This is a genomic window from Amedibacillus sp. YH-ame6 (genome assembly GCF_053848845.1).
The window spans coordinates 1-57,671 of sequence record NZ_JBSPEZ010000016.1 but is presented as its reverse complement, the minus strand read 5'-3'; the positions used below and the strand labels follow the sequence as shown (position 1 = coordinate 57,671).

61 protein-coding genes and 3 tRNA genes (1 of these 64 running past the window's edge) are annotated in these 57,671 nt (G+C 33.0%); 6 read left to right on the top strand and 58 right to left on the bottom strand.

Annotated elements, in window-relative coordinates:
* The 23 genes from ACWG0P_RS11010 to ACWG0P_RS10900 form a co-directional block, all read right to left on the bottom strand.
* Window positions 1–447: the 5' end (the start) of a cadherin-like beta sandwich domain-containing protein gene (locus ACWG0P_RS11010; RefSeq protein WP_455801768.1), read on the bottom strand. It extends 903 nt beyond the left edge of the window; 447 of the gene's 1,350 nt are visible here — the first part of the coding sequence; it begins with the start codon at window positions 445–447; its stop codon lies off the left edge, out of view.
* Between the two features lie 15 nt (window positions 448–462).
* The gene (locus ACWG0P_RS11005; RefSeq protein WP_455801767.1) at window positions 463–2,469 is read right to left on the bottom strand and encodes a dockerin type I domain-containing protein; all 2,007 of its coding nucleotides are present in this window, start codon (window positions 2,467–2,469) and stop codon (window positions 463–465) included.
* A 17-nt stretch (window positions 2,470–2,486) separates the two neighbouring features.
* Window positions 2,487–4,115 carry an N-acetylmuramoyl-L-alanine amidase gene (locus ACWG0P_RS11000; protein WP_455801766.1) on the bottom strand — a complete coding sequence of 543 codons (1,629 nt, stop codon included), beginning with the start codon at window positions 4,113–4,115 and terminating at the stop codon, window positions 2,487–2,489.
* A 312-nt stretch (window positions 4,116–4,427) separates the two neighbouring features.
* Window positions 4,428–5,729: a recombinase family protein gene (locus ACWG0P_RS10995; RefSeq protein ID WP_455801765.1), complete on the bottom strand. Its 1,302-nt coding sequence runs from the start codon at window positions 5,727–5,729 to the stop codon at window positions 4,428–4,430.
* A gap of 238 nt (window positions 5,730–5,967) precedes the next feature.
* A complete protein-coding gene (locus ACWG0P_RS10990; protein ID WP_455801782.1) occupies window positions 5,968–6,585 on the bottom strand; it encodes a DNA-methyltransferase in 618 nt (205 codons plus the stop codon).
* Between the two features lie 167 nt (window positions 6,586–6,752).
* Entirely contained in the window at window positions 6,753–7,559 is an 807-nt protein-coding gene (locus ACWG0P_RS10985; RefSeq protein ID WP_455801764.1) for a hypothetical protein, read from the bottom strand.
* 72 nt (window positions 7,560–7,631) lie between these two features.
* A complete protein-coding gene (locus tag ACWG0P_RS10980; RefSeq protein ID WP_455801763.1) occupies window positions 7,632–8,225 on the bottom strand; it encodes a hypothetical protein in 594 nt (197 codons plus the stop codon).
* Window positions 8,226–8,826: 601 nt separating this feature from the next.
* Window positions 8,827–9,168 (bottom strand): hypothetical protein, encoded by a 342-nt coding sequence (locus tag ACWG0P_RS10975; RefSeq protein WP_455801762.1) that lies wholly within the window; start codon window positions 9,166–9,168, stop codon window positions 8,827–8,829.
* A complete protein-coding gene (locus ACWG0P_RS10970) occupies window positions 9,165–10,037 on the bottom strand; it encodes a hypothetical protein (RefSeq protein WP_455801761.1) in 873 nt (290 codons plus the stop codon). Before ACWG0P_RS10970 ends, ACWG0P_RS10975 begins: the two co-directional genes overlap by 4 nt.
* Window positions 10,038–10,832: 795 nt before the next feature.
* Entirely contained in the window at window positions 10,833–13,025 is a 2,193-nt protein-coding gene (locus ACWG0P_RS10965; RefSeq protein ID WP_455801760.1) for a helicase HerA domain-containing protein, read from the bottom strand.
* Window positions 13,026–13,034: 9 nt separating this feature from the next.
* On the bottom strand, window positions 13,035–13,325 hold the full coding sequence (locus ACWG0P_RS10960; RefSeq protein WP_455801759.1) for a hypothetical protein: 291 nt from the start codon (window positions 13,323–13,325) through the stop codon (window positions 13,035–13,037).
* A gap of 33 nt (window positions 13,326–13,358) precedes the next feature.
* Complete coding sequence (locus ACWG0P_RS10955) at window positions 13,359–13,826, bottom strand: hypothetical protein (protein ID WP_455801758.1); 468 nt, start codon at window positions 13,824–13,826, stop codon at window positions 13,359–13,361.
* Window positions 13,827–13,860: 34 nt separating this feature from the next.
* A complete protein-coding gene (locus tag ACWG0P_RS10950) occupies window positions 13,861–14,445 on the bottom strand; it encodes a hypothetical protein (protein WP_455801757.1) in 585 nt (194 codons plus the stop codon).
* 16 nt (window positions 14,446–14,461) lie between these two features.
* Complete coding sequence (locus ACWG0P_RS10945; protein ID WP_455801756.1) at window positions 14,462–15,430, bottom strand: bifunctional lytic transglycosylase/C40 family peptidase; 969 nt, start codon at window positions 15,428–15,430, stop codon at window positions 14,462–14,464.
* A 25-nt stretch (window positions 15,431–15,455) separates the two neighbouring features.
* Window positions 15,456–17,639 carry a hypothetical protein gene (locus ACWG0P_RS10940; RefSeq protein WP_455801755.1) on the bottom strand — a complete coding sequence of 728 codons (2,184 nt, stop codon included), beginning with the start codon at window positions 17,637–17,639 and terminating at the stop codon, window positions 15,456–15,458.
* Entirely contained in the window at window positions 17,632–20,070 is a 2,439-nt protein-coding gene (locus tag ACWG0P_RS10935; protein ID WP_455801754.1) for an ATP-binding protein, read from the bottom strand. Before ACWG0P_RS10935 ends, ACWG0P_RS10940 begins: the two co-directional genes overlap by 8 nt.
* Entirely contained in the window at window positions 20,060–20,440 is a 381-nt protein-coding gene (locus ACWG0P_RS10930) for a hypothetical protein (protein WP_455801753.1), read from the bottom strand. Before ACWG0P_RS10930 ends, ACWG0P_RS10935 begins: the two co-directional genes overlap by 11 nt.
* A gap of 5 nt (window positions 20,441–20,445) precedes the next feature.
* Window positions 20,446–20,739: a hypothetical protein gene (locus tag ACWG0P_RS10925; RefSeq protein WP_455801752.1), complete on the bottom strand. Its 294-nt coding sequence runs from the start codon at window positions 20,737–20,739 to the stop codon at window positions 20,446–20,448.
* Window positions 20,740–21,684: a hypothetical protein gene (locus tag ACWG0P_RS10920; RefSeq protein ID WP_455801751.1), complete on the bottom strand. Its 945-nt coding sequence runs from the start codon at window positions 21,682–21,684 to the stop codon at window positions 20,740–20,742. It abuts the gene before it with no gap.
* Window positions 21,685–21,707: 23 nt separating this feature from the next.
* Window positions 21,708–22,517, bottom strand: coding sequence for an immunoglobulin-like domain-containing protein (locus ACWG0P_RS10915; protein WP_455801750.1), 810 nt, complete (start codon window positions 22,515–22,517; stop codon window positions 21,708–21,710).
* Window positions 22,517–26,431, bottom strand: coding sequence for a SpaA isopeptide-forming pilin-related protein (locus tag ACWG0P_RS10910; RefSeq protein WP_455801749.1), 3,915 nt, complete (start codon window positions 26,429–26,431; stop codon window positions 22,517–22,519). The genes ACWG0P_RS10915 and ACWG0P_RS10910 overlap by 1 nt, the downstream gene beginning before the upstream one ends.
* A gap of 199 nt (window positions 26,432–26,630) precedes the next feature.
* Window positions 26,631–27,566 (bottom strand): hypothetical protein, encoded by a 936-nt coding sequence (locus ACWG0P_RS10905; protein ID WP_455801748.1) that lies wholly within the window; start codon window positions 27,564–27,566, stop codon window positions 26,631–26,633.
* A complete protein-coding gene (locus ACWG0P_RS10900; protein WP_455801747.1) occupies window positions 27,556–27,792 on the bottom strand; it encodes a hypothetical protein in 237 nt (78 codons plus the stop codon). The genes ACWG0P_RS10905 and ACWG0P_RS10900 overlap by 11 nt, the downstream gene beginning before the upstream one ends.
* Before the next feature lie 301 nt (window positions 27,793–28,093).
* Between ACWG0P_RS10900 and ACWG0P_RS10895 the strand changes: the two genes are divergently transcribed.
* On the top strand, window positions 28,094–28,414 hold the full coding sequence (locus ACWG0P_RS10895) for a hypothetical protein (protein WP_455801746.1): 321 nt from the start codon (window positions 28,094–28,096) through the stop codon (window positions 28,412–28,414).
* Between the two features lie 345 nt (window positions 28,415–28,759).
* Here the strand turns inward: ACWG0P_RS10895 and ACWG0P_RS10890 are convergent, their stop codons facing one another.
* The 18 genes from ACWG0P_RS10890 to ACWG0P_RS10805 all read right to left on the bottom strand — a co-directional run bounded on the left by ACWG0P_RS10890 (window position 28,760) and on the right by ACWG0P_RS10805 (window position 39,358).
* Window positions 28,760–29,191: a hypothetical protein gene (locus ACWG0P_RS10890; RefSeq protein WP_455801745.1), complete on the bottom strand. Its 432-nt coding sequence runs from the start codon at window positions 29,189–29,191 to the stop codon at window positions 28,760–28,762.
* Window positions 29,166–29,438 (bottom strand): hypothetical protein, encoded by a 273-nt coding sequence (locus ACWG0P_RS10885; protein WP_455801744.1) that lies wholly within the window; start codon window positions 29,436–29,438, stop codon window positions 29,166–29,168. The genes ACWG0P_RS10890 and ACWG0P_RS10885 overlap by 26 nt, the downstream gene beginning before the upstream one ends.
* 16 nt (window positions 29,439–29,454) lie before the next feature.
* A complete protein-coding gene (locus ACWG0P_RS10880) occupies window positions 29,455–29,769 on the bottom strand; it encodes a helix-turn-helix domain-containing protein (RefSeq protein WP_455801743.1) in 315 nt (104 codons plus the stop codon).
* A gap of 304 nt (window positions 29,770–30,073) precedes the next feature.
* Window positions 30,074–30,586 (bottom strand): thermonuclease family protein, encoded by a 513-nt coding sequence (locus tag ACWG0P_RS10875; RefSeq protein ID WP_455801742.1) that lies wholly within the window; start codon window positions 30,584–30,586, stop codon window positions 30,074–30,076.
* 29 nt (window positions 30,587–30,615) lie between these two features.
* On the bottom strand, window positions 30,616–31,617 hold the full coding sequence (locus tag ACWG0P_RS10870; protein ID WP_455801741.1) for a ParB/RepB/Spo0J family partition protein: 1,002 nt from the start codon (window positions 31,615–31,617) through the stop codon (window positions 30,616–30,618).
* The gene (locus ACWG0P_RS10865; RefSeq protein ID WP_455801740.1) at window positions 31,618–32,352 is read right to left on the bottom strand and encodes a ParA family protein; all 735 of its coding nucleotides are present in this window, start codon (window positions 32,350–32,352) and stop codon (window positions 31,618–31,620) included. It lies immediately after the preceding gene.
* Window positions 32,353–32,372: 20 nt separating this feature from the next.
* Window positions 32,373–32,666: a hypothetical protein gene (locus ACWG0P_RS10860; RefSeq protein ID WP_455801739.1), complete on the bottom strand. Its 294-nt coding sequence runs from the start codon at window positions 32,664–32,666 to the stop codon at window positions 32,373–32,375.
* A complete protein-coding gene (locus ACWG0P_RS10855; protein WP_455801738.1) occupies window positions 32,663–32,836 on the bottom strand; it encodes a hypothetical protein in 174 nt (57 codons plus the stop codon). The genes ACWG0P_RS10860 and ACWG0P_RS10855 overlap by 4 nt, the downstream gene beginning before the upstream one ends.
* A gap of 105 nt (window positions 32,837–32,941) precedes the next feature.
* On the bottom strand, window positions 32,942–33,400 hold the full coding sequence (locus ACWG0P_RS10850) for a hypothetical protein (RefSeq protein WP_455801737.1): 459 nt from the start codon (window positions 33,398–33,400) through the stop codon (window positions 32,942–32,944).
* A 13-nt stretch (window positions 33,401–33,413) separates the two neighbouring features.
* Window positions 33,414–33,635: a hypothetical protein gene (locus tag ACWG0P_RS10845; protein WP_455801736.1), complete on the bottom strand. Its 222-nt coding sequence runs from the start codon at window positions 33,633–33,635 to the stop codon at window positions 33,414–33,416.
* Between the two features lie 83 nt (window positions 33,636–33,718).
* Window positions 33,719–34,228 (bottom strand): hypothetical protein, encoded by a 510-nt coding sequence (locus ACWG0P_RS10840; protein WP_455801735.1) that lies wholly within the window; start codon window positions 34,226–34,228, stop codon window positions 33,719–33,721.
* A gap of 215 nt (window positions 34,229–34,443) precedes the next feature.
* Window positions 34,444–35,847, bottom strand: coding sequence for a hypothetical protein (locus tag ACWG0P_RS10835; protein WP_455801734.1), 1,404 nt, complete (start codon window positions 35,845–35,847; stop codon window positions 34,444–34,446).
* Window positions 35,848–35,875: 28 nt separating this feature from the next.
* Window positions 35,876–36,100: a hypothetical protein gene (locus ACWG0P_RS10830; RefSeq protein ID WP_455801733.1), complete on the bottom strand. Its 225-nt coding sequence runs from the start codon at window positions 36,098–36,100 to the stop codon at window positions 35,876–35,878.
* Between the two features lie 121 nt (window positions 36,101–36,221).
* Window positions 36,222–36,542 carry a hypothetical protein gene (locus ACWG0P_RS10825; RefSeq protein ID WP_455801732.1) on the bottom strand — a complete coding sequence of 107 codons (321 nt, stop codon included), beginning with the start codon at window positions 36,540–36,542 and terminating at the stop codon, window positions 36,222–36,224.
* 134 nt (window positions 36,543–36,676) lie between these two features.
* A tRNA-Asn gene (locus ACWG0P_RS10820) sits at window positions 36,677–36,752 on the bottom strand.
* Between the two features lie 137 nt (window positions 36,753–36,889).
* The gene (gene deoC, locus ACWG0P_RS10815; protein WP_455801731.1) at window positions 36,890–37,552 is read right to left on the bottom strand and encodes a deoxyribose-phosphate aldolase; all 663 of its coding nucleotides are present in this window, start codon (window positions 37,550–37,552) and stop codon (window positions 36,890–36,892) included.
* Window positions 37,553–37,618: 66 nt separating this feature from the next.
* Complete coding sequence (locus ACWG0P_RS10810; protein WP_455801730.1) at window positions 37,619–38,620, bottom strand: hypothetical protein; 1,002 nt, start codon at window positions 38,618–38,620, stop codon at window positions 37,619–37,621.
* An 81-nt stretch (window positions 38,621–38,701) separates the two neighbouring features.
* The gene (locus tag ACWG0P_RS10805) at window positions 38,702–39,358 is read right to left on the bottom strand and encodes a manganese catalase family protein (protein WP_455801729.1); all 657 of its coding nucleotides are present in this window, start codon (window positions 39,356–39,358) and stop codon (window positions 38,702–38,704) included.
* Window positions 39,359–39,442: 84 nt separating this feature from the next.
* Here ACWG0P_RS10805 and ACWG0P_RS10800 point away from each other — a divergent pair, with 84 nt between their 5' ends.
* Window positions 39,443–39,844 (top strand): thioesterase family protein, encoded by a 402-nt coding sequence (locus ACWG0P_RS10800; RefSeq protein WP_455801728.1) that lies wholly within the window; start codon window positions 39,443–39,445, stop codon window positions 39,842–39,844.
* A gap of 79 nt (window positions 39,845–39,923) precedes the next feature.
* Window positions 39,924–40,340, top strand: a complete 417-nt coding sequence (locus ACWG0P_RS10795; RefSeq protein WP_455801727.1) for a DUF2871 domain-containing protein — start codon at window positions 39,924–39,926, stop codon at window positions 40,338–40,340.
* Window positions 40,341–40,366: 26 nt separating this feature from the next.
* Here ACWG0P_RS10795 and ACWG0P_RS10790 read toward each other — a convergent pair whose 3' ends face one another.
* Window positions 40,367–41,020, bottom strand: a complete 654-nt coding sequence (locus ACWG0P_RS10790; protein ID WP_455801726.1) for a hypothetical protein — start codon at window positions 41,018–41,020, stop codon at window positions 40,367–40,369.
* A gap of 104 nt (window positions 41,021–41,124) precedes the next feature.
* Here ACWG0P_RS10790 and ACWG0P_RS10785 point away from each other — a divergent pair, with 104 nt between their 5' ends.
* Entirely contained in the window at window positions 41,125–41,676 is a 552-nt protein-coding gene (locus ACWG0P_RS10785; protein ID WP_455801725.1) for a DUF4362 domain-containing protein, read from the top strand.
* An 84-nt stretch (window positions 41,677–41,760) separates the two neighbouring features.
* On the opposite strand, the gene ACWG0P_RS10780 is transcribed toward ACWG0P_RS10785, so the two are convergent.
* The 5 genes from ACWG0P_RS10780 to ACWG0P_RS10760 all read right to left on the bottom strand — a co-directional run bounded on the left by ACWG0P_RS10780 (window position 41,761) and on the right by ACWG0P_RS10760 (window position 43,694).
* Window positions 41,761–41,836: transfer RNA gene (locus ACWG0P_RS10780), tRNA-Ala, on the bottom strand.
* Window positions 41,837–41,854: 18 nt separating this feature from the next.
* Window positions 41,855–41,931 (bottom strand) — tRNA-Ile (locus ACWG0P_RS10775).
* An 80-nt stretch (window positions 41,932–42,011) separates the two neighbouring features.
* Entirely contained in the window at window positions 42,012–42,707 is a 696-nt protein-coding gene (locus ACWG0P_RS10770) for an N-acetylmuramoyl-L-alanine amidase (RefSeq protein WP_455801724.1), read from the bottom strand.
* Window positions 42,708–42,768: 61 nt separating this feature from the next.
* Window positions 42,769–43,302 carry a flavodoxin family protein gene (locus tag ACWG0P_RS10765; protein WP_455801723.1) on the bottom strand — a complete coding sequence of 178 codons (534 nt, stop codon included), beginning with the start codon at window positions 43,300–43,302 and terminating at the stop codon, window positions 42,769–42,771.
* Window positions 43,299–43,694, bottom strand: coding sequence for a MerR family transcriptional regulator (locus ACWG0P_RS10760; RefSeq protein ID WP_455801722.1), 396 nt, complete (start codon window positions 43,692–43,694; stop codon window positions 43,299–43,301). Before ACWG0P_RS10760 ends, ACWG0P_RS10765 begins: the two co-directional genes overlap by 4 nt.
* A gap of 135 nt (window positions 43,695–43,829) precedes the next feature.
* Between ACWG0P_RS10760 and ACWG0P_RS10755 the strand changes: the two genes are divergently transcribed.
* Together ACWG0P_RS10755 and tgt are read left to right on the top strand one after the other, a co-directional pair.
* Window positions 43,830–44,462 carry a queuosine precursor transporter gene (locus ACWG0P_RS10755; protein ID WP_455791376.1) on the top strand — a complete coding sequence of 211 codons (633 nt, stop codon included), beginning with the start codon at window positions 43,830–43,832 and terminating at the stop codon, window positions 44,460–44,462.
* Window positions 44,459–45,670 (top strand): tRNA guanosine(34) transglycosylase Tgt, encoded by a 1,212-nt coding sequence (gene tgt / locus ACWG0P_RS10750; RefSeq protein ID WP_455801721.1) that lies wholly within the window; start codon window positions 44,459–44,461, stop codon window positions 45,668–45,670. The genes ACWG0P_RS10755 and tgt overlap by 4 nt, the downstream gene beginning before the upstream one ends.
* A gap of 251 nt (window positions 45,671–45,921) precedes the next feature.
* On the opposite strand, the gene ACWG0P_RS10745 is transcribed toward tgt, so the two are convergent.
* The 11 genes from ACWG0P_RS10745 to ACWG0P_RS10695 form a co-directional block, all read right to left on the bottom strand.
* Window positions 45,922–47,193: an EAL domain-containing protein gene (locus tag ACWG0P_RS10745; RefSeq protein ID WP_455801720.1), complete on the bottom strand. Its 1,272-nt coding sequence runs from the start codon at window positions 47,191–47,193 to the stop codon at window positions 45,922–45,924.
* A gap of 163 nt (window positions 47,194–47,356) precedes the next feature.
* On the bottom strand, window positions 47,357–48,121 hold the full coding sequence (gene udp / locus ACWG0P_RS10740; protein WP_455791380.1) for a uridine phosphorylase: 765 nt from the start codon (window positions 48,119–48,121) through the stop codon (window positions 47,357–47,359).
* 20 nt (window positions 48,122–48,141) lie between these two features.
* Window positions 48,142–49,503 (bottom strand): MFS transporter, encoded by a 1,362-nt coding sequence (locus tag ACWG0P_RS10735; protein ID WP_455801719.1) that lies wholly within the window; start codon window positions 49,501–49,503, stop codon window positions 48,142–48,144.
* Between the two features lie 132 nt (window positions 49,504–49,635).
* Window positions 49,636–50,364, bottom strand: coding sequence for a winged helix-turn-helix domain-containing protein (locus ACWG0P_RS10730; RefSeq protein WP_455801718.1), 729 nt, complete (start codon window positions 50,362–50,364; stop codon window positions 49,636–49,638).
* 147 nt (window positions 50,365–50,511) lie between these two features.
* The gene (msrB, locus tag ACWG0P_RS10725; RefSeq protein ID WP_455801717.1) at window positions 50,512–51,606 is read right to left on the bottom strand and encodes a peptide-methionine (R)-S-oxide reductase MsrB; all 1,095 of its coding nucleotides are present in this window, start codon (window positions 51,604–51,606) and stop codon (window positions 50,512–50,514) included.
* 48 nt (window positions 51,607–51,654) lie between these two features.
* On the bottom strand, window positions 51,655–52,167 hold the full coding sequence (locus ACWG0P_RS10720; protein WP_455801716.1) for a redoxin family protein: 513 nt from the start codon (window positions 52,165–52,167) through the stop codon (window positions 51,655–51,657).
* A gap of 23 nt (window positions 52,168–52,190) precedes the next feature.
* Entirely contained in the window at window positions 52,191–52,892 is a 702-nt protein-coding gene (ccdA2, locus tag ACWG0P_RS10715; protein ID WP_455801715.1) for a thiol-disulfide oxidoreductase-associated membrane protein CcdA2, read from the bottom strand.
* A 70-nt stretch (window positions 52,893–52,962) separates the two neighbouring features.
* Window positions 52,963–54,000 carry a sensor histidine kinase gene (locus ACWG0P_RS10710; RefSeq protein WP_455801714.1) on the bottom strand — a complete coding sequence of 346 codons (1,038 nt, stop codon included), beginning with the start codon at window positions 53,998–54,000 and terminating at the stop codon, window positions 52,963–52,965.
* Complete coding sequence (locus ACWG0P_RS10705) at window positions 53,997–54,692, bottom strand: response regulator transcription factor (RefSeq protein WP_455791387.1); 696 nt, start codon at window positions 54,690–54,692, stop codon at window positions 53,997–53,999. The genes ACWG0P_RS10710 and ACWG0P_RS10705 overlap by 4 nt, the downstream gene beginning before the upstream one ends.
* A 127-nt stretch (window positions 54,693–54,819) precedes the next feature.
* Complete coding sequence (locus ACWG0P_RS10700; RefSeq protein WP_455801713.1) at window positions 54,820–55,269, bottom strand: DM13 domain-containing protein; 450 nt, start codon at window positions 55,267–55,269, stop codon at window positions 54,820–54,822.
* A gap of 463 nt (window positions 55,270–55,732) precedes the next feature.
* Entirely contained in the window at window positions 55,733–57,106 is a 1,374-nt protein-coding gene (locus ACWG0P_RS10695; RefSeq protein ID WP_455801712.1) for an SH3 domain-containing protein, read from the bottom strand.
* Window positions 57,107–57,671: the final 565 nt, after the last annotated feature.

Genomic DNA, 57,671 nt, shown 5'->3' with positions numbered 1-57,671 from the left:
ACGTGTATCTTCTTTTTCTTCAGTTGGAGTATTCGTAGTATTTCCACCACCACTAGTATTACCGCCACCACTTGTATTGCCACCATTAGAAGGTGCTACGATAGAAACACTGTTACCACCAAGATATGTTCCAGCAGGAACTTCTGTCATGGAGGATGTATTTGTTAAATCTCCAGCCGTAAATGAAATAGATGCGTTTCCCGATGATCCAGCAGTTGCAGTTGCACTTACACTACCTCCACGATCACACCAGTTTCCAGCACTTTGAAGTGTTGCGTTGCTTGCTGAAGCTACTACACTGCCCTCATATACTCCACATGAGAAGCTTGCTGAAAAGCCACCTCCTGGCGCTACAGAAGCGGCATCGATGATAGTTACTCCTTGTGTTCCTACTAATAATGAAACAGATGCTACAAAAGCTAAAATTTTATTCCCTGTCTTTTTCATTTTATATTTCCCTTTCTATTGTGCAATATTCGAGATATTTAATATCGCATTTTTAACCAATGCATAATCTAATGAGGATATTTTACCATCTCGATTAACATCAGATGCTGTATTATATATCCCTTGGATAGATTTTATCTTTAAAATATGGTTTTTTATAGATGCATAATCCAGAGAGGATATTTTTCCATCTCCATTTACATCTCCTCGTACCAAAATATCATATGTTTGAGTTTCTTCATCCTCTTTGATAGTGAGTTTCATCCCTGTTCCTACCTTTCCAGAGGTAATTGTTTGTCCAGATCCGTTCTTTATAGACACAAAAGCCCCTGCACTATTCGCATTTATTTTGGAAGCGATCGTTGAAATGTCTGTACCTACTGTAAATCCACTTACTGTGTCTCCAGAAGTAAGTAATCCTAAACTTGATAAAACCCTACTGCCTGAATTACATATAGAAACCTTTGATGCTAATATATACCCGTAATCCCTTGAATAATCATATTCTCCATTTGCCACAACTTCGGTTCTCGCACTATTAAGAGGAGTATCAGATTGGATTTTGTAATATTGAGCTCCATCTGCTCCAGTTTCCTTCCCTAGTATAATCATTGGAAAGTTTGCTAATGCTTGATTCCTATTTGTTCCTGTTGAATATAAAGCTTTCTTACTTGATGAAGTAGAATTATACACGTAAGCATGTTCATTTGTTACACCTATCGTATATTTATTATAATCATTTTTATTTGTGTACTCATTTATTTCATAACTGAAATATGCTTTCTTTTCCCCAGTATACGGGTCTGAAGCATACTTCGAACTTACTCCCGCATATTTATTTCCTAGATGAGGCCCTCGATAACGATAATCTGCAGGATTTAAATATCCTGAAGAAATATATGAGAATGCATGTGCTTTTATACAATCTTCTAACGTTGCATAGTGCGTTGCTAAATTTGGATTACTATCAACAGCATTATGACCAAACAAATTGTTACGGTCAAGGGAATAATCACTTGTTCCCCAACCACTCTCATTTATTGCTGTTCCGTACATCAAAGATGCATTCACTCCATATTTGTTTTGCGCGTTGATGAATGCTTGTCCTTGGTTCCTCATCGCTGAGGTAAGTCCTGAACCTTTTTTACTAATAAAATAATTATTCAAATCCGCTGCTGTAAAATTTGAAATAGATCGATGCGATAAGTATTCGTAATAATTGTAATATGGAAGTCTAGCATTTATCGCATTTGTTGTAACACCACTACGATAATCATCAATCATTTTAGTATAACTCGTGTAAAAATAATTTCCGTCATAGCTATAGTACTTTGTATTCGCATTTAGATAAGAAGGTTGATAACCAATCCAGTTTGATGCGGAAGCTGCCATATTATCATAATAATAAACATGCATCAATCGCCCATTTGTTACAATATAATGACTCGTCGGTGTGGAACTCGTATATTCTACCAAGCTAACATTTGCTGCAGGAACATCCAATACTGTATTAGCAACTTTGACTCTCACTGTACCATTTGCATTTGTTGATAAATATGCAGCATCTGATGCGGAACCTCCTGCAAATATATCCTGTAATCCTGTCACAAGGTTGTTATAGTAAAATGTTCCTTTCAAATGAGCAACACTATATGTCCCAGCACGGGTATTATACGCATCACGAACACTATAATCTCCTACACTACGTGCTTTCTTTTTTGTATCTACATCTTTTTGTGCTTCCTCTTTTGTATCATATTCACCCACTACATCTTCTTTTGTACCGATTTCTCTAACGACCTCATAGTAATCTGGTTCATAAGTTTCAAATGGAGATTCATGAAACGTAATACTACCATCTTCTTCGATTACTGCGAACGTCGTATCTATTTCTTCATTTGATATTTCTTCTTCATTTTTTTTATCTTTTATCGCTTGTTCTTGGGCATGAAGATTGCCTTGATAAAGGAAACACAGGAACATGCCGATAACTACCAACAATGATATTTTGACTTTTTTCAAATTTGTATCTCCTTAACTTATTGTTTTATTGGGCTTATATTTAAAATATGATTTTTTATAAATGCATAATCTAAAGATGATATTCGACCATCACGATTCACGTCTCCAGCTTTTTTTGCTGCCCCACTTAACGAACTCACTCTTAGAATTTCATTTTTTACATATGCATAATCAAGTGAGGATATTTTACCGTCTCCGTTCGTATCACCGTTAACTACCATCATGAATTTAAAGCTTTCTTGTCCTTTACTTACATTCACTAATTGACCAGTCGCAATTTTACTATCCAAAGAAACAGATTTAGCTGATTTTGTTACGGAAATTTCTACGCCATTGTCTGCTGCTTTCAATTTATCTACAAGGCTTTGCAAGGATGTATTCAAATCCAATCCTGAAACAAATCCACTTTCAAATTTGGTTCCGCTGTTTGTTATCATAGCTTGAAAATTTTCTGGAATTGAGGTATTTACACTATTTTCCAATACCAATCGCTCATACTCTTGTTTCACCAAATTTAAAAATGCACTCCATCCCATGGTACCTTTTGTTCCTTCAATAATATTGCGAGCGCAATTTTTGCCTGACCAATCCTTGTGCATTCTTACAGCATCAGACGGGAGTCCATTTTCATATAGTAATTGTGCTGTTAAATATGCTGCATTTTTCTCAGCTTTTGCATAATTCCCGTCTGAATTCTCACAAATTTCAATCCCTATCGTTGCTGCATTTCCCATCATTTGTCCATCACCTGCATGATAGCCAACTTCATTCATAGGCATGCTTTGATATATTTCATTATTATCGACTGTATAATGCCATGATATCCATGTTCTACCATCGTTAATTTGTAAATTCGCATGAGCTGCCGCATTAGCACCGTATCCTGTACTAGCGGTATTATGTATCGTTACATATTGTGGTTTCATCACAATCCCTGTTCGCTTATCTTCTCTAATTGGCATAATTCTTTGTTTAATAGAAACCCCGTTTACTGAGTTTACACTTAAAGAAGATGGAGAATCAACGAAAGTTCCTTGATTACTACTATAGTAATAATTGCCATCATCACCATACTGTGGAGATACCCAAGCAGTACTACCATCTTGCTTTACTAATTCTAAAAATTCTAACGCTTCTTTTTTCACTTGATAAGTACCCGCTGGCAATGTTTTTCCAGTTTTAAACTTATTGTTTGCGATAGGGGCTTTGAATTCTGTACAATTACGTTTCAGTGTAAATGTGCCACTTACATTCGCGTATTCTCTGACTGTTAAATTAGTTGTCTTTTTTACTAAATTACCATTCACATTGAAATACTGAGTTGTTGGTAAACCATTGTAGGCTTCCCACTCCACTTTTATGGCGGAAGCATAACGAACTTCTCCAGTATCATTCCCACAAATAATAAAATTTCCTTGTCGGTTATAATTGCCATACATTTCACGCGCTCTTGGATTGTAATCAGGCAACCAAGCCTCATATCCACTTGTATCATAATCTGGTACTAGTTCTTGATCTTCTTCTCCACTTTCTGTATATCCATTACTTGTATCATTATCTTCTGCATGTATCAAATACGAACCTGTACTTAATGTAGCAAATAAAGAAAATGCTGTTACCATAACGAGTAATTTTTTTATTCTCATTTAATTCTCCCCTTTCATATCCCTATAATTATACATCAAAAGGCATTATCATAAAAGTATCATAACAGTAAAAGGTAATAATTAACAAATTTATGCATAAAATTGGTCTATATTTACAATGACTACTGAAAAACCAAAAAAAACAAACCATCATTGACAGTTTGTTTATTACACTAAATGGCGCTGTTTACCAAATACTTGGCAAACTTACTATGGTCTTATCTATCGCAACACACGACAACTTATCGACATGTATATCATAAATCATTCTAGTACATATTGCAATAGTTTTTTGCGAAAACAATATTGTTTTTACTTCATGATGGTTTTGAATTCTATTTTTAACACCATTTTCAAATGTAGATCCACAATCACTTTTGAAACATTCGATTGTATAAATTTTCTCTTGATCATATCATTTTGAATATTGAATTCTTTTTGTGCATCAATATTTGTACTACTTAGTTGTGCCTGCAACACATTTTTTTCTTCTTGAAGTTTTGATAAACTATAAGCGTAAGCTTTTACATCAATTAAGTCAGCCACATATCTTTTATAGATAGTATCAACCTTCTTATTCAATGAATTGATTCTTTTGTTCAAATTCTTTTGTAATTGATCAACGCTTATAGTATTAGAATGAAAAAAGATATCATCTAATGTTTGATGTAAAAGATTTGTTTGATTTATTCTTTTGTAGCAAGAGGGACATTCATAATAATAATATTTTTTTGTTTTCTTCTTTGTTAGCTTTTGAACAGCTAAACCTCCACATGAGCAATGAACTAGATTTGCATAATAATACTTATCTGTATCCCATCTTAATGTTCTTTTTGCTAAACCTTTTTTAATTTCCTGTTGTTTTTCATCCGTCATGATTGCAGGAACAATATCATCATATAGTTTCTCATGATACATAAACTTCCCTGTGTTGTAACTTCTAAGTAGCCACGTTTTTATAGTATTCGGCTGTTTCGATATTTTATATTCATCGTATAATACTCTACACAAATCGTTTAAAGTATAACCTTGAATAATCATATCTCCTAAGAAATTTATAATAGCACTGCTTTTAGAATCGACTTGTAAATATTTATCTTCATCTTTCTTCCATCCAAAAGGACAACCTGGTAATGGAAATTTGCCTTGTGCTGCCATACTATCGAGTCCATCTAATGTGCGTTCTACATCCACCTCCCTTTCCCATTGCGCAATCACAGCTAATATACCAACAATCATTCGTCCATTTGCGCTTTGAATATCTAAGTGATCCATAACTGCTACAAGATTACAATTATGCTCAATTAAAAATGATATGATTTTATAAACATCTGAAACACTCCTTGCTAATCTATCTAATTTGTAGATTACAATTACATTGATTTTTCCTTCTTCTACATCCTTTAACATTTTCATTAGATCTTTTCGTTTCATGTCTTTAGCACTAACACCATCATCAATATAAATCTGCGCATCCTTAGGATCAGTGTCAAACATTAGTTTGATATAAGATTCATCTTTCTCTTTTTGTGCACCCAGCCCATAACCCAGTAACGCTCTTTCTCTAGAGCTTACTCGCAAATAAATCGCAATTTTCATTTCTTCTATATTCATATAGCCTCCCATAATAGGACAGCTCTTTAATGAAAGAAAAAAGAGACAATTCCTTTCATCAAAGGAACCGTCTCTTCGTTTTCTTTGTACACATTTTGTCGATAAGTATACTTTGTGTTGTAAGATATACCTATGTGTACATAACTAATATATCATATTAACTGGCTTTTACAAGAGCAAAAATAAAGAAAAATAAATTCTTTTTTCTAATCTCTTAAAAACGATATTGTTTTTTATCTTAGCATACTTCTTTTACCCTTTCTACAGCAATTTCATAAAACTTTTCATTTATTTCAAAACCTATAAACTGCCTATCATTTTTTACTGCAGCAACTCCTGTAGTTCCAGAACCTAGAAAGCAATCTAGTACAACATCTCCTGGTGAGCTTGAATTCTTTAATAGCATTTCAATAATCCATAACGGCTTTATAGTTGGATGCTCATACTTCCTTTTATCAGCAATATTCGTTGGAGTGATCCAGTACGTTTTAGCAGTCTCATACTTCGTATGTAGCTTGACCCCTTTACGAAAATATAAACAATATTCTTTATCATGCAGATAGTCATTACCACATGTTGGAATTGGATTAGTTTTTATCCATGTCAATATTTCAAAAGTGCATTGTTTATCTCTCACAAAATATTCGAGATAAGGTATGATTTGTTTCTTATTGCACCAAATATAAATATTAGGTTTCTTCATAACTCTCATGAATTCATCTAAAATGCTTAAATCTATTCCCTCTGTAACTCCAATATCTTGTAACTCATTAGTTAGCTTTCTCAAATTTCTCGAAACTGAATCTTTACCTGATCCTCCTTTAGAAATCAAATATGGTGGATCAGTGATAATCAAATCTATGGAATGTGAAGGCAGTGTCTTAATCAAATCATATGCATTGCCTAATAATATTTCATTTGCTTTGGCTATCCCTCCTATCTATTCTTAATGGTGGCCTCCATCATTAAGAATATTATAGGATAAAAATAATTTAAATGTAGTCTTGAATTTTTTTATATCATTTATTCAGATAATTGAGAAAGTTTGATTTTAATCCATGTTAAATCATTTTTCATACGCTCAATATCTGATTCCTTTTGCCACTTCATATTTACAAGAATTAAAAATATCATATAAAAAACAAATATACCAATTGCAAACACCAAAAGACTTGTTAATATAGAAATTAATCCCTTAGCTGTTACACCTCTCCAATCTATTTTGAAATTACCAAATACAAAAGCAACGATCGGAAAAAACACAAATGTTAAAAATTTACCAGTATACGACAAGATTTTCTCGCGCATCTTATTCATATCAATTAATTTTTTATCTATTATTGAAATCACATGATCATAGATTCCAGGAGTATCTACTCCAATATATTCAAATGATTTTTGTAAATATTGCATGTTCTCGATATATTTAATCAACAGATTATCTACGTTTTTTCTTCTAGTATATCTGTCATAAAGATACATCACAGTTAACATTATTGTCATAAATACGACAGAAATAAAATAGAGAACTTGAGCCAAGAATTTATCTCCACAAAACAACATTGTAATGGTCAATATAAGGTAAAGTAGCAAAGATATCACTAATCCTACCATAATTACTATTTCCATTTTATTTTTAGTAGATTCGATGTGCTCGCCATTTGCTATGTCTTCGCTTGCCGAACCCATAGATTCTTCACTATTCGGTTGAGATTCACTACTTGATAAATCATCAACAATTTCTATATTATTTATATTTTCATTGATAGGATTAGTTTCTTTCTTGATCCTGTTCTTCAAGTAAAACCATAATAAATATTTTTCATTCATACGTTCGTCTCCTTTTAGAATTATATCACGATTAAAATCTATTTTTTTAAAGATAACTTTGAATCATAAGCATTATGAAATTTTGCTTGCAATGAAGGGCAGACTAGCAATAGCTACGTCTACTCCCTTATCTGCGATAAATTTTAAAATCTCTTTTATGATTTCCCAAGATTTGTTTTTATCACCTTTACTTCTAGAATCTTCTAATGATACAATACGCTTCTTTAATTCTTCCTTCTCTTTTGTCGATAACTCATCCTCTGATAAATTATTTAGTTTTTCAATCGTCTGTTCCAAATTTACTGTTAAATTTGCTTTTAATATTGATGACTGAATAGGATTTGATTCTGCATACGCTGATACTTGAGGTTGCTTTAATTTAGCTAATTCTAATTCATAATCTCTTTTTTCTTTTGCATCTTCCATATTATAATAATAATTCGTAAGTTTTTGTTTAAGTAATTCGATATCCTTTATATAGTCTACGTTTTTTTCATCAAACGCAAGAGGACTATAAGCAGATAACATATTTCTAATCTCTTTTATTTCATTTTCAAAAATACCTATTATTTCATCTTGAAGCAGCTCAGCTTCTTTTATATTATTCGATTTAATCACCATATTACACTTATCAATGTAACCATGAACATACTCCAATTTACCCATAATATTGTTCTCCCTTATACTTTAAACACATTAAGTTATATTTCCAAAGTCATTAGAACATACTGGTTTAAATTAAAACAAATTAAAACGCTCTGTCTCTAATCACTCAAATTATATCAAATTGCCACTTCGATAAAAAGTTAATTTTATTTAATGTAGCAAAAACTTATCCAAATATAAAAATAAATCTATATTTTCGCCCATCATCTTGATAATTACTCTTTTGCATATGAACTATATGTAACCATACACTTCCCTTATATACTATTTGCATTCACTCAAAAACTGTGTATAATATAGTTGTAAGTCATATCAACACAACAAAGTGAAGATATAGACATGTGGTGCTAAGTAATCGCCCTAAACCTGGATAAGTTTAGAAGGGCGATTACTTTTTTATTGACTTAATAGTTTCTCTAATTGCTATTACAATCAAAAAAGCTATGTATAAGTTAATATCCATAGTAGCCACCTCCGATACTTAACCGAAAGGGTTTAATTACATAGTTCCGTACAGACCATGCCTATATCTTCTAAATAATTATATCATATCACATGTATATCTCTTACTTTTATTTTACATATATTCAATGCATACCGCCTAAGATGTACTAATTAGGTTGTCATAGCAAAATAAAATAAATTCTTCTGATTTCCCTACTACCTCTACGATTAGATTTACATATTCATGGCTCAAATCTAAATCGTAAAAGGATCCCCATTTATTCGTATATGCGTAAAAAGGAATAACATTCAACATACCGTTACTCAAAACGATATGTGCATAAACACTTGTTTCGCCATCATACTGTAGGCAATAGCAATCATGACCTTGTACTTCAGCCCCTACAATGCAAATCTCCTTTCTATTACCAGAAGTAAATCTAGAGTAACGTTCGACATCTTTTATCTCAAAATATTCGAAGCATACATTACTAATCATATCTGATTTTCCCTTTCTTTATCATTCTTCTTTTCTCTGGAAAGCGTCCCTAACAATCTATATTTTTCTTCACTACCAGGTACCTCATATATCCAACCTTCACCATGAGTACACACATCCTTATATCGACATACCAAAATTTCGACTTTATCTACATTAGTACCTAATTCGATTTTGGATTTTAATGTTTTGAATTGGCTATCCGTTTGCGCAACAAATAATACTCTGTATGCTACAATTGGAAGCTTGAGTTCCTGCAGATATTTGTTAGCTTGGATCACATTATGATATGCGCATATTTTCGCATCTATCCTTTGCCATCGAGCATAACTTCTTTCCAACTCCACAAAAATAGCAATCAGTCCTTGGTTACCTGCAGAGTGTTTAAATAGAATCATAGCATCAGGTTGGTTCTCTTGATCAGATAAAGTAGCCTCCCTTTCATTTAAAATTTGATCAACCTCAAATCTTCCTTGTTTTCGATGATAAGCTAATTTTATAGAATCGCAAACCGTCGCTACTTGGACTTGATGGTATATACGATAAGGCGCTGCTTTCGTTAGCATAGCAACGTAATTGGGGACATCATACCCTAAGAACCTCATATAGTTCAAACCCTCCCTATCCAAGCAAAAAGCACTATATCCATCTTTTCCAGAGAGTGTAAAACCACGTGGCTCAAACATTTTTTCTTCATGCAAATAACGGTGCTTTACTAACTGCTTTATTCTTCTCTTTGCCGTATCAGGTTTACAGTTAGTTTTATAAAATTTGTATATGTAATTCATATCGATAAAACCATGTCTACCAATAGCTTTAAGTAGTTGTATATCATCTGTATCGAAAACTGGCTTATTCAAATTTCCCATTTATACTTTATCACTCCCTTCTTCTTTAATTAGTTAATAAATAGTATTTAATATAAGTATAGACAATAAGATTATTCCTTTATATTAGTAGTATTATATAGATAGTTATATAGGGATATGTATTATGAAATGCTAGAGGCTTCATATGGTGAGATATAGTTTTAATAGAGATAGATTTGTGAAAGGTACTAGGTACCTTGTCGAGAAAGTATTTTTTATAGTGGGTCTTGGAAAATCCTTTATTTATCGCTTATTTTGAAATTTTGCTATGCCATTACCTATGCCATATCTGTCATAGTGTTTGGCATAGCAGTTGTCATAGGAATGTCCTATTCATGTCATATTTGACATCTACTTCTTAAGTGTACCAATGACTGGTACACTTTTATACAATTAGGGGTAAAAAAGCAAGTATCAAAAACAGTAAATAAAGCATTGTGATCAGACTGTTAACCTGATAATAAATGCTACCACTGAAAAGAGTCGGTTTGTCTTGTTGATCCTCTTTAAGATCGAAGTTTGGTTTCTTGAAATATTTAAAGCTTATCAATAATAATAACGCAACAATTACAGTCACAACTAACTTATGATCATATGTAATCCAAACATATGTAGTAAACGTATTTAGTTCATTTTTAACAGTAATCAAATATCTGCTTTGTGTTAAATAAACCAAAAAGTTCAGCCATGTATATAGGCCCAAAATGCCACCAAATAAATAAAATGGTTTCCTGTATTTCTTTGGAATGAACTTCCAAGTTATTTGTCTTAATAGATACCTCAGTTGATTGAAATTCAGTCTTCGTCTTCCCATTTAATTACAACTCCTTTCTCTACACTTAATAAGCTATCACCTTCATCAAGCAACTCTTTTTCCAATTGCTCTGACGCCTGATTATTCAAATACTTATGAAATACAATTGCCTCAGCTTCCGCCTTAGTCATCATACTGTTCCTCATGACTTCTTTTGCGAACTCTCGGTTTTTATTTGTATTATATTCCATAGCTTGTTTGTCATCATGGTTAACTACCTTTCCGTTTGTATACCTATATGGTGGCTTTACCTTCATTAAGACGCTCTTCTTTTGACTGTCTATATCTGTAGTAGATAGATAACCAACGAGATCAGGAAGCGTTTTAAAATCTTGCAAATCGATTTCCGATAAAATAAAACTCTTTACGTTTCGACATGCTCGATCTTCATTTTGCCGAAAAGATATTATTGTATTTATGTTACCAATAATTTTTTCTAAATAGTCCTGGTTATATTGCTCCATTTGTTGTGTCATTAGGTTGATAGACAGACCTTGTTTACGAGTTTCGGCAGCTATCTTAGTAGCAATAGGTAATTGAACTTTATGATCCTCATCTATGATCAACATATGAAGAAGAGATGAATCAGGTCGTCTTAGGGCTGTCCTGTAAGACTGTAACGCATAATATCCAACAATCGTTTTTACGTTAAAGCTATTCAACCCCTTGATATTCATAAGTACAATATAACCTTCATCCATCCATTTTCTTAAATTTTTTAACATATCGTATTCGTCACTCATACCAAACATCAATTTCTTTGTTTTACTATTACCAAAAGGATCTATTCGATTGAGGATTGGAGCAGTTACTTGTGCATTGAACTTTCCCTTCAAAAATGAGATCTCTTTTTGCGCATACATATTACCTTTCAAATTGTATACCAATTCCTCTCTAAAACTCTCATCTAGAAATATCCTCTCTATATCAAAAATGGAATGATTATTTTTATCCATCATCAAAGCATTTACAGCAGAATTCATCATTCTTTCAACTTGAATGGCATTCATATCAGCAAACAAACTATTTAAAAATTCTAATAGTTCGTTTGCTTCTACATTTTTGTTCAATAACGACATGGGAAAAATATAGTCCTTATCATTGAAATCTACATAAATTACTTTTTTCAATAAGATATCTGTATCATATCCATCGCTTTTAAGCTTCAATATCTTATCCAAGACACCTAACACTGTGCTTTCTGCAGGATCGAAAAGAGTGAATCCTGGGACATCCTTCTCACCATTCAATTTTCTAACTAGAATATCTTCAATCATCCCCTCGATAGCTGATGATTTTCCTGATCCTGTCGTCCCAGTGATTAACATGTGTGTTCTGAGTGCTTTCTCTGAAATTTTGATTTTTCTTTCATTTTGCATAGGATGATACAGCATTCCTGCAGATATCCCTTGACTAAATTCATTTCCAGTTAAGGTAGTTTGTCCTGGTCTCAAATAATGAATTCTCTTTAAAAAAGATATATCCTTACGATATAACGTAGGGATTTGAAAAATATTTGCTAATTCACTACCTGAGAATTTGCATACCTTCCAAGAGTCTTTATAGTCTACAAACATCAATTTCTCACCTGATGTCAAATTACATATTTTATGAGCAAGATTTTTCACTTTACTTCTATCGTACATCGTTTTTCCATAAACACGAACCAATGCTTCTAATTCAACATCCGATGCAGAAGACATTCGATACCGAAAGCCTTCTGCAGTAGATGATGCTCTAACAACTTTGAAGTCGATTGTAACTCGTGTATACGGCTCCATGGATCCTATTATATTTAGAAAAATAGTTTCATTGCTATATGTAGCAATGGTCTTTCTTTTCCCATCTTCTTTAGTGAGTTCTGTAGTATGAAGTGTATCAATAACATCATACTTTTCTAAATGACTCACCGCTTCAAATACATCAGCCTCTGCTCCACACCAAACTCTTAGAGTTGATAAAACCACTTCTGCTTGCGTATCATCAACTTCAAAATATATTCCAACCTGATCATTTTTATCACAATCAATAATAAAGCTATATTCAAATATATTACTGAGTAAAGCTTTAAAGAATCCTTTCTTCCTCGTTGCAGTCGCAAATGATTTGAACAGCATTAAAGTATTTTCATATGAGAATTGATAATTTTTTTTAGGCAATATTTGATATAACATACTTTCCTCCTAAAACTTAAATGCAATTCTTTCAACATTGTCAACAAATGAGTTTTCGATATACTCAACATCTTCATCTTTTAATTTACGTATTTGAAATTTAGCAGCTTCCAGTATTTTATATGCCCTACGATCAATATCAGGATTGTTATGAACAAAATCTAAAATCATAAAAGTTAGTATCTTATTCTTTTGTTGTTTTAGCCCTTTTATATTGCTCACAAATTCCATTATAATATCGTGATAATTGGTGGGATTTGTATTTTTTATTTCATTGAAATATTTCATAATATCATTCATTATTTCCTCCTAATTTTTTTATTTGTAGAACAATTACATTCCGAAACCAGGGTTAGCAGGTGATCTATCAATACACAATATAAAATCCTGAATTGCACTTTCATCATCTACATAATTAATTGACTCTCCATATCGATTACCATCTTGATAAACAAGATATGTTTCTCCCTTGTAAATATCTAGTGATCTTTCTAGAGTATATCCTTTATATTCAAAAATACACTCTGGAATACTGATGTACAGCTCTTGCAAAGTATTTACATATTCCATAGTGATGAATTCGCTGTTACCTATTTTATTATTAACTTGTTTTAACAGTTCAGTTTCGAAATTTTTATGAACAAGTTCCCAAAAAGCAGAGTATACCTTATCACTCATATTTTCGGCTGCTTGCATTCTTTCCAAATCATTAGTAGTTACTGCAATATCGTGATTTCTATTAGATTCGTCAAATCTATAAACTAATGAGTATAATTTCAAGAATATTTCTGTTTCCTTCATTATCTTCTCCTTTTATGTACCACTCATTGGTACATTATTTAATTTTACTGTATACGCCTTCCATAAGTTGGCTATCCTCTACAATGTTTGTTATTAGATAGCTTGAATCGTACTGCTTTACTTTGGCATGGAATAAATATCTATTCTCATTGATTCCATTGCCAGTAAATGATTTATATGTATAAATAACAAATACATCTTGCTCATTAGAATTAGTTAGAGAATATGAAACCTCATAATTTGATGTATTTGATGAATAGGATTCATCTGACTCTTTCGTTTCAGATCGTATTTTTTCTTTGGCTTCATCGCTCATTTCTGGCATAAGGCTTTCAAATAATTCTACGGTTAGAATTTTTCTTATACTTTCAAGTCTATCAAAATATGGAGCGTCACTATTTCCTGATTTCATTATCTCGATATATTTGATTACTGAATCACTGTAACTACTATAATTTTTAAATTCGTTTCCAGTTTTTTTAATTGATTCATAATTGTTACCTGATGTATTTTCTTTTGTCGATTTGTTTTCACTATTACTGTTTCCTCCTGAATTTAACAATGTAGATCCTACAAAAATAACAACTAAAAACAGAATTGCCAGAACAATTTTTTTCAATTACACTCACCTCTTTCTATATCGGTAATCTACCATAGGCATAAAAATGGCTTTGCCAATAAGGAACCTCAACATTCTCATAACCAATTGGATTTCCACAATGGAGCATTCTACCATTACCTACATAGATGCCTATATGTGATACTGGCTCTCCTGCGTCATATGTTCCTGTGAAGAAAATTAAGTCTCCTGGTTTCGCTTCCTCTTTGCTAATCTTTTTACATTGATTATAAATACCTTGTGCTGTTGTTCTTGGCAAATTATATACATTTGCATGTGTATACACCCAACATACAAAACCACTACAATCGAATGATGTCGAAGGAGAACCTCCTCCAAATACATAAGGAAATCCGAGATACTTCTCTCCTTCTTTTATTAGAGCACTGTACTTCTCTTTTCCCATAGGCGCTGAAGCTCCGCCTTCTAAGGAAGAGCTCATATAATATTTCATCACTTTATCAGCATATGGAGGATCACCATATGCACTCCACCCTAATTTATTAGCCATCATGTCAGAAAATTCCTGAGCGTTCTCCAATGTCCATTTGCCTCCATGATTTGCATCTAGCCACTCAACAAATCCATTTCCGAAATTATAGCCACCAAGAGCAACTTTGATTCTTTCATAATCATCTGCATTCTTAACAGATGCTCTTTTTAAGGTGTCTTTAATATTCTTAACACCACATTCTATAGAATATAGAGGATCTGTTATAGCGTTAGGCTTGTTAGGATATTTTGTATTATATGGACATTCCGAAGCTTGCATTGGATCATTACCAGTTCCATTACTTTCAACTTGCATAATGCATAAAATCAAATACACATATTCTTCAACACCTTCATCCTTGGCAACTTTAGTTACATAAGTACGATAAGATTCAACAGACGCGCTTAAAGTGTTATTAGCATCGCTTTTGCTCTTGCTACTACTTGCACCACCAACAATTACCATAATCAATAATAATATTGTTACAATCATCAAGAGAAAAGAGGTTGCAGAGACTTTAATTATCCTCTTCATCGAATGGTTCCCACTCTATTTCACTTTGTTCTTTGTTCTCATCAACCTCATCATCAATTGTATTATTTCCTTCATTTGTTATTACTCTTGATTCTTCTTTCTGAGTAATCTCTTTTTCAACTAAGATTGATTCTTTATTGTTATGTATTTCATCTAAAAGATTTTCCTGTCCACTGTAAGGTTGATTCACTTCTGCTTCTTTGTTCATATCCAAACCATCATTATCGACTTCATAATCAGATTGATCAATCAAATCTTCTTCATATTCACTATCATCAACAATATCATTCTTTTCATCATCAGGATAATACAGAGATACATCATCAACATCTGCGTCTTCTTCAGATAATTTTTCTAAAGATAATTCTTTGTTTAGACTACCAACACTATTATCTTCAAATTCCGAGGATGCGCCTTCTAAATTATTCGCATCATCGTAATCTTCATCGGTCAATGAGTTATTATCATTCTCAGCATGTTGATCACTATCTTCATGTTCTAAACCATCTGGTACGCCATCTTCTTCTGTATCTTCAGTGGCCTTATAATTTAAACCCCTTGTGTCAACATTTTCGTTTGGAAAATCATATTGATCACTTAACGAATTATTTGAGGCATCCGTAGTATCTACATTATCTTCTGCTAAGTTTTCATCATAAACATCATCACTTGGATTATTTGTGTTCTCATTTACAGAACCTGGCTCAGACTCACTTGCTTGATTTTCTTTTTCTTTTTTCTCCTTTTCTGCTTTTCTCTTTTTATCATGTTTTTTCACAATACCTCCAAATGTTTCTCCTGGAGATTGACCAGCAGACATCATTGCAGAAACCACTGCTCCACCGTCTTCTTTTAAAGTAGCCATGATTGTTGATATATTATTTATTGCAAAAACAAGTAAAACGATCAAACCTATATCCACTGCCAACATATAAAAAATATTTTTAGTTGCAACTTCAGCACATAACGATGTAATAAAATATAGTCCAACAGACAGAAGTACGTCTGCAATTACAGTCAAAAAGCACCATAAAAGCCTATCTGTAAACCATTGCCAAGCTTTATTGCTCCTTTTGAGCATCCACCAAATAAGTTGATATACACTCAGTCCCAAAAGTATAACTTTTGCTAACTTTATAACACCCACTGATAATGACATAACAATCAGTACAAAACTAATCGCAATCCTATGAATCAGGGTTATTGCAGATACAAATAATGCTTTGCCGGCCGAACTTGGATCATGCGTTATCGAAGTATTCTTATAATCCTCATATTCCTTTTCTGCATTTTCTTCAGACGGATCATCCAATAATGTTTGAACCCTATCCGATGCTTCTGTAACATCGATACCAAATCGATTTGCTACACCCTCTACCGTCGTAGAACCAAAATTCCGCAATATAAATGGCTGCATTTGTAGAATATCAAATAAGTTAGTTTTGTTAGCAATTTCTGTATTTTCTTCTCCAGTAAAATCAAAAGTCTGAGTCATCAATGTTGTAAGTGGCTTTTCAAATCCCATAACAATATTTCTACCATTCTGACCTATGAATACTATCAAGAACATCGATAATAGTGAACTTATCATCAATTCCATGATTGCTTTCCAATTTGTTAATCTCTTAAAGTTTTTAATCAACTGATACAAAATCCCCATGAGTGTTACTATCAACAATATTTTCATAATCCATGAATTAGGATTGGACCAATCGAATACAATTTTATCTATATTGACAAATATCTTATCAACAACATCTGGTATAAAAGAAGAAGATGCTATGTTATATACCAACATAACTACATATGTTACCATGGTTCCTATAAGTTCTAATAGTTTTGTAATCATATTAAGAATTACCATAGGAATTGTAGATGGATCGAAAATATCGATGCCATCAGTAATTGCAGTCTCTGCGGAGTTGAAGTAATTGCGCACATAGTTTTTTCCTGATTCTTCTTTCGCTGTTTCTTCATCTAAACTCTTAAGCGCATCTGATATAAAGTCAGATGTCTGACATCCATCGCATCCTTCTTCTTCCTCATAAAGTGATGTACCAGTGACTGGTACATATAATGAATTTGCTTTTGCTTTCATTGGTACAATGGCAATTAGAGAAAACAATATTACCAGGAGAAACATCACAATTGATTTACGCTTATTCATAAGGATCATCTCCATTTGTTATCTCACTTTTAACGACTTCTATGTCTTCGTTTTTAAACGTCCTAAATGCCTTTTGAAAAATATCCAATATTTTCATTTTAGTAATGCATTTTCTGTTGTTGTAATCACAATACAAAAAGTTATATTTTTTATTTTCGGATACTCCTTCATTCTTAGTTCTATCCTGCAAAGTCGAGTAAAGTGCTGAATTGTTTTCTAAATCGAAATGCTTCAGTATCAGTTCTATTTCTGCTTTACTCCCCATATTTCCTATAAAGAATTGTCCAGTATTATTTATAATAGAATCAGGAATATCACTCCAATTCTGTAAAATAATCCCCATGTTACATAACTCAGAACGCGCAATCAAGTTATTGTTCACCAATATACTTATTCCTCCAGGTACAGTTGCATATAGTTTTGCTTCATCGAACGTAACCGTCTTAGCAATTCCCTTGTTTTGGCGAATGAACATATTTGTTATATCATTTACTTTTGATAAAACAAGCGCAAATATTTTATGTTCTAGATTGTTATCATCATAAGCATATCCTCTTTCTTTATTACTATTTGATGAATACACCGGCATTCGAGCAAAGGTAACTAAATTATATGGTTTATCAAGATTGAATGCCTTAGATATATCTGTTGTATCATCACCATAAAACAAACGTGCCATCGGATCATTTTTCAAAGACTTAACATTGCTCGCAGTAACAGGATCAATCTCCATTAAATAATCCACTAAATGAGTCATTGCTAATTTTTTTATATTTCCTTTTGCTTTTGCAATACACATCTTTTCATACGCTTCGTCAATCTTCAATAAATCTACTCTTTGATCAGCATTAACAGCTCGTACCAATGACACAATATCATTTTTCGCTACCGATAGCGCATGAACCTGATCATCAGGATTCAAAAGGAATGCATCAAACATGCCTGACATGGAACTTTTATCACCTATGATTAAATGTGATGTAATATCTCCAAATTGATTTAACATTTCAACCAACTTGTATCGATCTCCTTTCGGATCAATATTCAACGTTTTATGTCCATAGAAAATCATCGATAGTAACACAATACTATTAGCAAGTTGCGATTTACCAGAACCTGTTTCTCCTGCAAATATTGAAGTAGTTGAGGATGTCTTAGTCAACCCCTTCATGGGAGCTTCTATATCAATACGGACTGGTAAGTCTGCAGGTACTGTATAAGATAAGATAACACCCTTATCCTCCTCACCGATATACAATCCTCCGAAGAAATTAAAGTGAGAGAAATAGAGAATGTCAGTTAAATTCAAATAGTGATGAAATGCATTTTTAAATGGAAAAAGATTATTAGCAAGTTTCTCTTGTTCACCAATCGCATAGGTCAACTTGATTCCTTTTCCCTCAAACTTCTTTTGTATATTGTCACTTCTCTTAGTCAACATTTCCTCTGAATTTGCTCGAATACGAAACATCATTTGCCAACGTATTTTCGAATCCTCTATAGAAGGATCAACCTCTTCTCCGATTTTGGCCAGTTCCATAGCTTTTTCTGCATCTTTATCTCGACGATCCGATAAATTGGTATAACGTCTTGCACTTTTTCTTAAATCTTCACGTTTCCCTCGCATATTGTTTTTGAATACTTGTGTATGCTCTAAATCAAACTTGATTATAGTATCTACTGGATAGCCATATAATTGTATTTCGTTAACAGCAATATTTGCTTGATGTCCATCCGCCAATCTGTCTTGTTTAAATTTTTCAACAATCAATATACGTGAGTATAACGAATGAAAGGATGGTTGATTCACATACTTATAAGAGTATTCAATATTTGTAGCCTGAGGAGATGTTGAATAATCGTGAATATTTCCTTCAACAGGAATGGCCAAGTAATTATGCAATGCTTGTGTTTCATCTTTTGTAAGGCGAGTAGCTGTTAAGTTTGTATTCAACTTTTTAAATATTTGCTCATCAACGATTTCTGTTAAATCTTTCATTCTCTTATTTAAGGGATCGTTATTTTTCTTCAAGATACCTGAAAGCATCTTTTTCTTTAAAGGATCTCGATTGTCTACAAATGCAAGATAAATATGATATGAATATTTTATTTTTTCTGATAACTGTCTTTTTACATTATTCATATATGATTGCTTTAAGATATCTAACCTATCATCCTTTTGATGAACTTTATACAATTGTTCATAATAATCGATAATGCCTTTTTCATTTATGCGCTTGGGAGTGATAAATATCACTCCTGGCATATTCACAGAGAGAATTTTTTCTTGAAGCAAAGTAATCAATGTTTCTAGTTGTGAATCTGATGCGTATAGACTATTGATAGGTTTTATTTGATAATAATATGTAATGCACTCATTGAATGATACTATGTTCCCATTACCATAAATATAAATTGGATCAACGTACATATCTAAAAATCACCCCTTCTTTCTTTGGGGAAATATAATGTGAATTCCCTTTTGAATCATAAATAACTCTGTATCGTTTTATGCTTGTATAATAAAAACTCATTAGCTTGCTTTTCCCTGTTTCACGATCGATTTCCGTTAAAAACATAACAGCTGTCATTTCGACTATTGCAGTAAGTCCAATTGCAACAACAAATCCAAAATCTCCAAATAGTAAAGATAGAGGATAACCAACAATTAGCAAGCCAAACAAAACGCCACCTAGCATAATAAACACAGTAGACCATCCAGTAATCTCTATTCCAAAATATGGTATAAATAATTTCTGTTTATGTGTTTCAACTGCACTGTAATTGTAAGCTTCTCTCATAAAGCTTACACTGGAAATCCAACAAACCTTAACGCTTTAAGGAGTAAATCAAACCCCCAGACAACCGGTGTGCGTAAAAACGTGATAACTTGATTTGGCTCTAACTGTGCAATAATTATAAATCCTACAAATAAAACTGCAGCCATACCAATTTCATCAAATATAGAAGATATTTTTCCTCCAGTTCTTTTTAATGAATTCATGGCACTTTTTATCAACCACCACATACCTGCTACAAATATGATCATTAAAATTAAATAATAAAATATTTTAAATCCATCTAAATTAGTAAAATCCATTTAATACTCCTCCATTTCTACTATTTTGTTAGAGCTAATTTCAAAAGTAAATTTATAATTTCTTCTTTGAAATAAGACATCTTTTGTTTTGATTAAAACACTTGTACTAATAATGTAGTTCTCTCTGTCTTTTTTCACAATTCCCACAGATTCAAATTCTAGTTGTGTATTTGGATCCAGTGGTTTCAAATCATTGGCATTTTTCATCAATAATTGTGCTTGAGTAAAATCCGTATTATACGTGCTAATAAATAATTTAACTGAATTGGTTAACTCCTCTTTTTCTTGATTTGTACAATCTGATCCAGCGACAGAAGAACTATTTTTTGTATATTCTTTTTTCATAGTTTCTTCCATAGGTTGCACATCTGAGCGAACCATTGAGATAGGTGAATTTACAAGGTATGAGTTTTCAATGTGGATTACTCCAAGTACAACATTTGTAATTATCGATGAACTCTCCTCATTTTTATCAGTAACTGTCATATCTAATTGAGCATAAATCTTCATTTCATTTTGTAGATCCGTAGTCACTTGATATACCTTAACAGAATTTGTAATGACACTTTTCACTTGATTATTAGCATATTCAACTGCCCAATTACCAGTAGTGAATTGCGAGATAAATTTATTGTCCTCTTCTACTTTGGGATATTTAAAATATGTAGAGAGATATTTTTCGGCAAACGCATAATCATTTACGGCTGTAGAATTCAATACTGCCTTCTGTAATGTAAACAATGACTTGAACCCTCCCATTAGTCCTAATATCAAAATGAATGTTAATATAAAACTCTTAGTTTTTCTTCGTCTGTTTTGTGATTTAATATTTCTCTGCAGACGTTTTTCTAATTCATCCTGACTTTCTACACTAAAAGATTCATCTGCATTTATTTCAGCATTCAAATCTGCTTTTTCCTGTTTGTGTAGCTTCTTAAAAAGCATGTTCTAACTCCTTTCTAGATTCCTTAATTGATATTAAGCTTGAATCCTATATGTATACCTAAATCATTGTTCATAACGGAACACGTCCACCTTCTACCACTATTGATACCAGCACTTTCACATTTTGATTGAGCTGAAGTAGCACTTTCGTCATTTTCAAATAACCATATAGTTTGGCCATTATAAGATGGCGATGGTGCATCTACAGAAGGGGGAGAAGGCGTTATATTCGGATTGTTATTGCTTTCTTCATTTACATTGTTTTGATTTCCATTATTGTTATTGAGTGGTTTCTCTTTATCTTTAACAATCAAAGTTAAACTTTTCTCTGTGATATTCTTGCTACTATCTATCACTCTGTATGTAATTAAGTAGCTACCAGGTAAACTGATATCATAATCTTTAGAAATATCGACTTTTAATTTTCCATCAAAACTATCATAAGCTTTTTGTACATAGCTTTTTGCATCGAACGTATCTCCAACTGTTATTGTAACTGTATCCTGCGAAAGAACTAATTCAGGAGGTGTCGGATCTATCACGTTGAGCTCTGTCATGAATTCTTTTTGGTATCCGTCTTTACCAACTGCTATATATAGAAGTTTCTTCTTTCCTGATATCGATGTATCAATCTTAGGATATAAAATTTTCGCAGAGGACGTTGAAGCTATCAAATCAATTGGATCTAAATTTGCACCTGTTTCAACCTTCCTGACTTCTTTGAATGTAATCGATAATTCACTGTTAGGCATCTTCCTGTTGAAATACAAATAGACACCACCACAGATTATAGAGACTAGAATTAAAAAGATTAAATACTGATGTTTTTTCATTATGCCTTTAAATCTTTTCTCTTCTTAATCAAATAGAAAATCATTGGTAGTGAAACAGTAGATAATAAAATCCACCCTTTTAGATCCGTGTTATCCCCTGTACCTCCACTACTAGGAAGCAACTTATCAGGAAATATGATTGTTCTTTGTTTATCAGTACCTGCCACCCATTCATCGTCAATTACAACCTTAATAATGTCCTGAGAAAGTTGATATCCTGCAGGTGCTTTTGTTTCTTTAATATACCAAGTTCCATATCTTAAATTTTTGAAAGTAGCTATACCGTTAGATGTATTAGTCTTCTCTACTTTAAAAGGTTTTGTACATTCTTTATCTGTGTAAATTGTAAACTCAGCAACCTTCAAAACATCTGAGTGATCATAATAATCCACTTTATTCACCTTTATCTCTGACAGGATATATTTGTCAGTCATTTCCAGTGCTTGTATGTCCTTTTTAGTGTTAACAGTGAATTCTATATCATCAGCAAGTAAAAGTCCTTCAGGGGCTTCTAATTCACGTAGTATGTAGCTATTACCTTCGATTAAATTGGATATATTGTGTTCTTTTCCAGTAGAAGTCCACTGATCAACTATTTCTTTTGTTTTTGTGGAAACTACTTGCATCTTCGCACCTGGTAAAGTTTTTCCATCTTCATCAATTTTTAATACTGTTACTTGCTTGTCGATCATTGTGATTGACTGCAGTTCTTTTTTATCATTCGCGATAAACTTAATATCTTTTGCTAAGACGTATCCTTTTGGAGCTTCTACTTCCTGAAGCGTATATTCATGGCCTTCGATTAAATTCGATATATTATGCGCCTTTTCTGTAGATGTCCATTGATCCACAATATCTTTCGTCTTTGTTGAAATCACTCGCATCTTAGCACCTGGTAAAGTTTTACCATCCACATCTTTTTTCTCAACAGATATTTGATTATCAATCATCTTGATTTCTTGTACCTCATTTGTATTTTTAATAGTGAATTTCACTGGTTTAGAAATCACATATCCTTCAGGCGCTTCGTCTTCATATAGAGTATATTCTTTATCAACCAGCAGACCTTCCAATCTTAATGAGTCTTCCTTACTTATCCATTCTTTTACAATATTTTCATCTTCATCGACAAGGCGTAAATGAGCTCCTTTTAATACGGTATTATTTACATCTTGCTTTTGAATATCGATTTTAGACTTTTGATTCGTTAATTCTTCAGTATGTGTATATACTTTTTGAACATCATCTTTCTGTTTCAATTCAAATATATATTCTTTTTTATCCTGGACATATCCATCAAGTGCCTTTGTTTCTTTCCATGTATAAGAACCTAGTGGTAACCCTTCAACTTCAATTTCACCAAGTTCATTTGTCATGTAATATCCATCTTCAGAGATATCCATAGAAACAGGAGAACCTTTTTTATAAACAACAGATCCATCCGCAGGATCAAGAACATCTTCAGCAGCGGTTAAACGATACTGTACACCTAAAAGTGTTTCGTCAGTGTCTTTGTCACTTTTGACTAGCTTTGTTGTACCAGTAGGCTTAGAATCGCTAAATACAACGATTTGTATCGGTTCCCCTTCATCATCCACAATAGAGACATTCGATTCTTTCATAACGAAGTCAATCTTATCTGTATTAAATAAATATCCATCAGGCGCCTTGATTTCTTCGAGGCGATACTTACCTGCAGGAACCTTCAAAGGCAAAGTCACTTTACCTGTTTCATCTGTAGTCCATGTTTCATGTCTTATAAGTCCAACGCGTTGTGATAAGTACTTATCATTATCAACGTCGTATATCTTGAACGATGTTTTTGATAAGGTAACTGTCTTACCAGTCTCTGCATCTTTCTTTTCAAGTTGTAGATAAGATAAGAATTTCTGGTTACTTATTACATATTTAATAGTCGTTTGGTTAGCACTCTCAATTTTCACTTCAAAAGTTTGTTCAAGTATATCTACATTTTCATCACCAACTTTTGTTTGCTGAGCTATGTATGTTCCAAATGCTAATTTTTTTGATATAGCTTCACCATCTTTGTCAGTGGTTAGAACATCATATTCCTGATCTGCAAAATCTACTTTATGTTTATATGCCTCTTTAACAGATCCATATTGATCTACATATTTTTTTAGTACCACTACAAATTCTGCGCCTTTTTCTGGTTTGTTAATTTCGCTTCCATAAGGATCAACCTTAATGACTTTTGTGATTTTGAAATCGCCATCGATTACTTTTTCCTTTACGGTTTGTGCTTTTGTGATTACAGATGTGTTTTGATCTGCATAGGAAAGAGTAACATTATATTCTGTAGGATCTAATGTATAGCCATCACTTGGTGTTTTCTCTTTTAAATAATACTCACCAAGATATAAATTTGATACCGAAGCCAGTGCATCCTTATCTGTTGTAAGTGTAGCTACTACAGAATCCTTTGCATACTTCACACTTCCATCTGCAGGATCTAAGATAGGTGTTCTTGCCTTAAGCTCATATACAGCACCTTCTAAGGTTGCTTCCCCCTGGGGAATAGAACCAGTTACACCATCTTCTTTTTTTATGTTGATTGTGCCAGTAACTCGTTTATTTGAAATTTCTTGAGAATATGTCTTTCCATCTTCACTAATTGTATAGACTAGTTTATCAGAAGTGATAATATATCCATCGGGAGCTGTTTTCTCAAGCAAGTAATACTCACCATACAATAGCAGTCCTGTCTTTGCTGTACCATTGTTATTCGTAGTGATATCTTGAACGTATGTTCCATCACTTTTATAAATAGAGAAAGTGGTATTTGCCTTTACAACTGTTTTCCCTGTATCTTTATCTTTCTTAACAACTTGAATATATCCACGTTTCCAATTGTTGTTAGCAGTAAAGTAAGACGTCTCATTTGGTTTCACCTCAATACTTCTAATAGTACTATCCAAAATAAGATGTCCAGGAACACTCACTTCTTGTACATAATACGTGGCAGGCAGTAACTGATCCACAACAACGATGCCGTTTGTTCCTGTAGTATAAGTTCCTATTGGATCATTCATATCTGCGCTCTTAGATAACTTGAATGAAGTATTAGGTACATTGTTACCTAAGTCGTCTTGTTTAGTGATGCTTAGAGAACCAAATTTGTTCACTTTGACTTTTATATTCATTGCTAGTGGATCTTTTACATATAGCTTTGCAGCATCTTGATATCCTGCTTTTTTATAAACAATACTAGTACCCACACAATCATCAGGAATTTTGTTATATATAACCATTGCATTATCAGGTGCATTTATTGTTCCAGTAATAGTTAATGAATTTCCATTCTTGTTTAATTGTAGTCCTCCATTATTAACTAAATTATATTGTTCGAAAACTCCATTAGTATCAGTGATTGTCTTACTTTCTCCAACATTTAAAGTGATTTCACTAGCATTGAATGATGGTTTATCATTATGATGATTGATTTTATTTTGGATACTTGATTTGTATGAAGCGTAAGAAGAGAAACTTGTAGAAGTTATTCGACCACCTAATGCTTCCCAAATCATAAATTGAGTAGCTAGATAGTCTTCCATAGTATGATTGGATCTTACCCAACCTTCATAGGCAATTATGGATAACTGTTCCTTATCTAAAGGCGAAGGGGTGAAATCATTTCCAGGAGCTAACACATATCCAGGCTGAACACAAAAACCATACTCTCCATCAATCAAAATAGTTGCATAATTTGCATTCCATTCAGAATGACCATCAGGATTACTGACATTAACTGAATAGCCTGTAAATGCTCCTGCAGTGATATTCGGTGACGCTGCCTTTACTTTTGTAGTTGTATTTATGCCAGTACATAATGATAAAACAGTTATGAATACAAGTATAAGCTTTGATGCTTTATTTTTGATTTTCTTAATCATTTGTTTTCCTCCAATAAAAAAGACCAGTTCATGACTGATCTACATAATTAATTTTTAGGCTTTTACATGTTCTAAGAACAATACCTTTTACATGTTTAGGCTTGCGCCTAAAACGACCTCTCTTATAATAATTCACGCTCTTGCTCCTTTCATTTAAAAAGCACCCTTATCCTTTTAGATAAAAGTGCTTGAGTTTATATTAGTAAAAATGAATAGACCAAATATCAGTTCTTGATTCCCCACAACTATCTTCTACAGTCCATGCATGATAACCGTAATACGTCCATGGATCAGGCTGAGTGTAGATATAGTCCCACGCCCAATCTTCTGCTTCTTTCATCGAATTGAACCACATCCCAGAGTTGCCTAATCCTTGATATGTTCCATTAGGTGTACATACATTAGGTGTCGAAGGTTGTTGTGGTTGTGAAGGTGCTTGTGTCTTGTCGCCACCTGTGTTTGAATTAGATCCATTTGATGGTGCTTGAGCATTGTTGCCTGGTGTAGTTCCTTCTGCGTTATTTGTTGTATTGTTGTTAGCAGTTTCTTCTGCAGGTTCTTCCACAACTTCTTTCGCAATTACTTTTATAGTTGCTTTCTTTGTATCTTTATTTTTATACTCATCAGCTGCAGTAACTTGGATTTCATAAGAACCTTCTTTCGTTATATCCAATTTGTCTTTGTTTATTGAAATTGATACCTGAGATAGATCTTCAGCTTTAAAGTATCCTTCTAGTTTAACCTCTGATCCAACTTCGATTGAAATTTCATCTTTAAAATCAATGAACTTAGGTGCAGTAGTATCTTTAACTTCGACTATGAAGTCTTGTTTGTTGTCCTGGTACTTCACAGATCCACTATATCTGCCAACAGGCAAATAGTCTTTGTCCTTTGCTTTCAATGTTTCTGATTTGTTATCCACTGAATAATACTTGCTTTCTTTAAAAGATACCTTCGATTCTTTCAATACATCCTTATCTGTATCTTTCGCTAGATATGTTGATGCCTTGGTGTTGATCTGTTCACCAAGCTCTACATTAAATGTTTCTTTTTGTAGTTTGATTGATGCTGATCCACATGCAGTTAAGCATGATGTGAATACCATAATCATTGATAATAGTTTTTTAGCTTTCATTTTCTTCACCCTCGTCAGTACCAGTCACTGGTACATCTTCCTCAATTCTGATTGAATTGATAATTGAAACAATTTTCCCCAATTTCTCATCACTTAATCGCTTATTTTCTCCTGCTTTGAAAACATTAAAATTAGAAGAGTCAACTCCCGCTTGCCTACATATTTCTCTCATATTCAAATATTTTGAATAATCCTTCAGTTGTTTCCTGATATACTCTTTATCCATGTCAGCCTCTTTCTATTTCCATATTACACCCATTTGTTTGTATTGTCAATCTTTTACAGAAAAAGGTCAAGTTCCACATATATATCTGTGAAACTGACCTTTTTGACATTTACCACTATATCAATTTTAACACATTTTTGTGTCATGTAAAGGCCCAATTTTTATTCAAATTATACGCATTAAAAGTGTCAAAAAATATTCACAAAAAGCTCCCTCAAAGTGTCAAAAATAATTCAAAAATATTCACAATGTATATTTAGCATGCTATAATCATTTTATCAAAGGGGGATAGGAAAAGAAAATGAACCAGATAAAGCATCTAGATTTTATAATAGTAGGTATTCTTGAAATACTAGCTATTGTATATGTTATCGTAAGAGTAAGATTTCGTTGCAAAAAATGCAAAAAATACTCAGCCTTTCGATATAAGGATAGAAAAGTAATTGATAAAAATAGCACATCTATAAGAACTAAAATAAATACTCGCAATAATAAAGGAGAAATCATTTCTACATCTGAACAATATATTCCTGGTACTAGATTTACATATCAAAAAACAGCTAAATGCAAGTATTGTTCTTATTGCAAACATAAGAAATATACCAAAGAATATAAAGATTAACACCTGCTTTTAATTTGCTATCAAATTAGCATTTTTTTTAAACATTTAGGTATAGAAAACCATAGACAATAAATAAAATGCTTTGTGTAATTGGAATTATTATCCACGCTAATTTAAGCTGATTGACGAACCTCATCATTATGGGTTTGTTTTTTTATATATGTGGAATAAAGAAAAACCTATTAAACTAGATATTATTAAGCAAATTAAATTAAACTCTATCGCTATACGCTGCTCATTCTCCAGTATAATCAAGAAACTAATTCCTTGTACAATAAAGATTGCAATTATAACACTTCAAACTGTCTTGATACTTAAACATATTATTTAATAATTTTTTTTCATTTACTCCTCTTTCTTAAGTTCTCGTGATTCATACATTACTTCAATACCAAGAGCAATTGAAAAATTAAAGTAGGCATTATTTAGTTTTCTTTGAAGTGAAGATCTACTTATTAAAAGAATTTTATCAAGCTCTGTCCTTCTATGGTTTTTGACATATAACAAATATAGAATATTAGCTTCTTCTTTAGATAACTTGTTGATTGCTTTATAAATGTTAGCAATATGTTGATTTTTCTCATCGTTATCATTTATCATTCTAATCATTCTATGATCGTAATTTAGATAGCTGATCGTTTTCATCATTTCTTCAAAGCTAGTTGATGAAACTACATAGTTTTGACCTTGAAGTTTTATAAGATCGCTAAATTCACCAAGTTCTTTTTTTGCTCTTCGTATACACTCTTTTCTATCTAATGCATCCTGATAACTCAAAGCATCCACCCTCTTTCTCTGTTTGTTCAATCATTCTTACTATTTCAATAACTCTTTTCTCATTCACTGAAATATTACTGTTGTAAATAGCATCCATAACTATAAAATCATCAACATTTATTCTTGTAACTTGCTCATAAATAAAGTTCATTCTAGTTTCATAGCATTCTCCTGGTATACCATTAAGACGATCATTAATTATTTCTGCAATACATTTTATTTGCTCTCGAAGTTCTTCTTTTCCCATACTTCCTCCTTCTCTATTATTCGTTTTCTTTTAATGTACAAGTGACTGGTACATTTTTAGTCAAATCCCCTTTTACTAATTCATCGATTGTTACATCTAATACGTTCGATAATTTTATTAATATAGATAAAGTAGGATTCCTTCGAATGCCTTTTTCAATCTCACATAAAGTTGCTTCACTAATTCCAGATAAGTTAGATAATTCTTTTTTGCTCAAGCAGAGTTTACATCTCAAAAACTTCACATTTTTATTAAACTTTATAATAGTCATATAGTTGGCTCCTTTTTGTGTTATGATTCTACATATAGAATTATATTTAGTGTCTGCCATAGAAGTCGGCAGAATATCTAGATTGATGTCATCTCCTGTACGAAAGGAGATGATGTTTATGGAACTTTTTGTTTTCGTAAATATAATCTTATCAATAATTAAAACCCTTTTAGATATATATAAAATATATAAATCTAGAACTAAATAATTTTTGTTAAGTATCAATCCGAAATCATAGCACTCATACTCTCAAGAGATGATGCTATGATGATCCTCTGTCGACTTCTATGGCAGAATTTTTTTATTTGTACCAGTAACTGGTACATTTTTATATAGTGTTAAATTATCTTTTGCTTATAAGGGTTTAATAGCCCCATATTCCTTTTTTATCTAATTTTGCTTGCGTTTGTACTGCTTGAATTTGCTCAGTATATTTATAGTCTCCATATAAATATTTCACTTCAGCAAAGCCTTCAGCAACAAGCGATTGCTGAAGAAGAACACCATCCACCCACACCCATGCGAGTGTACGATCATATTTATCCTTCTCATTATCATCTTCAAATTCCAACTTTATCTCTTTCGCATTAGTTAGAGCATCGCATGTATAGTTAGAAGCTTCTTTTCCAAATGTCTGAACTTCAGTTCCAGGTTTGACAGTTTCAGGTGTATCAATTGCAAGAAAGCGTACAATGGTTTCTTTCCCTTCTATATGCAATCTTGCTGTATCTCCATCAACACATTTCGCTAGTGATACATCACTATTAGATGATAAAGGTATGATAGATTTTGCTTGTGAATAAGCAAATGTTATAATTCCAATCACCAACGCTATTACCACACTAAAACGTTTCTTACTATATCTTTTTCTTGTCATTGCTTTTTTCTCCTATTCATACTTGACCTTTACAGATTCAATAATTTTTTTAGTTCCTGGAATTTTTCGATAAATTCCTGTAGAGTAGAATACTCTTCACGAAATTCTACTTCATTCATCCTTTGCTTTAGAAGATTTAATTCTTGATCAATCAAAGTAAAGCTTTGCGTAATAGTGTGCGTATGAATCTTATTAGTTTCTAAGTTTTCAATTTGTTTGTTATGATTGATTGTACTAGAACCTTTGTTTATTGAATTACTCTCATCGAATATCTCTTCTTCATCGTAGTTTATGGATGCCAATATATCATCACTGCTAGCGAAAGGATCACTAGATGTATCTTCTTCGACTTCTTTTTTATACTCTTTTATAGTCCTTAAATCTACACAATCCTTTCTTTCAACAAACATAAGTTGTTCTTCTTCATTAAGGGAAGATAGTTCTGCAGCTGTTGAAATAGGCATCCCTTCTGCAATCTTTTCTCTTACTTTAGGAATTGCATTGTTAAGTATTTTTTCATAATTACCAACTTGTGATTTTTTTAATCCGATATCCTTCGCAATGAGATTTTGAATTCGTCCTGGTATCTTTTCGCCATTCTCTTTTTTTAGACGGTAAATCTCTCTCAGTTCTTCGATGGTATCCAATTTTTCAGCTTCTGTTAGTGGATCTGCATTGTAATTGTTCAGTATCAATCTTCTACGAGCATCGATATCATCCATTGTCGTCACCTTGCATGGGATATATTCATATGTCATATCTCCATTTTTTATATTGTATAGAATTGCATTATATCGACGATGTCCTGCAACAAGTTCATATTCATATGTTGGATCTTCGATTTTTCGCACTACAAGATTATCATCCAGTCCATCCTCGGCAATATCTTCAGCAAGTTCTTGAATATGTCTTAAACCACGATTCTTACTGGCTTCTTTAATCTTTTGATAATGAATATTAGCAATTTCGTTTTTGAACCCAAGAGCACCCACATCTTTATTCATAAATTCTCTTAATATACTTTTTGCCATTTATAGCACCTCCAGTAATTCTTTAGCTAAGTTTTCATAATCAATTGTTACTTTGGATTTCTTATATTTCTTTGACAATGGTATTCTATTTTTCCTTGCCCTGTTAACAGGAATTAGATTATATCGTATGAATGTTTGAAATGATACTTTTCCAAATACAGCTAGTAGTTCCTGCATATCTTTCTGCATTTCTTTAGTAGCATCAATCTTAGTGTATAAGATTTTAAAATTTATCTCATTGGAACATAGCTCTTTGATTTCATTTACAGTTGTAATCATACCCTTAAGTGAATCTTCTCCGACTTCGGTGGGTATAACTATAAGATCATGTGTCATAACTATTTCAGCAGTTAACTTATTAAAATATGGCGAAGTATCTATAATGATGTAATCATACATACTTCGTATAGACTCTATTTGACTCTTAATTATCATATCTTTCACTTCTTCGCTCGCTAGATAATCATTGCCAGGTATGATATCCAAGTTTCTATATCTTGTATTATAAATACATTTACTCACTCTCTCATTTTTCAATAATCCTATGACGGTTTTTTTATACTGTCTTGTGGATAATCCATCTGTGGTATTTCTTTGTGGTTCAAAATCTACCAATAGTACTCTTTGTTCCATTAAAGTTAAATCATATGCCAAATTCTTTGCAGTAGTTGATTTACCACATCCACCTTTTCGATTCATGATTACAATAATTTTCGCTTTCTTATTCTCGTTCATTTTCTCTTTCCTCTTCACTTTCAAATCTTGACAAGTATGTAATTAGCATCTCTCGGATACTTTGATCGCGTATCATTCTTTGATTCTTGTTTTTTCCGTTGAATAGAGTTGCAGAAATCACTAAAGTTACCTGCAAAAGATCCTATGGATATTTCAAGCTTAACTCTTAGTCCATGTGATGCAAGTATCCTAATTATTTCTTTTTCTCCATACTCCTTGATGCAGCTATATGGAATCAAAACATTCTCAGTTTTATTTTTAAGTTGATCTAGAATATAAAGTGGCATTCTAGTTCCTGGAATATAATTATTCATTGACCTGCTTCCTTTCTGATTAAATCCAAAAATTGCATCTTAAACTTACTATCTTGTTTTTTTGAATTCTTTATTACGCTTTTTTCAACCACGTCATACTTTTCTTCAATCATTTCTACAAATTCATTTAATTCAACTTCTTTGATAAAATCTACTTTCACTCTTAACATTTTTCGTTCTCTTTCCTTTCCCAAAATCAACACTATGTTAATTTCAACGTTTAATATCAACACTATGTTAACTTTATTTCTTTTCAACCATTAAAGATTCCCTTTCTAAAGCATCGTTTTTAGCTTTTCTAATGCCTCAGAATTTGAATGATAATATCCTGATGCTTCCCAACTATCTAAAATCATTTTTACTGTTTCATTCCAAGATGCAGTCTTATCAATATAAATCTCATGTGTGATTTGAATTTCATATAGCATACACTCAATCAAATCAGACGCACCTTTTAAATCACTTACCGTTATCTCATCATAATCTACAAGTGTATATAGGAATTCTTTCTCTTCATATAAATAGACTGCAATATGCTTACCATCAACTCTTGTGTATGCCATGACAAGTAAACTCATTCCATTTTGATCCACAACAGGTATATATCTGTCTTTATCAAAAATCGGATCATCTCCAATAAAAGTACCATCATCGAATTTAACTTCATTTTCATCAGCATAGATAATTTTGATTCTAGTTGCAGTGTAAAGATCAAAAATTGTATAGCCTGACATTCTGTGTAAATCATTAAATTCTAGAAATCCCTTCATTTCTGTTTTTCCTTTCTATAGGTTCTATTGGAATACCACTAGCAATCAGATCTTTCCTAGTTTGAATAATTTGATCCATAAGTCGGTCTCTTTTTTCTTCAACCTTGTCATATTCTTCTACCGGACACATATTAGGTAGAGTAATATATTCCGTTGTAAGACGTAAATAGTTAAGTATTAAATTTTCTTGTGTTGTCATAAAATGACCTCCTCCTTAAGCATACTAATTTTATTAAAAGTGATTTGTCATAAGCCACACTATTCCTTCTTTCTTTTCTTCGGTTAAAGAAGTTTTTCGAAATATTCATGACTTTCATATCGTATAGCATCGCCATCCCACATTGGACCTACCCATCCTACAAATCGAGGGCATCCAACAAGTTCTTCTCTTATACCAAAGTATCCTCCCTGCACAGGTTCACATACTCCACATTCAACAAATTTATTTTTATCAACCTCATGAACATTTTCAAATTCTAAAACTTCTTGATGCCCATTAACTTGATAATAGAATCTAGCTGCTATAACTCTTTCATCTCTAATATCATTTAAATAATCAACAATATAATTCGTTATTGACGTTTCAAGCTCATTTTTCAATGATGTGATAATCTCTCCATGAAATAAATTTCTAGCTATTTTATCTTCAATCTCACTTACATAATAAGAGCCTGCGATTATATTTAAAGATGTCTGTCCTGTAATCTCTTTTACTTTATAATCAACATCTAAACAACCACATATATCAAATGTTATACGTTCTGCTTCCATTCGTGTTTCTTTATAATTCATCATATTCTCCTAAGGGGATTACCCTTGTAGTAAAGAGAAAAAGCATTTACAAAAATTAAATCTAAACTGCTTTTTCTTTTTTTTAATGCTAAGCACTGTCGTGCTTGACATATCGTGCATAGATGCTACTTTTTTTGCAACGCTCCATTATTGCCTTTAAATTGCTTCCTCATACAGGGCTATTTTAGGGCATTCTAAGCGTTGTTTTTAGCTATCTATTCTAGCAATACCTCGCTGCTTAACATCCATTCCTTGTAAGCATTCAAGTCATCATATCGTATCGATTGAACAATATTGATATCTTCCAAATTTAACTTCAATTCTTTCATTGCTTCTTTAAGTTTCTTTACAAATTTACTAGCATGCATTTTGATGTATGCTAGATCTCTTGTGACAGTACTCTTATCAATTGTCAGTATCTGGGCAATCAGAACATTACGCTTACCTTCATTTTTAAGTTTGGCTACCATAGTTCGCCTTTTTAAAATCTTCTGTTGCTTCTCTGTGATATTAAGTAGTTTAATAATCCTTTTTTTCTTCAATCGGTCTGAGTCTTTAAGAGATTTGCGTCTAAGTACATGTAACTGTTTTTGTTCTTCTTCAGTTATATTGAGTCTGTATATCATTCTCTGAATTGTACAACACTTATGTAATCCTCTAGGAGCGCAATTTTGTTCAATTTCTTTTATTGTAAGAGGCATCCTAAACGTATCATTGAGCTCATGCGCTACTCTTAACTCATCTTCAAGTGAACTCCCCTTCCACTGCATTCTCCTTCTTGCCATAAATATTATCAGTTCACGATATCCATCTTTTACATTTCTCTTGTTCCTAAGTTCTATCAGCTTTTTTAGATCCATTAGGATTGCACTTGTCAGTTCATTACGAAATGCATATCTTCTTTCAAGTTCTTCTTCACTCCAAACAGTCTTTATTGTTCTTTTTTTCTTTTGATCCTTTTTATACTTAACTACTTCAGTACGAGAATACTTAAACATAGGAAAGAAATCTTTCATCTGATAATTGGTATCATTAAACTCTAGAACTTCAACTGGGCGTAATGATTTTGTGTTTAAGGTGCCAGGTATTCTCATAATCTGTGTAACATTCATTGCATTTTGATCAAGTCCATATTCTTTTAGCTTTCCATAAAAGCTTTTATAAATGGAATTATATGTATTAAGCATGGATTTACATGCATGTTTGAATGTGTAAATAACATAAAGTCCTCTTCCAGAATCAATTACTGCAGTTGGCAATAAATCTAACTTATCTTTAATATGGAGTTCGTACATTTCGATTGGAGTAAGATCTTCATACTTTTTTAATTTATAGTAATCAAAATCCAACAAGAAGCCATTTAGATGCCACAATCTAGAAGTCTGCTTCTTTTTCCTTCTAAATGAATTTATACTGAAGTATGTATCTTCAACTTCAAAATCCTGTAGATCCTTGGCCATATGCACGAATTCTTCGATATTGTACATTCGATCAAAAAACTTTCTATCTCTATACTTTAATTCAGGTATTGTATCTGACCAGTCGCGAGTAATAGCAATATGGCTCTTACTTCCTGCATCTTCATGTATCTTTTGAACAAGTTGCAGATTGAGATCCATTTACCTCACCTCTCTCTTTAAAACCTATTCAACACTTACTAGCGTCCTGGGTTCCTTTTTTATAAGCTAAAACACAAAGTAATATAGCTGCAGTGACTAGCAGACCTATTGACATTAAATTTAGTTCTCCTATCAAAATTGCAACTACTACACATTCTATAATTCCAACAAGATAAGCTGCGAACATATTATTCACAACATCTTCATCAGTTTTATTTAGTAATGTGAATTTAACATAAGTTCCTTTCTTCATACGTCATTCTCCTTTTCATTTTTCTTGTCGATAAGTCTTCTTTTGCGATTATATCCCATGCAATAACAAATTATGGCCATTAAATTTATAAGAATCAAAATGGCTAAAATTCTCAATGAATTCATGTATTCTTAATATCTTTCGTATCTTCACCAGGAAACTCCAAACCATGTTGCCTTAATATTTCTATATTCTCTCTCAGATTCACATAAAGCTTCTGCCTTACTTGTATTTCTTGTGGTGAGAGTTTTAGGCAAACTCCAGGATCAAATAAATAGTCTAAATCAGGATTTTCTGCTAAAGCAACAATACCCTTACGAATTATCTGTCCAATAGGTTTATTCTTTTTCCCTGGTGAAACTCTTTTTACTAAGAGTTTGATGATTTCCTTTTCTTCATCATTTAGATAAATCAGAAACACTTCTCTTTTCGCGCTCTTCATAAACACCTCCTATATCTAAACAAACGTAAAAAGGGCACATTGCGTAAGTTTGCAATGTGCCCTCTATGTCTCTTTTTTGCTTTTCTATTAAAAAAGCAAACCTTAGATAATTCCAAAGTTTGCCAACACTCTAATGGCGCCTGAAACAAGACTCGAACTTGTGACCTGCCGGTTAACAGCCGGATGCTCTACCGACTGAGCTATTCAGGCATTTCTTAAGTGCTTAATTATGATATCATAATAAATCTGATTTGGCAATATTATTTTTCAAGAAAATTCACATTTTTTTATTTCTTTTTATTCCTTAAAAAAAGCACCTGTTTATATAGCTACAAGTGCTCCTAATTTTAATAATCTGATTCGTTTGTTTTGTTCTGCATAAGCGCTACACCAGCACTTGTTCCGATACGATCTGCACCAGCTTCTACCATCTTTTCCATATCTTCATAACAGCGAACACCACCAGCGGCTTTTACTTTACAAACACCTTTCACAGTGTCCTTCATCAATTTCACATCTTCTGGAGTTGCGCCACTCGTACTAAATCCTGTAGAAGTTTTCACAAAAGTCGCTCCAGCTTCCATACATAATTGACATGCCTTAACGATTTCTTCTTTTGTAAGTAAACAGTTTTCTAAAATCACTTTTACACAATGTCCATCTGCCGCTTTTACAACTGCTGCTATGTCTTCTTTAACTAAATCATAATTTCCAGCTTTCATAGCCCCAATATTTAAGACCATATCAATTTCGCTTGCTCCATTTGCAATCGCATCTTTTGTTTCAAATGCTTTTGCTGCTGTAGTCATTGCTCCCAGTGGAAACCCAATGACAGTACAAACCATAACATTGCTTCCTTTTAATAAATCAGCACAAGTCTTAACCCAACAACCATTCACGCAAACACTTGCGAAATCATATTCTTTTGCTTCTTCACATAATACTTTGATTTTATCATAGACAGCATCTGCCTTTAATAATGTGTGATCAATATATTTATTTAATTCCATGTTCAATCCTCCATATTCTATATGATATTAGTATAGCATGTCTCTCTATATAAATCATAGCTTTACTTATTTTTGTTTTTTCCAATACGCTTGTATAAATGGATCTTTTATAAATGAGATTGTAAATCGTGCAAACACAGTATAACGAATGACTTCTAACAGGCATATTGTGATAATAGAAGGCCATCCATAATGTTGTGTCATAAACATATCTATTGTATTAGATAGTGATGTTGAAAATCGTATAAGTTCTAGTATCCACGCAACTATAAACGTATAATATGTCCACCGCTTATACAAGAACATCGCAATCGCAGGAAGTGACCAAATAAGTGCACTATACAACGATGCAAACAACATATAACGTTGTACATAATCAATCCCTTTCCCATCGACTGATACATAAAGCCTTAAAAGGAATAGTCCCATAAAGATTAGGATCAATCCCCCATAAATGCAAACTATTAAAAGGATTGCATTCCATTTCAACGTACGAAGAGCTCTTCCTTTAATTTTCTGTTGCGATTGCTTGCGTACTTCATAGTCATCATTTTCCGCAAACAACTTTTGTATCAATGCTCGATCCTCTTCTTCTGCGGATTGACCTGTTGTTTCATAACGCTCCCATACATAAGCAATGGGTTTTTGATATAAGCGATATGTGTACATAAGGAACGTAATACATTTACATATATATAAGATTGTGAACAAAATTCTTATTGTGTGTTCATACAAATCTTTTGCATCATATTGGTAAAACATCACAATCGAGTATAGTCCATACAAACTAAATATACTCACCAATGTAAATAACAATCTTCCTATTTTTGTTTCTTTCCACAAAAACAGAATAGCAATGACCCATAACAATACTTCTATCCCGCTTTGTGCGCAATATTGTACAAGGACTTCTTGTTCCTGAAAGATTGTCTTTATCGTAAGGAATCCTACGCCAAAGAACACAATCAAAAAGACAAGAAGAAAAAGAAGTTGTACACGCAATTTGCGTAATCCTCGACTTCTTGCGGATTGAAAAGCTTCTTCATTTATAAAGAGAGTTTTGTTCAATTTTATCACCTTTCTTATTATACAAGAAAAAGCCACATTTGCCTATGCAATGTGACTTGTAATGTTTCCCGGGAAATGAATTTATTCATCTATTTCTATTATATCGTTTGGATTTATAAAGGTCGGATTCGGTTTATCAAAATAATTAGATGTATCTAAATCAAATGCATTATGTCCATCCAATCCGAAATCTTTAGTTTCTGTATGTGTAGTTAGAATGGTCATTAAATTCTTTAATGTTTGTAAAGATTTTTGTGCATTTTCTTTTAAATAACAAAACACTTTTTGTGCACCTTCATCTTGTATAAATTCAATGAGTTGTTCGTATTGATGCACACGAGCATCTTCAAATTCCATATCACGTAATACAGATGCGGTTAAATCGTTGTTCACGTGATGTTCAATAGGTTTCTCCTTTTCTTCTTCACCACTAGGCAAAATAAATTCAAATACTGGTGTATCATCGTTTGATTCATCATAATAACGATCGTCTTCTCCATGCATTTGATGAATTACATCCGATAGCACTTCCATATCATTCAACAATTTTGCACCAAGTTGCATATATACATCATGAAACTCTTCGTTATGAATCATAAACGATTGTCGAATATATACAAGGGCTTGCTCTAAGCCTGATTTGCATCCTTGTAATTGGTGGTCAAGCAATAAATAATACTGCGCGTTAGGTCTTGTGATATGCACTTCCACTGGAAGCTTATCTTCATATATAAACATGTATTCTATACCTCCATATTTAACATTAGTATGGCACAAGTTTTTTGAAGTATGCTATAATACCAAAAGATAAGGAAGGTGCTTATGAAAGAAATAACTTTAAACACAACATATACCCAAGAAATCGTGGTAGAAGAACGTATGTTAGCCGCAAATGTAGGAAGTGGAATTGTAAATGTATATGCAACTCCAATGATGATTGCATGTATGGAGAATACGGCTGTAAAATGCTTAGAGCCATTTATGGAAGAAGGAGAAACTTCTGTTGGTGTTATGATCAACTCCACACATGACGCTGCCACTCCTGTTGGTATGAAAGTACGCGTGAGTGCTACCGTTACTGCGGTAGATCGTAAAAAAATATCTTTTGAAATCATCGCTGAAGATGAAAAGGATATCATTGGGAAAGCAAGTCATGATCGTTTCGTAGTACTGAAAGAAAAGTTCGAACAAAAAGCTAAACAGAAATTAGATGAACAGCTCTAAGGGCTGTTTTTTCTATGAGCAAATCACTCTACTTCCTTATTAAGATATGATAGGATATTTTTATACGAGGAGGATACAAATGAACAAATTATATAAACTATCCGCTTTTTATGCAGTCCTTGGAATGGCTGGTGGAGTATTTTTTAGAGAATTTACAAAACTACAGGGCTTTGATGGAGTTACTTCTCTAGGAGTAGTACATACGCATGCATTTATGCTAGGTATGATGTTCTTTTTAGTAGTACTGATTCTTGAGAAATTATTCGCATTGAGTACACAAAAGAATTTCCTTAGATTTCTATATATTTATAATATAGGACTACTAATCGCAATTGTCATGCTATTTGCACGTGGTATTCCTCAAGTCTTGAATATCACATTGGCATCTAGAATGAATAGTGCAATCAGTGGAATTGCAGGAATTGGACACATTCTTATTTGTATTGGCTTGTTCTATTTCTTTAAAATCTTAAAACACCAGACTAAGCAAGCGTAGAAAAGGTCATAACCTCGAGTTATGACCTATTTTTTTATCAAATTCTCTTTACGCATACACTGTATTTCATCTGCTTGCATACCCAACTGGTTTACATGTATTTCCTCTTTTAAAGGACACGCAAGTGATTGAATCATATAAGAACATAACGTACAGTATCCCATAGAATCGCTTCTACGTATACACTCATATTTACATTTCATAATACAGTTTTTATCAATCCATTTCGCAAGTTCCAACATCGCATTTTCTGCTAAACGATGTGTAAACTCATTTGGTAAACCTGCATCTAATAAATAGCGATATAAAATATCCGCGTATGTTAAGCAATATTCCATAATGAAGAAGTTCTCAGCGTTCTCTTTTTGGATATGTGTTGGCCATAAAGAGCGAATGATATGATTACGATCATATCGTTCTTGTTCAATACGCTTTCTTGGATTTTTCAAGCATTCATGATTGCATTCTTTACATTTTGATAAAAATTCTCCCATGGTTTTTAGTACTTGGAATTTAAAAGTAGGAAAATCTATCTTAACAGAAAAATCCTTTTCCAACTTAGGAAAAGCTTCTGCGCACATAATTAATATCGCGTCTACAGTTTCTGCCTCAAACACAGATAACCTTGTGATAGGTTTTTCTAAAAACATCATCAAATCATTACTATTTAAGTATTTCATATAAAATCACCTTCTTAATATTACACTAATTGATAAAGTAAATAAACCTTAATGAAACATTTTTTATATTTATACGGTCTTCTTTATAGAGGAGCGTGAATAGGATGAAGAAAATTTTGATAATTTGTATATTAGGTATTCTCATTGGCATAGGGTGTTCAACACAAAAACAGGAACAAAAAGAGGCATCTGTTTCAAAAGTAAAGGATTTTGGTGAAGTTCTATATACATTCACTGAAGAAAATGATGTAAGCGCATGGAATTCTTTTGTGAAGGAAAAATCACAGTATCAAAAAGCTACCATTAAAATCATAACGTATACAACAGAAGAAGACCCTATTATCACCACATTAACGAAAGATAAAGATGGATATATGTTAACAATCGATTCAAGTGCTGATGGGTATCGAGGACATATTAATCCCATTGTATCAAAGTCTTTTAAGTACCTGCATAGTATGAATGGGCAGGAATATAGTGATGCTATAAAAGAATCGTATATCATCTGTTTTAGCGAAGATCCTGCTTTCATGGACTATTGGTTTCTTAGCGATTATCCAAAAGTAAACATATTTAAAGAACGTGATATCAACATTATAAAAACGCCTACTTTTATAATGGATCCCTACAACATATTGGTTACAAAACGAAAATAACATACAAAAAAAGCCAATGCACCCCTTGCACGTACAAAAAAGATCCCGATAAGCGACTACTTCGGAATCTCTCGTTAATTATCATGGTGGAGCTTATCGGGATCGAACCGATGACCCCCTGCGTGCAAGGCAGGTGCTCTCCCAGCTGAGCTAAAACCCCATGTATAATTAAATTCGATGGTGGGCCTGAATGGACTTGAACCAACGACCTCACCCTTATCAGGGGTGCGCTCTAACCACCTGAGCTACAGGCCCATTTCCATCGAATGCCTATATATAATACCATGTGAGTATTATCGTGTCAACTACTTTTTGAACAATTTTTTATTACTTTTTTATAATAAAAAATTGAAGTATTCACTGATACCATTATATAGAGTTTTGGCTACTTTCTGTTGATAATCTTCTTGAATAAGCAAAGATCGATCGTGTGCATTCGATAAAAAACCGCACTCAATTAGGGATCCTATTTTTTTTGCATTATTTAATATATAGTAATCTCCTTCTTTACATGTCATTTGCGTACCAGTTAATGTTTTTAAATGTTTCTGCATGATTTGTGCAAATGCTCTAGCAACTTCATTATCCTTTTGATAGAAAGCTTGTGCTCCTTTTACATTCGTATTTGGATATGCATTTAGATGAATCGATAAAAATAAATCTACATCTTTATCGTTGATAATGCTTATCCTTTTTTTCATATCTTCTTTCTTTCGTATCTTCGCATCTTTTGAAGCTAAATCATAATCTCCATCTCTTGTCATAATTACTTTAGCTCCAGATTGTTCTAATAAGGCTTTTGTTTTCTTTGCAATAGAAAGGTTGATTTCATCTTCCTTATATTTACCACTTTTAGCACCTGCATCTATTCCTCCATGTCCACTGTCTAATACAATCACAACGCCAGCAAGATTTTGTACTCTTTTTAAAGCTGTTACACTTGTTACACGAGTCATAAAAAAGCTTCCAAATAATAATGTACAAAGAATTGCGATTCCAAGTATATATTTTTTCTTTTTCAAGTTCTTCACCACTAGCAGTATATGAATACACTAACAAAATTATTGCGTAAAATAAAGACAATCGTCTTTTTTAAATTTTATTACCCGCTTGATAAGCTTGATTCATAAGAGGAGTTTTTTCTACTTCATGCATATCATATACACCTAATCCATAGATGATATCTCTAACATTTGGTTCCTCTAAACAATCAAAGAAACCTTGGAAGCTTTCTACTACATGTTTCATAGGTTCTCTGTCTTCTTCTGCAGCGCTCATAATTACATAGTAATCTTTATTCCCAAGTTTTGTATACACAGGGCAAGTACGATCAATCAACATTTTCATTTGTGCACTCATATTGTAAAAATAGACTGGAGTAGCCATTACAATTACATCTGCCGCAACCATTTTTTCTAAGATAGCATCCATTGCATCTCTTTGTACACAACGTCCAGTCTTGGGGCAACTTCCACATCCTGTGCAAAAATGAATATCTTCCTTAGCAATTTGAATTTTTTCAACACGATGTCCAGCATCTATGGCGCCTTTCATAAATTCATCACACAATACATCTGAATTGCCTTGAATCCTTGGGCTTCCTGCTAGTATCACAACATTTTTCATTTATTTTCCTCTTTTCTCTTTAATTTCTTTTCACCAGTTAATACCCTTGTTTCATATCCTTCGATTTTTTGATTTAATCGTTCTAGAGTCATCTTCATTTCTTCCATACGCTTTGTTAATAAAGTGCGTTGTTCCAACAACAACTCTTTACGTGCAGCAATCGTAGAATCGCCTTCTTGAAACATCGCTACATATTCAATCAAAGATTCAATTGATAAACCAGCACTTCGCATACACTTAATGAATTCTACCCACTTGGTATCTTCTTTTTGATAATCGCGAATACCTCCAGGGGTACGATGTACAGGAGGTATTAAGTGGATTCTTTCATAATAACGTAATGTGTCTTGTGAAATATCATAACGTTCACTTACCTCTTTTATACTTGCCATAAAAATCCTCCTTATGGTTCTTTCCTTCTATTATAAACCTTGGAGTAAACTCCAAGGCAAGCATTATTTTGTAAACATTAAAAATGTCTACATCTTTGTCTTTTCCGTTATCCTCATTTCTGCTATAATATCACCATGTCAAATTTTAAATTAAAACTATTAATCTATTTCGCCGCAATTTCTGCAGGCGCCCTATTGATATCTAATCTCGCAGCGATTAAGCTATGGGATTTTTTAGGTATCGCCGTTGATGGAGGAATCGTTGTATTTCCTCTCACCTATATACTCGGTGATTTAATCGTAGAATTCTATGGTAAGAAAATTGCCAAGAGTGTTGTTTTCTCTTCTTTCCTAGTCAATATTATCGCCGTTATTGCTTTCTATATAGTAATAGCGTTACCATCGTATCCTGGATGGGATATGCAAGATGCGTATACAAGTGTTCTAGGGTTTACTCCACGTATTATCATCGGTTCTCTTACAGCTTATATTTGTTCAAATTTATTGAATAACTATATTTTTACAAGATTAAAAAATGGAAATGGCGTATTTGCGAGAAGTTTTATCGCAAGAGCATTGAGTTCTTCTGCATTTGCCCATATCATTGATTGTATTATATTTGAAACAATTGCATTCTTAGGTGTGTTAACATTGAAAGAATTCTTCGCACAAGCAGTATTCGCATATATATTAGGTATCGGATTTGAACTTATCTTATCCCCTATGGAAGTTATCATCGCAAAAAGATTAAGAGGTAGACTAGAATGACAAATTATAAAAATAACAACACATTTAGCTTTGAAATTGAGAAAAAAATTCCTGGTAAATTAGGACGTGCTGGTATTATACATACTCCACATGGTGATATTAAAACACCTGCATTTATGTGTGTAGGTACAAAAGGAGAAGTTCGCTTTGTTGCAATGGAAGATTTAGCAAATATTCATGCACAGGCTATGTTAAGCAATGGGTATCATCTACGTAACATTTCACCTGAAATTGCGCAACAAGGTGGTTTAGCAAAATGGTCTGGTTGGGATGGACCAACGCTTACTGATTCTGGTGGTTTTCAAGTGATGTCGCTGGGATCTGGTCTTGGAAAAGTAGTTAGTATGAAACGCGAAGAACAAGTGATCAATACAGATCCTAAAGAACGTTTAACCCACGTAACAGAAGACGGAGTAAGATTTATCGACCCTTTCACAAATCAAGAAGATTTTATTGGTCCAGAAGAATCTATGCAAATTCAATGTCGTATTGGGGCAGATATCCATATGGCATATGATGAGCTTACTTCACTTGCGGATAGTTACGATTATAATGTAGAATCATTAGCACGCACAGAGCGCTGGGCGCTACGTAGTCTTGATGAGCATAAGAAGCATTGTGATGATTTGGGATATCATCAATCTCTATATGGAGTCCTACAAGGAGGACGTTGGGAAGATTTGAGACGTTCTACTGCCAAGAAATTTGCGAATATGGACTTTGATGGATATGGACTTGGTGGCGCTTTCCTAAAAGAAAGTCTTGGAGAAATACTTACGTGGTGTTGTGAAGAATTACCAGAAGGTAAACCTCGTCACTTACTTGGTCTCTCTCATCCAGATGATATCTTAATTGGTACAGAGATGGGGGCAGATACCTTTGATTGTGTGGCTCCAACTCGAGAGGCTAGACATGGTAAAATTTATACAAAATATGGTCCCATCAATCTTCAAAAATGCACAGGAAGTATGGAGCTTCCGGATGTACATTGTGATTGTCCTACATGTAAAGCAGGATGGACACTTGGTGAATTACGAGAATTATGGAAATCTGGTGAAGAAGAAAAGAAATTTCAATATTTCAACCTTGCTTCGCAACATAACTTACGATTCATTATTCGTTTAACAGAAGAAATACGTGCTTCCATCTTAGATGGAACTTTTGAAGAATACAAAGAGAATTTTCTAAAAGATTACTACAAGAGATAAAGGATGGAACTTTCCACCCTTTCTTTATTTTCCTTGCATCTCTATACAATGTATGGTATCATACCAACGAGCCGATATATCGAGAGATATTCACCCCGTCAGCTAGAGTACGGTATATAAAATGCTAGCACTGGAATTAGCCTATTACAGGCTTTTTTTTATACATGTAACAAAACTCTACAATATAAAAATACCACTTCGCCATTCATAACGATTAGCAGAGCGGTATTTTTATATTGTAGTGGATATCGTTAAGCTTGTGCCATTTCCTTATGCAAGATAAATCTCTCTTCAAATTCATCTACAGGCATTGGCTTATAATAGTAGAATCCTTGGATTAAATCACAATTGATCTTTTCTAGATATTTGGCATATTCTTTTGTTTCAATACCTTCAGCTACAACACGCATATTAAAGGTATGGGCGATTTCAATGATATGCTTTAACAACACATGTTCTTTTTCGTTTTTGAAATTTTGAAATAAGGAATGATCTAACTTTAACTCCGATAAATTTATATTAGCTAAAATATCAAAGGAAGAAAAACCACTTCCAAAATCATCTAATGCACAATGAAAACCTAATGTATCAATACTATGAACGACATCTCTTAGCTGTTCAAGTTCATTCAATACAACGCTTTCCAACAATTCAATACAGATATTCTCACTATCGATATCATAACGTTCAAATACTTCGCGATATTCCGGGTAAAAATACGGACCATTAAAATATGCACGAGACAAATTGAAACTGATTTGAATATCTCTGTTGTATTGTTTTTTCCATTTCTCCATATATTGACAACCTTTTTCAAAAAGATATAAGTCCACATCGCGTATCTTGCCATTTTCTTCAATATTTGATAAAAAGCTATCTAATGGAATCATACCCAATTCTGGATCAATCCAGCGCATCAATGCTTCAGCACAATAAACTTCTTTTGTTTTGGCATTCACTTTGGGTTGTAAATACAATTGGAAGTGCCCATTTTCTAGTGCACTATCTACTTTATTTTCTAGTTTTAAAAATGCTTCATTTTGATCTGTAATAGAAACATAATACATATCATAATTAGATTCTGGATAGTAATGATGCGGTCCAAACCTTGATATTTCAGCGAAATATTTTGCATTCGCATAATCAATACTCTGATCTATAATAATCGGAAAGAAACCCATTTCGACATATAATGGTTTCTCGTATAATTCCTTCATTTTATCTCGAATAGCGTAATGGAATTGAGGAGCACGTGTATGCAAATGTTCTAAGTTTGCGTCGCAATGAATGAGAAGAAGAAATACATTAGAATCTAAATGAACAAGATATTCCCCATCTTGTAGACAATCTAATAATTGTTGTTTGCTAGAAGTTATGATGGTTTGTGTCTCTTCATGTCCTATTCTATGACAGTATTCACGAAAGTTTTTTAATGCTATAGAAACCAAGCTATACCCCTCTATATTTTGATTTATAATTTCATTGTATTTTTGTATGATTAATTCTTCTTTTAACAATTCCATTCGCCCTACCTCTTTCTCTACTAATCATTATATAATTCTTTCCTCTTTCAAACAAGTGAAATAATGGAATAACTTGTATAAAATAACACATATGTAACATATCCCGATAAAAAAGGAAGGTAAATAGTTACCTTCCAACCCTAATGCTTTCTTCTATACATTCTTATTTATATTGAGCGATTAATTTTCTTAATGCAGCCACCGCAACTTTTGTTTCCAAAGTAGTATCGTAGAACCCTTCATTGCTCATTCCTGCTTTTGCGCGTTCTTGATTTCCTACAGCAAGTAAAATGGTACCGCATTTCACGTTCAAATAACTCGCAACTGTAAATAATGCAGCAGATTCCATTTCTGAACCAAGGCAACCAAGTTGCATCCATGCTTTCCATTTGCTTTCTAATTCATAAGAAACTGGCATATTTTCTGGTTCATGTTGTCCATAGAATGAATCCTTACATTGTACAACACCCACATGATAAGAAGCTTCGTTTTCATTTGCTGCTTGAATCAATGCATTTACAATTTCATGATTCGCTACTGCAGGGAATTCGATAGGAGCATACTCTTTACTAGTTCCTTCCATTCTTACTGCACCAGTCGCAATAATCAAATCTCCCCCTTTTACATTTAAGTTCATCCCTCCACAAGTTCCAAGACGAATAAAGTATTTAGCACCCGCATCCACCAATTCTTGTAATGCGATGGCAGCACTTGGACCACCAATTCCAGTAGATGCTACACTTACCTTAACACCGTCTAAAGTTCCTGTATATGTTGTATACTCTCTTAAGTCTGCGATTTCTTTCGCATCATCAAAATATGTTGCGATTGTTTTACAACGCTTTGGATCTCCAGGTAGAATTACATATTCTCCAACTTCTCCATCTTGTATTCCGATATGGAATTGTGTTCCGTCATTTCTTTTCATAAGATTACCTTTTACCTTTCTTAATTTGATTCGCTGATCAACATTTTCTTTACGATATTTACAGTGATAAAGCTGATAAAGACGACAATTACAAAGAGTAATAAAATATTGCTATATAACATCCCTACACTAGAGGCTGTTCCAGTAAAGGAAGTATTTTGAAGAGCATCCATTGTTAATAGACGACCAGTAATTACAATCCCTGTAGAAGATGTAATTTTGATACATAGGTTGAAGAACCCTAGTCCTGTACCACGCATTTTTTCAGGAAGTGCATTGATAACAAGTGTCATAATTGGTGTATATAAGATAGAGAAACCTCCATTAAACAAGCAAGACATTATCACCAATAATACAATGGATGATTCTAAGAAGAAGCTACCTAGCAACAATCCTAACGCCATACTACCAAGACCCATAACGAGTGTTTTTGTAAGTCCAATACGTTTCGTGATTTTACTTCCCATAATACCAATTGCCATACTAATCGCATAACTTGGAAGTAAAATCATGGATATCTGACTTACATCAATTTGATGAACATTCTTCGCCATAAAGGAGAATAAGAAGGAATATGACCCTTGTGTTAAATATGTAATCAATACAACAAGTATAACCAACATATATTTCCAGTTCTTAAAGAAATCAATGGTAATAAACGCATGTTTATAACGACTAATATATACAAGGAAGATAACCGCCGTTACCACACTCAATGCTAAGATGCGTACATCCATAAGATTAAAATAGAGAGAGATAAATAATGAGAGAAGTGCCATAATCGTAATTCCTAGAAAATCAATCTTTGTTTTCTCTTCTTTTGAATCTTCTGGTAAGTACTTCATAATAAATGGTATACAGACAAGTGAGAACGCTGGCACGATGAATAAGTAACGCCATCCTAGATAGGCTGAGAAAATACCTCCTAGTAAAATACCAAACATTTGACCTCCTGAAAAACAAGCAGTGTTAAATCCATAATATTTCATACGCTGTGTCTCATCCAAATATTTGGTTGCGCTTAGAATTAGTAGCGCAGAGGAACAAGTACCTCCTGCCATTTGAACTGCACGAAATATAACTACTAACATAAACGATTGATTAAACAATAAACCTCCGATAGATCCAATCGCAGAAATAATGATCCCTACAATCAACAGTTTCTTAATAGACATGAAGTCAGACAGCGCAGTATACACAACATAAGCGACTCCCATCGTTAACATTGCGACTGCCGAAATCAAACTAACATCCGATGAAGAAACTGCAAAATCCTCCGCAATTAAAGGGGCACAGACATTAAAGGCTTCTTGAAGACTCCCCGCAAGGATGAAAGCAAGCATGATCATCGGCATTGCTTTTTGAACATTTTTTGAATTCATACATTCTCCTTTCTTACATACTTGTATGTATTGTTGTATGTTATGTATATAATATAATACATGTATACAATATTTGTCAACAACTTTTTTGTAAATGCTTACAAAAAAAAGGACTTCACTCTCGAAGTTCCTTTAATGATTACTATAAATTTTAATCAATGCTCGATCAATTGGTATATAATATTTATTCACCGCAACTACTTCTCCATGCATATCCACGATTGTTTCATGGATCATTTGAAACATATCTGTTGTATGTACGATGTTTTTGTCTTTCAAATTATCACTCATAGCAACAACCTTAATTTCACACTTCCTTGAATGCGCTAGCTGATATATATCCTGTTCCATAAATTTCATAAAACTTGCGTCATCATTAAGATCAAATGAATTCAAACATTGCCAATCACTCGCAATATGTGAGAAACAATAAGCATAGATATTCCCTTCATATTCATAATAACGATGAACAGCCAATACAACTGGCATTTTACGCTTAAAGATGCGTTGTGTATATTCAGTTGAAATCCCTGGCACAATCTCAAGTCGAACATGTTCTAAAGTATCCATACAAGATTTATAAATAGGATTATCCATCTTTTCTAATCCAGTCGCGTTGATATCAATTGTCTTACGCACAAAGTTTCCAACACCTCGACGGGCTTCAATAATACCATCTTCTTGTAAAAGATTTAATGCTTGACGAAGAGTGGAACGACTTACATCCATCTGTTGTGCTAGAACTGGCTCACTTATTAGTTTGCTTCCTTCTGGATACATTCCTTCTTCAATCATTTGTAATATTTTATTGTAGACAACTGCATAACGAGCTGCCTTCTCTCTTGAACGATTATTTTCCATATGACACATCCCTTTTGCCTATATCATACTACAATTGTACATTTTAGACAATCGCGCATTAATGACTCTAATTTCCCCTAACAAAAAAGGCACTTACAAAATATACTATCCTTCTGCAAGTACCTTTTCATTTACTTTATAATTTCATTATACATACTTCAATAAGGAGCCATATCCTCTCTTTTCCATATCCCCTTTCTTTACAAATTCAATAGATGCACTATTGATACAAAAACGCAATCCACCTTTATCCTTAGGTCCATCATCAAACACATGTCCTAAATGAGCATTCCCACTTCGACTTCTTACTTCTATACGTTTCATACCAAAACTTCCATCTTTCTTCGTAGTAATCACCTCTGAAGAAATCGGTCTTGTAAAGCTTGGCCATCCACATCCAGAATCAAACTTATCACTTGATGAAAACAAAGGTTCTCCTGTCGTTATATCTACATAGATTCCAGCGCTTTTTTCATCCCAGTATAAATTACTGAATGCTCCTTCTGTAACTCCATTTTGAGTAACTTCATACTGTTGTATCGTGAGCATTTCGCGCAATTCTTTATCTGTTGGCTTTGGATATTTTGCTTCATCTATGACTGGCATATCTGCTTTACTCACATCAATATGACAGTATCCTCCAGGATTTTTCTTTAGATAATCTTGGTGATACTCTTCCGCAACTACATAATTCTTTAATGGAAATACTTCTACAGCTAATATTTTTCCTAATTTCACTGCTTGTCCTTTCATTGTTTGTTCAATGATTGTTAGATCTTCCACATCTATATAATAAACACCTGTACGATACTGTTTACCAGCATCATTGCCTTGTTTATTTAAACTAACAGGATCTACCACACGGAAGTAATATAGGAGAAGTTCATGCAAACTCACGATATTTTCATCATATACCACATGAACACTTTCCGCATGTTCTGTATTTCTCAGCATTTCATAACTTGTCTTATCCTTAGTACCATTTGCATATCCAACAGACGCATCTTCCACGCCATCTATTTTTGAGAAATATTCTTCTAGTCCCCAAAAACAACCGCCTGCTAAATAAATTTCTTTTATTTTTTTCTCTTGATTCCTTTCCATAGGTTTTACCTCTTTCTTTGAGATGCTTTCGATTCTCTTATCGATCTTACTTTTTTCTGATCGGTTACTTTGTATCGCAGCATACAATACCAGGATTGCAGATACGCTACATACAAGTATTATGATTTTCTTCTTCATAAAACGACCGTATACAATACGTATTCTCTATTGTACATTCCTTCCTTTTTACTCGATATCTGCCATTGTTTGATCAATTTGATCTTTATTTAAATGACCAGGTTGTACTTTTATCAGATTACCCTCTTTATCTATAAATACCGATGTAGGATAACCACGTACACCAATTTTTTGTAAGTATTCGCCGTTTTTATCAAATAACACATTTATATTTTTATATTCCAATTTCGTAAACCATTCCATAAAATCTTCCTGACTCATCTCACTTTGATGAAGTGGCGCAACCATTGTCACAACCTCATATTCACTATTATCTTCCTTCAACGTATTCAATTCATCCAATCCAGACAAACAGATTGGACACCAAGAAGCCCATATTTTTATATACAGTTTCTTTCCTTTATAATCCGTTAAACTCTTAGTTTCTCCAAGATTATTTTGCATCGTAAACAATGGTGCCATATCCTTTTGTTGTTCCTCTTTTTTAGACATATCACGTTGTGAACAACCTGCCATAATACATAGGCACATACCTATCATTGTTATATACTTAAATCGCATATTATATCCTCTTTTCCTTACGCCTAAAATAACGTAATAAGTTCATTCAACTTGTTAAACATAAGAAGTACACCCATGCAAACTAACAAAAGACCCGAGATGCGCTTTATCAATATCATGTGCTTCTTTATAAATTGAAAGTATTGCATGATAAAACTTGAGGCAAGTGCTAATAACAGAAATGGAATGGATAACCCTAAAGTATACACCATCATAAGACTTCCTCCATATAACGCGGATCCATTATTGGATGCCGCAATCGCAAGAACAGCACTTAAGACAGGTCCAATACATGGTGTCCAACCAAAGCTAAATGTTAACCCCAATATATACGCTTGAAGATAACCTTTAAACTCTTTCTGTTTCATTTTTACCTTTTTTTCTCTTTGCAAGGTTTTGATGTTAATAATCTCCATTTGATGTAATCCCATTACAATGACAATTGCGCCCATAACATAATTGGTATATGGATGATTCAACACTCCACTTAATGCGCCCGCTCCATACCCTAAAATAAAGAATACGGTAGATAACCCTAATATAAAACATAGGGTTTTCGCAATCGCACGCAAATGCTTTATTTTCATTATCGTTTGCTTTTCATGCGTATCCACATCTTTAAATAATGTGCTCATATAAACTGGCAACAATGGGAAAATACAAGGGGAGAAAAACGATAGTATCCCTGCCACAAAAACAGTACCAAAATACACTTCATGATACATATAATCACTTCCTCTTCTTCAAAAATTCGAAACTTTTATCATACAAGATAATGTTTCCTATTTCACATCATCAACAAGGCAATACCAATGTAAATTTCGAACCTACATGCTCTTCGCTTTCTACAAATAATGTTCCTTTTAGTTGGAGTGCTAACGTCTTACTAATATACAACCCTAAACCCGATCCTCCTGTATACTGATTACGGGATTTTTCAACACGATACAATCGATCAAAAATATAAGGGATATCTTCTTTAGGAATACCAATACCTTCATCTTGAATGCTGAACTCTACGGTATTCTCTATTTTTTTCACAGTTATTACGATAGTACTTTCTTTATTGGCATACTGAATACTATTATCAATTAAATTACTTAAAATTCTTGTTAAGCTCATTTCATCCATAGCCTGAAAGCATATATCTTCCTTCATCTCTACACAAAGGTGTTGTCTATTCTTTTTCATTTTAAATTGAAACCCTGATAAAATCTTTACTAACAATTGATCCATCCACACTTCATGGAGCATTTGTTTGCAGCTCAAAAAGTGATTTTCATTCTCTACCATTGCCACTTCCATCAACTGCTTCGTTAATTCATGTAATCGTTCTACTTGATTCATCATTTGATTTAAAATTTCTGGTATCTCTTCTTTTAATATAATCCCATCTTGTATAGCTTCTATTTGACTCCCTATAGCTGTAATAGGGGTTTTAATATCATGACCAAGCTGTGAAATCATATTGCTCTTTTCTTGTTCACTTTTCTCTAAAGCAGTAAAACTATCTGACAATGCAACGACCATATCATTAAAATCACCAGCCAACCGCATAAATTCTTTTGGTGCCTTATTTAGTGTAATCATTTGAAAACAATTATTTTGCACTTGTCGCGTTTGTTCACGAAAATTATCTAGAGAATGAAACGTTCCTCTTAATAGAAATAAGCCAAAAATAGCACCTACAACATTCGCAATACAAGTAATCAAGATAAGAATATATCCTGTTTCTGTTGTCACATACATCTTTTGAATACTCACCCAAACGATACACAAAACTACAAGACCCGATACAATAAAAGAGGTAATCATAAGGTTCTTAAGTCTCATCGACTTTCCTCCATACGGTATCCAAGTCCCCAAACCGTTTGAATGCGTGGATATGCTTTCCCCATAGAACCTTTATCTAGCTTTTCTCGAAGACTAAATATATGTACATTCAATGTATTCGCATCATCCATATAATCACTTTCCCAAACTTTTTTATACAGCTCCGATTTTGAAAACACGCGCCCTATATTACATAAGAACAACAACAATAATTGAAATTCTTTAATAGACAATATCAATTCTTCTTCATATAGATATACTTGATGTCGTTGTTTATCTATTTTAATATGTTCTTTTTCAACCTTATACTCATTGTCTTGCGTATTTGGAGTGATTCGATTTAATAGGTTCTTCACTCGAAGAGTTAATTCTCTAGGGCTAAATGGTTTTGTCACAAAGTCATCTGCACCAAGCATTAAAGAATATATTTTATCTTGTTCCTGATCTTTCGCACTTATAAAAATAAAGGGAGCGCGTTCTTCAATTTCTAAGACCTCTTCCATAAATTCATACCCATCCATTTTTGGCATCATGATATCTGTTATGATCAAATCAATCGCATGTGTCTTATAAATCCGTAATGCTTCCACACCATTTGTTGCGGTATAAATTTCATAACCTTCTCGTTCCAAATAACGCTTCACGATAGCAATGATATCCGCTTCATCATCAACAATTAGTATTTGTTTCATAAGACTCTCCTTCCCCTTTATAAGCATAATAGGAAGTTTGTATTCTTCGCAGTTGCTTATAAAGGTTCGTTTTACCTACAGTGTAACCTTTACACCTATCAATTACCATTTATATGATTTTTAAGCCTTATTTCATCATTGATAATGTCGCCTTAGCAAATACACTTTCCGCATCATTACAATAGATCACAACCGTATCAAAGTCTTTTTTCATAGCCATGTCAATTTCAAATGTTTGATCCATATTCTTTAGATCAATTTTTGAAACATCATATCCATCTTTCATATTTCCATCTTTCGTTAACCATACATGAACATCTGGTCCTTCATCTGTCACAAACTCCGTTAACATCAATTTGTTACCTTTAAGTTCAACTTTACCACTTGTTTTCTTGTTCATTTCCGCAACAAACATACCACTCATGCTATTGTCATCCTTCTTCATGGATTTATCCGATGCTTCTGTCATCTCATCCTTCTCCATTTTTGTTTCTTTTTCCCCTGTTCCACATGCCGCTACCATAAAACATAACATTACTACCATGGAAATCGTATACACTTTTCTTGTCTTTTTCATTTTGAACATCTCCTTTTTCTTTCTGAGCTAAGCATACACGATAACCCTTAATACAATCTCAAATGATTCTTAAATAAGTATTAAATGTACCTCTAAATTTTTGTAGAATGTATTTAAAAAGTCCGTTCATAATAAAATTAATTTCTCAATTGATCTATAACGTAAGGAGATAGGAATATTTTATCAATTGATTTTGTCACATATGATCTTCTTAGGAGTTTTATCTAAATTTATTAAACACGAGGCTTTACGAAGCATTTCTAAATGTCTCGTTATGAAATTTGGAAATTCGCACATAGGTACTAAGAAACCATATTTTATGAATAAAATTCTTTTTGTTTTTGCTCACAGAATTTCTATATAAATTAAGATTAATGTAAAAAAAAGCATATCATTTTAAATGACGTGCCTTTTTGACCTATGAAAGCTTATAGTACCAATATAATTAAGTAAATAAATATCATTATTGAATTGCATTTATCGTTCTAATTTCTCTTAAAAATGATTTTCCTGTATTCCCTCTTTTTATCTCAAGATTAGACACAAATGAACATCCAGCTGTAACAAGTTTTTCATCTTCCTTTGGTATAAAGCTATATGCTTGCTGAATTACAAATGGTTTCCCCCCATACTCACCTATATATATCATAATATGACCATTTATCTCAAGCAATGTGCCAATTGGTTGCTTTAGAATTAAGGCTTCTTTTTGTTCATCGCTATATTTCGATACATCAACTCTTTTAGCAGGTACTGCAGCCTGACTATCAGCATTTCTAGGCAAATTAACTCCGAAGCAATGATAAACATCCATTATATAACTAGCACAATCACGTGCATTCCACAGTCCACCCCAACCATAACGCTCTCCAAGCATTTTAAATGCCTGCGTTATTACATTTCTAGGAGTATATTCCAAGAAACCTTCAGTTACATCTAATCCTTGAGGTATCCTTGTTTCAACTAGTTTCAAATCTCCAGTCTCTTCTCTTGTGGGAATTAACACTACATAAGAGCTTTCTGTAAAAACTCCATCAACATCTAAAGGCTTATCTTTAACTAGCATGAATTTCGTCCCCATAGTAAATTCCTTACTAGAAACTTTAAGATTACTATTGTTCACATCTAAGATAATACGATTTCCTGTAACCGTAAGCCAATCAGTGTTCTCTGCTATTGATTTCCACTCATCGTTTGTACAGTATGCAGTATCCTCTGTTTTCACCCAACCAATATAATTATATGCTTGTACATATTGCCAATTCTGGTCAGCTGATTCATGTAAAATCAAAACCCTCTCGCCACTTTTTAAAACTGATTCACAGCCCATATCGAAATCGATATCATTTGCTTCACTGTAACTCACATCAGAAGTAGGAAAATTTCTTACTTGAGTATTTTGTATAATTACTCCAAATCTTACGGGATTTTCATACTTTACCTTCGCTTCATTCCTATTTGAAAGAAGTTGTTCGTAATAATCATCACTTACAGCTATATCGTTAATATATCTTGGTTCTTCTGGAACTGTATATAATCTTAACTTTTCAAGTAATTCATCTTTCTCGAGTGTTTTCTTATAGCTGTCTAAATCTATACATTTTGTAGCCTCTGAATCTGTAATTTTTTTATTGAAATCTTCAATCTGTTTTTTTGACATGATAAGTTCATCAGGATTATCTAATTTATCGATCCAATATGTAGGCAAGTTCATTTCCTGATAAGCCCCCACGAGATTAGGTTTTCCGCTAACCTGTATTTCCCCACCTGATTTACTCGTACAAGCGGTGAGTAATATCATAATCATTGATATCAGTGCCATTTTCTTCATTTTCATATTTTTCCCTTCTCCTTTAGTCTATACTGTAAAATGTATCTCTATCATATATAATCTGATTTATAAATTATTAACGATGAAAAATCAAAAGAATATTTAAGTATACAAACATCTTATCACATCCATCGGTATTATCACAATGATTCTATAAAATAGACGCGAAGCAACTAGATTATAAAAAAGGTTTTTAGTAATCAATACTTCTAAATAAATTCTAAGATAATAGTTTTTTATCATTTCAATAGAAAGGAGAGATCTTTAAATTATGGTTATTTGAAATACTGATGAGCAAATATACACATAAATGTAACTTTCTATACACTTCTAACCATAAAAAAGATGTCCTGAAGGACATTCCGAAAGATTAAATTTCGCCTGTAGATATAGTATACTATCTATAGGTGATTTTTTTGATTAAAGACTCTTCTGTTTTCGCAAAAAGGGGAGTGTAAAATAAAGTGTGTAAATTAGATAAGCGTACGATATCTAATATGCACACTTGTTTTATTTAATAAAAATGTGATAAATTATAAAACTGAATATGAAAGAGGTAAAGACCATGACA

Bases quoted from the DNA above. Each gene is read 5' to 3' on its own strand.
- ACWG0P_RS10745 (WP_455801720.1), bottom strand. From the start codon at position 47,193: ATGGAATTGTTAAAAGAAGAATTAATCATACAAAAATACAATGAAATT.
- ACWG0P_RS10720 (WP_455801716.1), bottom strand. From the start codon at position 52,167: ATGCGATTTAAGTATATAACAATGATAGGTATGTGCCTATGTATTATG.
- ACWG0P_RS10905 (WP_455801748.1), bottom strand. From the start codon at position 27,566: ATGAAAGCTAAAAAACTATTATCAATGATTATGGTATTCACATCATGC.
- ACWG0P_RS10915 (WP_455801750.1), bottom strand. From the start codon at position 22,517: ATGAAAAAACATCAGTATTTAATCTTTTTAATTCTAGTCTCTATAATC.
- ACWG0P_RS10840 (WP_455801735.1), bottom strand. From the start codon at position 34,228: ATGAATTATAAAGAAACACGAATGGAAGCAGAACGTATAACATTTGAT.
- ACWG0P_RS10855 (WP_455801738.1), bottom strand. From the start codon at position 32,836: ATGTTAAGAGTGAAAGTAGATTTTATCAAAGAAGTTGAATTAAATGAA.
- ACWG0P_RS10695 (WP_455801712.1), bottom strand. From the start codon at position 57,106: ATGAAAATGAAGAAAATGGCACTGATATCAATGATTATGATATTACTC.
- ACWG0P_RS10790 (WP_455801726.1), bottom strand. From the start codon at position 41,020: ATGAAATACTTAAATAGTAATGATTTGATGATGTTTTTAGAAAAACCT.
- ACWG0P_RS10980 (WP_455801763.1), bottom strand. From the start codon at position 8,225: ATGGGTAAATTGGAGTATGTTCATGGTTACATTGATAAGTGTAATATG.
- ACWG0P_RS10805 (WP_455801729.1), bottom strand. From the start codon at position 39,358: ATGTTTATATATGAAGATAAGCTTCCAGTGGAAGTGCATATCACAAGA.
- ACWG0P_RS10935 (WP_455801754.1), bottom strand. From the start codon at position 20,070: ATGTACGTTGATCCAATTTATATTTATGGTAATGGGAACATAGTATCA.
- ccdA2 (WP_455801715.1), bottom strand. From the start codon at position 52,892: ATGTATCATGAAGTGTATTTTGGTACTGTTTTTGTGGCAGGGATACTA.
- ACWG0P_RS10865 (WP_455801740.1), bottom strand. From the start codon at position 32,352: ATGAACGAGAATAAGAAAGCGAAAATTATTGTAATCATGAATCGAAAA.
- ACWG0P_RS10830 (WP_455801733.1), bottom strand. From the start codon at position 36,100: ATGAAGAAAGGAACTTATGTTAAATTCACATTACTAAATAAAACTGAT.
- ACWG0P_RS10710 (WP_455801714.1), bottom strand. From the start codon at position 54,000: ATGAGACTTAAGAACCTTATGATTACCTCTTTTATTGTATCGGGTCTT.
- ACWG0P_RS10895 (WP_455801746.1), top strand. From the start codon at position 28,094: ATGAACCAGATAAAGCATCTAGATTTTATAATAGTAGGTATTCTTGAA.
- ACWG0P_RS10760 (WP_455801722.1), bottom strand. From the start codon at position 43,694: ATGGCAAGTATAAAAGAGGTAAGTGAACGTTATGATATTTCACAAGAC.
- ACWG0P_RS10845 (WP_455801736.1), bottom strand. From the start codon at position 33,635: ATGACAACACAAGAAAATTTAATACTTAACTATTTACGTCTTACAACG.
- ACWG0P_RS10925 (WP_455801752.1), bottom strand. From the start codon at position 20,739: ATGGATTTTACTAATTTAGATGGATTTAAAATATTTTATTATTTAATT.
- ACWG0P_RS10960 (WP_455801759.1), bottom strand. From the start codon at position 13,325: ATGAATGATATTATGAAATATTTCAATGAAATAAAAAATACAAATCCC.
- deoC (WP_455801731.1), bottom strand. From the start codon at position 37,552: ATGGAATTAAATAAATATATTGATCACACATTATTAAAGGCAGATGCT.
- ACWG0P_RS10880 (WP_455801743.1), bottom strand. From the start codon at position 29,769: ATGGCAGACACTAAATATAATTCTATATGTAGAATCATAACACAAAAA.
- ACWG0P_RS10785 (WP_455801725.1), top strand. From the start codon at position 41,125: ATGAAGAAAATTTTGATAATTTGTATATTAGGTATTCTCATTGGCATA.
- ACWG0P_RS10700 (WP_455801713.1), bottom strand. From the start codon at position 55,269: ATGAAAAAGACAAGAAAAGTGTATACGATTTCCATGGTAGTAATGTTA.
- ACWG0P_RS10985 (WP_455801764.1), bottom strand. From the start codon at position 7,559: ATGAATGAAAAATATTTATTATGGTTTTACTTGAAGAACAGGATCAAG.
- msrB (WP_455801717.1), bottom strand. From the start codon at position 51,606: ATGAAGAAGAAAATCATAATACTTGTATGTAGCGTATCTGCAATCCTG.
- ACWG0P_RS10965 (WP_455801760.1), bottom strand. From the start codon at position 13,025: ATGTTATATCAAATATTGCCTAAAAAAAATTATCAATTCTCATATGAA.
- ACWG0P_RS10945 (WP_455801756.1), bottom strand. From the start codon at position 15,430: ATGATTGTAACAATATTATTATTGATTATGGTAATTGTTGGTGGTGCA.
- ACWG0P_RS10900 (WP_455801747.1), bottom strand. From the start codon at position 27,792: ATGGATAAAGAGTATATCAGGAAACAACTGAAGGATTATTCAAAATAT.
- ACWG0P_RS10825 (WP_455801732.1), bottom strand. From the start codon at position 36,542: ATGAAGAGCGCGAAAAGAGAAGTGTTTCTGATTTATCTAAATGATGAA.
- ACWG0P_RS10755 (WP_455791376.1), top strand. From the start codon at position 43,830: ATGTCAAATTTTAAATTAAAACTATTAATCTATTTCGCCGCAATTTCT.
- ACWG0P_RS10850 (WP_455801737.1), bottom strand. From the start codon at position 33,400: ATGTCAGGCTATACAATTTTTGATCTTTACACTGCAACTAGAATCAAA.
- ACWG0P_RS10765 (WP_455801723.1), bottom strand. From the start codon at position 43,302: ATGAAAAATGTTGTGATACTAGCAGGAAGCCCAAGGATTCAAGGCAAT.
- ACWG0P_RS10795 (WP_455801727.1), top strand. From the start codon at position 39,924: ATGAACAAATTATATAAACTATCCGCTTTTTATGCAGTCCTTGGAATG.
- ACWG0P_RS11000 (WP_455801766.1), bottom strand. From the start codon at position 4,115: ATGAGAATAAAAAAATTACTCGTTATGGTAACAGCATTTTCTTTATTT.
- ACWG0P_RS10835 (WP_455801734.1), bottom strand. From the start codon at position 35,847: ATGGATCTCAATCTGCAACTTGTTCAAAAGATACATGAAGATGCAGGA.
- ACWG0P_RS10940 (WP_455801755.1), bottom strand. From the start codon at position 17,639: ATGAATAAGCGTAAATCAATTGTGATGTTTCTCCTGGTAATATTGTTT.
- ACWG0P_RS10730 (WP_455801718.1), bottom strand. From the start codon at position 50,364: ATGGAAAATAATCGTTCAAGAGAGAAGGCAGCTCGTTATGCAGTTGTC.
- ACWG0P_RS10955 (WP_455801758.1), bottom strand. From the start codon at position 13,826: ATGAAGGAAACAGAAATATTCTTGAAATTATACTCATTAGTTTATAGA.
- ACWG0P_RS10920 (WP_455801751.1), bottom strand. From the start codon at position 21,684: ATGCTTTTTAAGAAGCTACACAAACAGGAAAAAGCAGATTTGAATGCT.
- udp (WP_455791380.1), bottom strand. From the start codon at position 48,121: ATGAAAAGAAATGACGGAACACAATTCCATATCGGAATACAAGATGGA.
- ACWG0P_RS10875 (WP_455801742.1), bottom strand. From the start codon at position 30,586: ATGACAAGAAAAAGATATAGTAAGAAACGTTTTAGTGTGGTAATAGCG.
- ACWG0P_RS10970 (WP_455801761.1), bottom strand. From the start codon at position 10,037: ATGGGAAATTTGAATAAGCCAGTTTTCGATACAGATGATATACAACTA.
- ACWG0P_RS10705 (WP_455791387.1), bottom strand. From the start codon at position 54,692: ATGAAACAAATACTAATTGTTGATGATGAAGCGGATATCATTGCTATC.
- ACWG0P_RS10885 (WP_455801744.1), bottom strand. From the start codon at position 29,438: ATGGGAAAAGAAGAACTTCGAGAGCAAATAAAATGTATTGCAGAAATA.
- ACWG0P_RS10910 (WP_455801749.1), bottom strand. From the start codon at position 26,431: ATGATTAAGAAAATCAAAAATAAAGCATCAAAGCTTATACTTGTATTC.
- ACWG0P_RS10930 (WP_455801753.1), bottom strand. From the start codon at position 20,440: ATGAGAGAAGCTTACAATTACAGTGCAGTTGAAACACATAAACAGAAA.
- ACWG0P_RS10735 (WP_455801719.1), bottom strand. From the start codon at position 49,503: ATGAATTCAAAAAATGTTCAAAAAGCAATGCCGATGATCATGCTTGCT.
- ACWG0P_RS10975 (WP_455801762.1), bottom strand. From the start codon at position 9,168: ATGATTAGTAATGTATGCTTCGAATATTTTGAGATAAAAGATGTCGAA.
- ACWG0P_RS10800 (WP_455801728.1), top strand. From the start codon at position 39,443: ATGAAAGAAATAACTTTAAACACAACATATACCCAAGAAATCGTGGTA.
- ACWG0P_RS10995 (WP_455801765.1), bottom strand. From the start codon at position 5,729: ATGAATATAGAAGAAATGAAAATTGCGATTTATTTGCGAGTAAGCTCT.
- ACWG0P_RS10860 (WP_455801739.1), bottom strand. From the start codon at position 32,666: ATGAATAATTATATTCCAGGAACTAGAATGCCACTTTATATTCTAGAT.
- tgt (WP_455801721.1), top strand. From the start codon at position 44,459: ATGACAAATTATAAAAATAACAACACATTTAGCTTTGAAATTGAGAAA.
- ACWG0P_RS10870 (WP_455801741.1), bottom strand. From the start codon at position 31,617: ATGGCAAAAAGTATATTAAGAGAATTTATGAATAAAGATGTGGGTGCT.